The organism is Roseixanthobacter psychrophilus, from assembly GCF_043195195.1.
Lineage (GTDB): Bacteria > Pseudomonadota > Alphaproteobacteria > Rhizobiales > Xanthobacteraceae > NCEH01.
Genome location: NZ_JBAFWT010000003.1, coordinates 112,576 through 170,246 on the forward strand (window position 1 = coordinate 112,576; position 57,671 = coordinate 170,246).

Consider the following 57,671-nt stretch of genomic DNA (forward strand, 5'->3'; position numbering starts at 1 on the left):
GCCGCGGGCAAGATGGGCGTCAATGGCGACATGCCGGACGTGCGGTCCCTGCGCATCCCGCTGCAATATCTCGCCAATCTGCTCACCGCCGGCGACGAGGAGCCGGTGGCCCTGGCGCTGGAACGCATGCTGGCCATGCGCGGCTACATGCGGGCCAAGACGGTGGATGGCCGCCTCGACGAGCGGATCGCCGCCGAGGTCGGGCTCACCGGCGCGGCCATCGAGGAGATGTACCAGGTGATGGCGATCGCCAATTACGAAGATCGCTTCGTCATCCCCACGGCCCACCGCGAATGGAGCGAAGACGCCCAGGATCTGCGCGGCTCCTGCGGCTTCTCCTTCGGTAACGGCTGCTCGGGTGGCACGTCGCAGACCAATCTGTTCGGCACCAAGCAGACGAAGAAGGCCACGAATCCGATGGAGATCGTGTGATGACCGCAACCCTTGAGTCCGTCACCTTCAAGGCGCTGTCGGCGCTGCTCACCTATCCCGGCGCGCCGCTCGTCGGCGCCATCGCCGAGATCGAGGCGGCGCTCGCCGCCGAGGGCCTCCTCGATGCGCAGCACCGGGCGGCCCTGAGCCCGCTGCTGAACGATCTGCGCACGCTCGACCTCTACGAGTTGCAGGAGCGCTACGTCGACCTGTTCGACAGGACCCGCAAACTGTCGCTGCACCTGTTCGAGCATGTGCATGGCGAGAGCCGGGACCGTGGGCAGGCCATGGTGGACCTGGCCGGGCTCTACGACGCCGGCGGCCTGATGTTGGCGGCCAACGAGCTGCCCGACTACCTGCCGCTGTTCCTGGAATATCTGGCCACCCGGCCCCGCGCGGAGGCGCGCGGGCTGCTCGCGGATACCGATCATATCCTCGCCACCCTTGAGGAACGGCTCACCAAGCGTGGAACGCCCTACGCTGCGGTGTTTGCAGCCATTCGGGCCGCGGCCGGCGCGGCGCCCATGGTCCTGGACCCAACCGCCCCCTGCGTTCCGGAGCTTGACGATCTCGCTGCGCTGGATGCCGCGTGGGAGGAATCCGCCGTGGTGTTCGGCCCCGGCGAAGCCCTTGACGGCTGCTCCGTCGATCGCCTGCGCACGCAGATCCGCGCCGGCGCGCGTGACGCGCGCACCGCCACCGCCTGAGGGAGACGAACCATGTCCACGGCCATCAATTCCACACTCTTCGGCTGGTACCCTTACCTGTGCCTCACCGTGTTCCTGCTGGGCAGCCTGATCCGCTTCGACCGCGAGCAGTACACCTGGAAGACCGGCTCCTCCCAGCTTCTGCGGCGCAAGCAATTGCGCCTCGGCTCGAACCTGTTCCATGTCGGCATCCTGCTGATTTTCGCCGGTCACGCGGTGGGGCTCCTGACGCCGATCTGGGTGTTCGACATGCTGGGCGTGAGCCATTCGTTCAAGCAGGGGCTGGCCATTACGGTCGGGGGCATCGCCGGCCTCGCCTGCTTTGTCGGCATCGCCCTGCTCGCCCATCGCCGATTGTTCGACCCGCGCATCCGCGCAACGTCGAGCTTCGGCGACACCGCGATCCTCCTGCTCCTCTGGGCGCAGCTCACCTTGGGGCTCTCCACCATCTTCGTCTCGCTGGGCCATATGGACGGCCACGAGATGGTGAAATTCATGAACTGGGCGCAGGGCATCCTGACATTGCAGCCGTCAGCCGCGGCCTATGTCGCCGACGTGAACCCCCTCTTCAAGGCCCATTTGCTGCTCGGAATGACCATCTTCCTGGTCTTCCCCTTCACCCGGCTGGTGCACGTCTGGAGCGCGCCGATCTGGTATCTCGGCCGTCCCGGCTATCAGGTAGTGCGCACGCGCTTCGCCCATCAAAGGGGACGCGAGACCGCGCAGGCGCATCCCGCGGCAACGTTGGCGGTGCGCCCGGTACCCACCTATCCGACCCGGCGCCGGGGGGAGTGAAAACCATGGTCACGCTGATTGTCGATCACGGCGCAAACCGCGCCGCCTCCGAGCCCGAGCATCCGCACACCCATGCCCCCGCGCAGCGCACGACGGCGCCCTCGAAGGAGCCGCTGATCATGCCCGCCGTCAGCGTCAACGGCGTGCCCATCCCGCGCGCGGCCATTGCCGCCGAAGTGCAGAACACCCCGGCTCGCACGCCGGCCGAAGGGTGGAGCGCGGCCACCCGCGCGCTCGTCATCCGCGAACTGCTGCTCCAGGAGGCCCGGCGGCTGGACATCCCGGTCGAGCAGAAGCTGGACGCCGCCGGCCGGCGTGAGACCGAGGAAGAGGCGCTGATGCGCGCGCTGCTGGAACAGGAAGTGCGCACGCCGGATGCCGACGCGGCGGCGCTGCGGCGTTTCTATGCCCATAACCTTCGGCGCTTCGTCTCGCCGGCGCTGTGGGAGGTGGACCACATCCTGTGCGCCGCCCGTCGCGACGATCGCACGGCCTTTGCCGCCGCGCGGGAAAAGGCAACGCTGCTTGCGGCCGAACTGGCAGCCGCACCCGAACGGTTCGGCGCCCTGGCGCGGGCGCATTCCGATTGCCCGTCGGCGGCGGTGGGGGGGAGCCTCGGCCAGATCGGGCCGGGGGACACCACGCCGGAATTCCAGGCGGCACTCGCCGCCCTGTCGGCCGGCGAAATGTCCGGTCCGGTGGAAACCCGCTACGGGTTCCATCTCATTCGCATGCATCGGTGCATCGAGGGGCGGCAACTGCCCTTCGAGGCGGTGCAGGAGCGGATCGCGGCCTATCTGGAAGACCATGTGACCCATGCGGCCCATGCCCAGTACGTTTCGCTGCTGGTGGGCCGGGCGGACGTCAAGGGCATCGTGCTCGGCGGCGCCGACACGCCCCTCGTGCAATAGGGGAAAGCCATGCTCGGTGTGCTCATCGCCGCGCTCGACGACCCTGCGGTCTCGGCGCGCGTTCTCTCCGCCCTTGATGGCCCGGACCTCTCGGCTCGTCTCGCGGCGGCCTCCGAAGCCGATGGCCGCGCGCCGTGCGAGGTGATGGCCGCATTGGTGCGGAATTTCCTTGATTCGGCGAGCGATGAGCAGTTCGTCCAGCTCATCGGCATCATGAACCGGGCCGAGGATCCCGGCCTCGCTGCCGTCCGCGCCATCCTGTCCGCCGCTTTGCCGGAGGGCACCGCATGACCCGCTGCGGCCTCGTCGATACCTTCGGGCGACGGATCAGCTATCTCCGCCTCTCCGTCACCGATCGCTGCGACCTGCGTTGCGTCTATTGCATGTCCGAGGACATGACTTTTCTGCCGCGCACCGAATTGCTGACCCTTGAGGAATTGGACCGCCTCGCCTCCGCCTTCATCGCCCGGGGCGTATCGAAAATCCGCCTCACCGGCGGCGAGCCGCTGGTGCGCAAGGGGGTGCTCGATCTTGTCGCCAGCCTCTCCCGCCATGGGGCGGGCGGACGGCTGAAGGAATTGACGCTCACCACCAACGGCAGCCTCCTGGCGCGCCATGCGGACGCGCTGGCCCGCGCCGGCGTGCGCCGGGTCAACGTCTCGCTGGATACGCTGGATGCCGCCCGCTTCCGCGCCATCACCCGCCGCGGCACCCTGGGCGTGGTGATGGAAGGGCTGCTGGCGGCGCAGGCGGCCGGACTTACGGTGAAACTGAATGCCGTCGCGCTGAAGGGCAGCACCGAAGCCGAGATCCACGATCTCATCGCTTTTGCCCACGGGCGCGGCATGGACCTCACCCTCATCGAGACCATGCCGCTCGGGGATGTGGGCGAGGACCGGACCGAGCAATATCTACCGCTCAGCGACCTGCGCCGCATCATCGAACAGCGCTGGACCTTGACCGACACCTCCGAGCGGACCGGCGGACCGGCGCGCTATGTGCGGGTGGGCGAGACCGGGGGACGTATCGGCTTCATCACCCCGCTGACCCATACGTTCTGCGAGACCTGCAACCGGGTGCGGGTCAGCGCCAAGGGCGTGCTCTACACCTGCCTGGGACAGGAGGAGCAGGTGGATTTGCGCGCGCCGCTGCGGGCCTCGGAGGGCGACGACGCCCTCCACGCCGCCATCGATGCCGGCATCCGGGGCAAACCGCGCGGCCACGATTTCGAAATTGCCCGCAATGGCGCGCCGGCAACGGCGCGGCACATGTCGGCGCTGGGAGGTTGAGCCATGGTGCGCATCGGCATCCTCACCATCTCCGACCGGGCGAGCCGGGGCGATTATCCCGACCGCGCCGGTCCCGCCATCGAGGAATGGCTCGCCCATGCCCTCGTCTCGCCGTGGGACCCGGTTCGACGGGTGATCCCAGACGGGGTCGAAAGCGTGCGCGCGGCCCTGGTGCACATGGCGGATGAGGAGCGGCTCGACCTCGTCCTCACTTCCGGCGGTACCGGCCCCGCGCCGCGCGACCTCACGCCGGAGGCGATGCGGGCGGTGATCGAGAAAGAGCTTCCGGGGTTCGGCGAGGTCATGCGCCTGGCGAGCCTGAAGGAGGTGCCCACCGCCATCCTGTCTCGGCAGACCGCCGGCATACGGCGCACGACGCTCATCATCAACCTGCCGGGCAAGCCCGCCGCCATCGATACCTGCCTGACGGCGGTGTTTACCGCCGTGCCCTATGCCCTCGATCTCATCGGTGCGGGCCGGATCGAGACCGATCCGGCCGTGATCGTGGCATTCCGGCCGGGATGAGGACGCACCGCCATGGATGATGTCGCCTTTGCCCGCGCGCTGCACGTGATCGCCGTGATTCACTGGATCGGCGGCGTCGCCTTCTTCACGCTGGTGTTGCTGCCGCTCGCACGGTCCCTGAGCGAGGTTCGGGGCGGGCTGTACTTCCCATGAAAGGGCTTGGCGCATGAAACGGACCGCGCAGGCGCGCCGGGCGTACGAGGGCGCGGCCCTCTGGAGCCGGGGCTTCCGGCCCTTCTTCCTGGCCGGCGGGCTCTGGGCGGTCGCGGCCATCGCCATCTGGCCCCCGTTCTTTACCGGCGAGGTCACCATTCCCACGGCCTTCTCGCCGCAGGATTGGCATGTCCATGAAATGGTCTACGGCTTCGGCGCCGTGGTCGTCGCCGGCTTCCTGCTCACCGCCGTCCCGAACTGGACTGGACGCCTGCCGGTGGCGGGGCGTCCCTTGATCGCCCTGGCGGCGGTGTGGCTTGCGGGGCGCATCGCGGTGTTCCTGTCGGCGCAGATCGGCTGGATCCCGGCCCTCGCCATTGATGTCAGCTTTCTGCTGGTCCTCGGGCTGGTGATCGGACGCGAGGTGGTGGCGGGGCGCAACTGGCGCAATCTCAAGGTTGCGAGCCTTGTGCTGCTGCTGGGCCTCGCCAATGCCATGTTCCATGTCGAAGCGGCGCTGGAGGGGACGGCAGCGGTTTCCGCCCGCGCAGGCGTCGCCCTAATGATCACCCTGATCCTCCTGGTCGGCGGCCGCGTTGTGCCGAGCTTCACGCACAACTGGTTGGCTAAGCAGGGTATCGCCGAGCGGCCGGTGCCGTTCGGCACGGCCGACGGCCTCGTCCTGGCGCTGTCGGGGGCCGCGCTCGCGGCATGGGTGGCCCTGCCCCATGATCTGGCGTCCGGGGCGGCGCTGCTGCTGGCCGGCGGGGCAAACCTCTGGCGGCTCTCGCGGTGGCAGGGCTGGCGGACCGGAGGCGACGGGCTCGTTCTCGTGCTCCATGTGGGCTTCCTGTTTGCGGCCGTGGGCTTTCTCGCTGCTGGAGCGCACACCTTCGCGCCGGATATCTTTCCGGTCGCCTTTGGGATCCATATTTGGGCCATCGGCGCAATCGGCACCATGACCTTGGCCATCATGACGCGTGCGACGCTGGGGCATACCGGGCAAGCATTGAGGGCTTCGCGCGCGACGCTGGCGAGCTATTTGCTGATTTCTGTGGCCGTTGGCTTGCGCCTTGCCATGATTTTCGCATCCGATTTGTCAATAATATTGATGTATTTGTCAGGATTTTCTTGGGTTGCAGCTTTTGCGATATTTGTGGCTGTCTATGGACGTTCTCTTGTGGGGAAATGAGGCGTTGAACTGGAGCGAAGGCTGGCCGTACCGGGATCGTTGATGCTGAGCGACGCCGGTGAAGTCGAAGTCAAGCTCACAGCCAGGCTTGATCGCGATCCGATCGTCACCGGCCTATGCGAGGGATCGGTTCGCCGTCGCTGCATCGCCGTTTCTGAAACGACATCGGTGCATCACCGTCATTGCGAACAAAACAGGAATCTGACACCCTCCGGCGATTGAGGCTGCGACAGGAATTAAATCATTGGCTGCGACCGCTGCGTATCTCGACGCTCTCAATCTGGAGCAGCGGCGCGCGGCCGAGCATGGCGTCTCCGGCGCGCGCAGCTCTTCGGTGGCGCCACTGCTGATCATCGCGGGCGCCGGATCCGGAAAGACCAACACGCTCGCCCATCGGGTCGCCCACCTCATCGTCAACGGCGCCGACCCCCGCCGTATCCTCCTCATGACCTTCTCGCGCCGGGCCGCATCCGAAATGACCCGCCGCGTTGAGCGCATCTGCAATCGCGTCCTGGGCGACAAGGGGGGCCTATCCACCGACGCGCTCATGTGGGCGGGAACGTTCCACGGAGTCGGTGCCCGTATCCTGCGGGAGTATGCGGAGCAGATGGGGATCGACCCGGCCTTCACCATCCATGACCGGGAGGATTCCGCGGACCTGTTGAACCTGGTTCGCCACGGCCTCGGCTTCTCGAAGACCGAGAGTCGTTTTCCGGCGAAGGGCACGTGTCTTGCCATCTACTCCCGGGCCGTGAACGCGGAAACCCCGCTCGAAGAGGTGCTTCGGCGCTTCTTTCCCTGGTGTGCAGGATGGCATGACGAACTTCGTCAAATCTTTGCGGGCTACGTCGAGGCAAAGCAGGCTCAGAACGTCCTCGATTATGACGACCTGCTTCTTTATTGGTCCCAGCTCGTCACCGATCCGGTTCTTGCGGAGGACATCGGCGGACGCTTCGACCACGTCATGGTGGACGAGTATCAGGACACGAACCGTCTTCAGTCGACGATCCTGCTTGCCCTGAAGCCCGGCGGGAAGGGACTGACGGTCGTTGGGGACGATGCCCAATCGATCTATTCCTTCCGCGCGGCAACGGTGCGCAACATCCTGGACTTTCCGACCCAATTCAGCCCTCCGGCTGAGGTCGTGACCCTGGAACGGAACTACCGGTCCACTCAGTCCATCCTCTGCGCCGCCAATGCGGTCATCGAGCTCACGCCGGAACGGTTCACGAAGAATCTTTGGACGGATCGGACGTCGGCCGATCGCCCTCAGCTCGTGACCGTCAGGGATGAGATGGACCAGGCGAGGTTCATCACTGACCGGGTGCTTGAGAATCGGGAAGAAGGAACGACCCTGAAGCAACAGGCGGTTCTTTTTCGGACCTCCCACCACAGCGGCCCCCTGGAAGTCGAACTCACTCGGCGCAACATCCCCTTTGTGAAATTCGGTGGACTGAAGTTCCTCGACGCCGCGCACGTGAAGGACATCCTGGCGGCATTGCGCTTGGTGCAGAATCCTCGCGATCGTGTTGCGGGCTTTCGTGTGATGCAATTGCTTCCGGGCGTCGGGCCGACGTCCGCGCAACGCGTTCTGGACGCAATGGCGGAACATCCCAATCCCATGGAGAGCCTGTCAGCGATGCCGCGGCCCGCACGGGCGGGGGAGCATTGGGCGGCCTTCGTCGCCATGCTCCGCACGGTCAGCGCGAACGATGTTGGCTGGCCGGCGGAGATCGAGACGGTAAGGCACTGGTACCAACCGCACCTTGAACGCATCCACGAAGATGCAGGCACGAGAATGGCCGATCTCATGCAACTTCAGCAGATCGCGTCTGGCTATCCCTCGCGGGAGCGCTTTCTCACCGAGCTGACGCTCGATCCACCGGATGCGACAAGCGATCAGGCTGGCGTGCCGACCCTCGACGAGGACTATCTGATCTTATCGACGATCCATTCCGCAAAAGGGCAGGAGTGGAAATCGGTTTTCATCCTGAACGTAATTGATGGGTGCATACCAAGCGACCTTGGCGTGGGGCATGTGGATGAGATCGAAGAGGAACGGCGACTGCTTTACGTCGGCATGACGCGGGCGAAGGACAATTTGCACCTGATGGTCCCGCAGCGCTTCTTCACGCATGGCCAAGCCGCGCAAGGTGACCGCCATGTCTACGCCTCCCGCACCCGGTTCATCCCGAAGCCCCTGCTCGAGCATTTCGACCACGTGACCTGGCCTATCGCCAGCCAGGAGACGCAGGCGCGCGCGGCCGCCCAGAACGTCCGCATCGACGTCGGGGCCCGCATGCGAAGCATGTGGCGGTGACGATCTCCGCTTGTTTCCGCGGTGGCACTTGCCGATGAAGCCGGCATCCAGAAGACGGTCAGGCCTGCTGGTCGGCTAGAGCGGGCGAGGCCTCCGCCAGAAAATCCTCGATCGCGTCGAGGAACAGATCAGGGCTCTGCAATTGCGGCACGTGCGCGCAATCGGGCAGCACCTTGAGCTGGACGTTTGGCAGGATCCCGGCAAGCTCGACCGACATCGGGGGCGGCGTCGCTTCGTCATGTTCGCCCACGAGCAAGAGCGTGGGCGTTTCGAGCCGCGCCAGCTCACAGGTGAGGTCCAGCGACGCGAGGGCCTGACAGGCGGCTTGGAAGACCTGCGGATCCGTCCTCAGGAACGCCTCTCGCCGGTCGGCCATGAGGTCGGGATTGGCGAGCTGAAACTCGGTCGCGAACAGGCGGCGCATGGCGACGTCCACGATCGCCGAGAGGCCCTTCTCGGCCGCCGCGCGCGCCATATTTCGGAACGCCTCGCGACCAGGCTCGGAAAACTTCGCGCCGCAGCCAGCCAGGACCAGCCGACTTGCGCTATGCGGGTGGCGAAGCGCCATCTGGAGGGCGACGAATCCGCCATAGCCGTTACCGAGGACAATGGGCCCCGTCGCCCCGTCAAGCTCGCGCAGCGCTTCGGCCATACGGTCCGCCACCGCCGGAAGTCCGCCGCTCACGGGTTTTGAGCCGCCGAAGCCGGGAAGCTCCGGCACCACCACGCGAAAGCGGGTCGCCAGCTTTGGCACGATCCGGTCGAAGCTCGCACCATCCGCCAGAAGCGAATGAAACAGCACCAGCGTGCGCCCGCTTCCCGTCACCGATGCGTTCACTCGCCCGTCCGAAAGAGCCAAATTCATACTTCCTCTCCCCGTATTCAAAACCGTTATATGCGTCACCAATATGTGCATCAATCTGGCTCAGAGGTCAAAGATTCCGATTGCGTGAAATATCACGATATGGAATTCATAGATAAAAGGTCGATCAAAAATGCTCCTCCGCGACAATCTCTACGAGACCATCCGCGACGAAATCCTCACCTGCCGCCTGATGCCGGGCGAGGAAGTGCGGGAACAAGAGCTGGCATCGCGCTATGAAGTGAGCCGACAGCCGGTGCGTGAGGCGCTGCTGCGGCTGGAGCGCGAGCGGCTGATTATTGTCAACCCCCGCCAGGGATATCAGGTCAATCCGATATCCGTGAGCGACGCACGGGATCTATTCCGTTTCCGACTGGCCCTCGAGCCCGCCTGCGCGGCGGAGGCGATCGAGAGCGCGCCGGACGATGTGCTCCAGGCCCTCGACGCGTTCCGCGCCTTCGATCCCGAACAGCCGTTCATCGAATACAACCGTGCCTTCCATTGCGCGCTCGCACGCGCCTCGGGCAATGCGCGCATGTCAACCACCACCTGCGATCTCATCGAGCAGGCGGATCGCCTCGTGCGCGTGTCCATCGGCGCGATCAAGGGGCGGGACCCGAGGCAACTCGTGGCCGAGCACGTCGCGATCATCGACGCCATCCAGCGACGGGATGTCCGCACCGCCCGCCGCCTCATCAAGACCCACGTCGCCAGTGCCGAGAAGCGCGTGCTGTCCGCACTCAGCCGCAGCGCTGTCAGACTTTGAAGGAGCCTTCCGATGAATTCTTATGAAAAGCCGACGCTCGAGGTCGAAACGCGCGGCAATTATGTCGGCGGCCGCGAGGTCGAAGCGGGCGATGGCACGCTCATCGACGTCCGCAATCCGGCAACGGGCACGGTGATTGCTCGCATCCCAAACTCCACGCAGCAGGATGTGGACCGCGCCATGAAGAGCGCGCGCGCCGCCTTCGAGAGCAAGGAATGGGGCGGCATGGACGTGCGCCCTCGGGCGCGGCTGGTCAACCGTCTCGCCGATGCGTTCGAGGACAATCTCGAACTGCTCTACCGGCTCGAGACGCTGAACAACGGCCGCCCCATCAACGAGACCCGGGCGCAGCTCTCCCGGTTGCCGGATTTCTTCCGGTATTTCGCTGGCCTCGCCCTCGCACGCCGCGATGACGTGATCCCGGTCGAAGGGGCGTATCTGAACTACACCCTGCGTACCCCCATCGGCGTTGTCGCCAATTGCACGCCGTTCAACCACCCGCTCATGATCATGTGCAAATCGCTGGCCGCCGTGCTTGCCAGCGGATGCACCACCGTGGTCAAACCCTCGGAATACACGCCCCTCACCACGCTGAAGCTGGCGCAGATCTTCACCGAGGCGGGCCTGCCGGCCGGCGTGTTCAACGTGGTCAATGGCTACGGGCCGGGAGCGGGCAAATTCCTCGCGGAACATCCGGACATCAACAAGCTGGTGCTCACCGGCGGGACCGAAGCCGGCCGGATTGCCGGCAGCGCCGCGGCCAAGGTCTTCGCCCATCAGACCCTTGAATTGGGCGGCAAAACCCCGGTGATGGTGTTCGACGATTTCGACGTGGACCAAGCGGTGGACCTTGCCGCCTTCGGCGCCTTCATTGGCGCCGGCCAAACCTGCGTGTGCGGCAGCCGTCATCTGGTCCAGGCATCGGTCTATGACGAGTTCGTGGAAAAGCTCGCCGCCAAGGCGCGCGCCATCCGCATGGGCGATCCCTTCGACCCCGCGACCCAGCTCGGCCCCGTGATCTCCGCCAAGCAGCGCGAACGCGTCCTCACCTATGCCGGCTATGGGCGGCAGGAGGGCGCGCGGGCGGTTTCAGGCGGCGAGGCCGCCGTGCTTCCCGGGCTCGAGGGGGGCTTCTTCGTGCAACCCACCGTGTTCGCGGACGTGCGCGCGGACATGCGGATCTTCCAAGAAGAGGTGTTCGGCCCCTTCACGAGCATCACGCCGTTCAGCGACGAGGCGGAGGCGCTGCGCCTCGCCAACGATTCGCCCTTCGGCCTTGCCGCTGCCATCCGCACGCGGGACGTGACGCGCGCCCATCGCGTCGCCGCCAAGGTGAAGGCCGGCCTGGTCTGGATCAACGATCACCATCGCCTTGATCCCGCCTCCCCCTGGGGCGGCGTCGGCGACAGCGGCATCGGCCGGGAGTTCGGGGTGGAAAGCTTCAACGACCATTTCGACGTCAAGAGCGTGATGCTCCCCACCGTCGACCGCCGCTTCGACTGGTATCGCGACACGTCCACCCAGACCCGGCTGAACTGATACCGACCGCCTGATCCGAACCGGCACGTCAATAAGAACCTGGAGCCTGCGCCCCCCGAGGCGCCGTCCACCGGGCACGTGCCAACACCACAACGCTCCTTGGAGGAAGCGCCATGTCATCCCTCGTCAATGCCGGTCCGCGCCTGGACCGGCTCCCGATCGGCCCGTTCCATTACCGGATCATGTGGCTCATCGGCATCGGCATGTTCTTTGACGGCTTCGATATTTATATCGCCGCCACCGTTCTGGGGGCGACGCTGAAGAGCGGCTTCTCGACCTTCGGCCAGAACGCTCTCTTCGTCTCCGTCACCTTCGTCGGCATGATGGTGGGGTCCTTCCTCACCGGCTTCTTGGGCGATCGCTACGGCCGCCGCTTCACCTACCAGGCGAACCTTCTCCTGTTCGGTCTCGCCTCGCTGGCAGCGGCCTTTGCACCGAACATGGAGGTGCTCATCGGCCTGCGCTTCCTCATCGGCGTCGGCCTTGGAGCGGAGAATGTGGTGGGTTATTCCACCCTCACCGAGTTCGTGCCCGCGCGGTCGCGGGGACGCTGGCTCGGCCTGATGGCGGTATTCGTGGTGACCGGCCTGCCCGCAGCTTCACTCCTGGGCTATCTGATCATCCCCGAGTTCGGCTGGCGCGCCATGTTCATTGTCGGCGGCCTCGGTGGCCTGGTCGTCTGGTACATGCGCAAGAAGCTGCCGGAATCCCCGCGCTGGCTTGAATCCGTCGGCAGGACCGAGGAGGCCGAGCACCTGCTGAAGCAGATCGAGGCCGAGGCGTCCCGTGGCCAGCCCCTGCCGCCCCCGGCGGCCCCGGCGCCGGCCACGGCCCGGCTGGGGCTTGCTGCGCTGTTCCGTCCGCCGTTGCTGTCCCGCATGATTGTCGGCTGTATCTGCCTGATCGTCATCAACACGCTGCTCTACGGCTTCATCACCTGGCTGCCGACCTTCTTCATCAAACAGGGGTTGAGCATCGCCACCTCCTTCGGCTACTCGCTCCTCATGGGGCTCGGGGCGCCCGTCGGTTCAGCCATCGGCGCGCTCACCGCCGACCGCTGGGGCCGCAAGCCGACCATCATCGTCTCCTCGGCGCTGGCGGTGCTGTTCGGGCTGATCTATCCGAACGTCTCCGACCCGACCCTGTTGCCCGTGATCGGCTTTGCCCTGACGGTTCCGATCTATGTCCTCGTGGCGCTGCTGTTCGGCATCTACATCCCGGAACTGTTCCCGACCGAGGTCCGGCTGCGCGCCAGCGGCATCTGCAACACCTTCGGCCGCGGTGCGACCATCGTGACGCCGTTCATCGTTGTCGCCCTGTTCGAGACCCACGGGATCTCGGGCGTCATGGTCCTGATGATCAGCCTGCTCATTCTCCAGATCGCGGTCGTGGCGCTGCTCGGGATCGAGCCGCGCAATCGGCGGCTGGAGGAGCTGGAAGGCAATCTGGGCGGCGCGTCAGGCGCACCCAGCCTCGGCACGGTCGAGGCTGGGCCCGGAAAGCGGTCTTAAGGGCCGGAAGGCTCGGCGACAGTCGGGCCTGGGCCGATGTGGGATCCAAACCAGGGACCACCCGGCAGTAGACGTCCGTGGCTATGCCATGCTCGGACGATCTGCTGCCGGGTTCTTCGTCTATGACCGAAACATCGGTTTTGATGTGGCTTTTCTTAACCTGATCCAAACCGCAGAAAGTCCCGACCGCACCAGGAGCGGTGACTGCGGCGCGCGAGCAGCTCAGACGCCGAAGAAATCGGCCATCAGTTCGAGCTGGTGCTCCAGCATGGGCCGCCCGAGATGGATGCGACAGCCGGCTTCGCGCGCACGGGCCAGAAGCGGCGTGATTTCCGGCTCCATGATGATTTCCGCCACCACCATGGACGCCGCAAACCGTGTGACGTCCAGCGGAAGGGGGTCGTCCGGCCTCATGCCGAGCGAGGTCCCGTTCACGACGATGTCGTGGCCGGACGGGTCTTCGCCGCCGGTCGAGACCGACAGGCCGGGATATGCAGCGGCGATCCGATCGCACAGGTCCTGCGCCTTGGCGCGGGTGCGGTTGGCGATGGTGAGGTGGGAGATGCCCGACGCCGCAAGGGCGAAGGCGATGGCGCTCGCCGCGCCACCCGCGCCGGCGAGATAGATCCGCCGGCCCTCAAGCGCCACGCCGGCGCCCAGCAGCCCGGCCACAAAACCCGCCCCGTCCAACATGTCGCCGTGCAGGCGATTGTCGGCGGTGCGGTGGATGACGTTCACCGCGCCCATCGCCTGTGCCCGCGCGCTCACTTCATCGCAATGGGCCAGCATCGCCGCCTTGTGGGGCACGGTGACGATGGCGCCGTCGAAGCTCTTGAGATGGCGCAGGCTGTCCGCGAAGGCGGCGAGATGCTCTGACGCGATCTGAAACGGCACCATGACGGCATCGCTGCCGCGTCGCTCGCAGATCGCGTTAATGCCGGGCGGCGCCTTCACGTGGGAGATCGGGTCGGCAAGGATGCCGAGCACCCGTGTGTGGCCGGTGATCTCAGTGATGCTACGCCCGCTCATGCCTGGAGCTTCCCATCCAGCCGCTTCGGCAGGCCGGGAGCACCCGCGCCCTTCAGCTCCGGCGGCAGCAGGACTTCCGGCAGGTCCTGGTAGCTCACCGGCCGCAGGAAGCGGGCGATGGCGAGCGTTCCGACCGAGGTGGAACGCCCGTCTGCTGTGGCCGGGAACGGGCCGCCATGGACCATGGCATGGCTTACCTCGACACCGGTACCGAAGCCGTTAACGAGGATTCGTCCCACCTTGCGCTCCAGCATGGGCACCAGTTCGCGTGCTGCCGGGTAATCCGCCTCGTCGATGTGCAGGGCGGCCGTGAGCTGACCTTCCAGGCTCTCCAGCACGCGCGTCAGTTCCTGGACGTCCGTGCAACGCACCACGAGAGAGGCGGCGCCGAATACTTCTGCCTGGAGGTCGTGATGGGCGAGGAAGTCCGCCGCGCTGGTGGCGAACAGGGCGGCCCGGCCCTTTAGCGCGCCATCCGCCTGTCCGCGTGCCACCTCCTGCACCGCGCCGTGGCAGGCAAGGGTTTCCACACCGGAATTGTATGCGGCGAGGATGCCGGGCGTGAGCATGGTGGCGGAAGGCAGCCCGGTGATCGCAGTCGCGGCAGCGGCGAGGAAGGCATCGAGCCCCGGCCCCTCAAGCGCCAGCACCAATCCGGGATTGGTGCAGAACTGCCCCGCTCCGAGGCTCAGCGCCGCCGAGAATGCCGTGCCGATCTGCGCGCCGCGCGCGGCGAGCGCCGCCGGAAACAGGATCACGGGATTGATGCTGCTCATCTCCGCATAGACCGGTATGGGCTCGGCCCGTTCCGACGCGATCTTCATGAAGGCCGTGCCGCCGGCCCGCGAGCCGGTGAAACCGACCGCCTTGACGCGCCGGTCCGCCACCAGCCCCTGGCCGACCTTGCGGCCGCTGTCATAGAGCAGGGAGAACACACCCTCCGGCAGTCCGCGGTCCGTCACCGCCTTCTGAACCGCCTTCCCCACGAACTGCGAGGTGCCGGGATGGGCGGAATGGGCCTTCACGATCACCGGGCAGCCAGCCGCGAGGGCCGAGGCGGTATCGCCGCCGGCGACCGAGAAGGCGAGCGGGAAATTGCTCGCGCCGAACACCGCGACGGGGCCAAGTGGCACATTGCGGAGGCGCAGGTCCGAGCGCGGCAGCGGCTTGCGCTCGGGCAGGGCCGGATCAATGCGCAGGTCGAGAAAGCCGCCATCGCGCACCACCTGCGCGAACAGGCGCAGTTGGCCGACCGTGCGCCCGCGCTCGCCTTCCAGTCGCGGGCGCGGCAGGCCGGTCTCCTGCATCGCCCGCTCGATCAGGGCGTCGCCGATATCGAGGATGTTCTGCGCGATCGCCTCAAGGAACAGGGCGCGCTCTTCCAAGGATACTGCGCGATAAGTGTCGAACGCGGCGTCCGCGAGGGCACAGGCGCGCTCCAGGTCGTCGAGTGTGGCGCCGCCGAAGGCCGGGGCGAGCGGCGTGCCGCTCGCGGCTTCCACAGCCCGGATCTCGCCGAGCGTGCCGGGCCGCGAGTCAGCGCCGATCAAGAGATCAGTCGTGATGGTCATGTCGGTCATCCTTCGTCGAGGTCCGGGCATTTCGCCCGCAGATCAGCCTAAGCCGGATCAATGAGGGGAACGAATTCCCGTGGTCATTTACCCCAGCGCAGCACCAAGGGATCGAGTTCCCGGGCGATTTCCAGCAAGCCCTCGCGGGTTGCGGGATGCACCGGCTCGAGTGGATGGCGGACCGCATCAGAGGAGATCACGCCGCCCTCCATCATCGCGATCTTCGCCGCGCGGAGCCCGCACTGGCGGTTCTCATAATTGATCAGCGGCAGGACGCGGGCATAGGCCTGCGCGGCCTCCGCGCGGCGTCCCGCCGCATGGTGATCGAGCACCGGGCGGAGCAGATCGGACAGGAGGGCGCTCGACATTACGCCCGTCGCCCCTGCGTCGAGATCGGCCATCAGCGTAATGGCCTCCTCGCCGTCGAATGGCCCCTCGATGGCATCACCACCGGCGGCGATGAGCGCGCGCAGCTTGGCCGCGGTGCCGGCAACCTCGATCTTGAAATAACGCACCAGCGGCAGCTCACGCGCAAGCCGGACCATGAACGGCACGGAGAGCGACACGCCGCTGAGGGGCGCGTCCTGGAGCATCACCGGGATGCCCGCCGCATCTGCCACGCGGGCGAAATGGTCGAAGATGGCTTGCTCGTCGAGGCGGATGCCGGCGCCGTGATAGGGCGGCATCAGCATGACGAGGCTGGCGCCGGCGGCGCGCGCATGCGCGGCGCGCTCGGCGGCGACGCGGGTGGAGAAATGGGAGCAGGTCACCATCACCGGCACGCGTCCTGCCACATGGGCGAGCGACAGCTCGGTGAGGATGCGGCGCTCCTCGTCGGTCAAAAGGAACTGTTCGGAATAGTTGGCGAGGATGCAGATGCCGTCCACGCCCTGGTCGATCATGCAGTCGAGCACACGGCGCTGGCCATCGGGGTCGAGGTCCCCATTGGCGAGGAACGGGGTGGGCGCGACGGGAAACAGCCCGCGATAGGGCTGGGCGGCTGCGGTCATGGCGGCTCCTGAGACACGATGCGGTAAGGGAAGGGGCGCAAACCGCACCCCTTCCATCATTGGCGAAATATCACTCGGCCGGGAGGTTCTCGGGCAGGGATTGACCGAAATACTTCTTGTAGATGTCGTTGAGCTTGCCGTTCTTCAGGTTGGCCGTAACCCACTCGTTCACGAACGTCTTCAGCTCAGCATCGGTCTTGCGCAGGCCGACGGCCATGGGATAGGCGGCCATCTCGATCTTCACTTCGAGCTGCTTGCCCGGGTTCTGCTCCCCCACGGCATTGGCGGTGGAGAGGGCGGCGGCCAGAATATCCTGCTGCCCGGTGGCGACAGCGGTGTTGGCGGTCGCCTCGTCCTCGTAGCGCACGATGTTGGCGGCGACCTTGGCTTCCTTGATGGTCCGCGTCAGTTCGATGTCGGCGGTGGTGCCGCGGGCGACTGCGATGGACTTGCCGGCAAGGTCAGCCGGGGTCTTGATTGCCATCGACTTGGGCGCGGAGACCACCACCGGGATCACGCCGTAGGGGATGGAATAATCCACCACCTTCTTGCGCTCAGGGGTGATGGAGAAGGAGGCGATCACCAGATCCACCTTGCCGGCGAGCAGCGAGGGAACGCGGTTCGCGCCCGAGACCGGCACCACCTCCAACGGCACGCCGAGGTCCTGCGCCAGGAGCTTGGCGGTCTCGACGTCCGAGCCGGTCTCCTTTGCCTGGGCATCGAGCATGCCGTAGGGCGGGTGGCTGACGTCGATGGCCACCAGCAGCTTGCCGCGCTGCTTGATGCCGGCAGGGGTTTCGGCGTTGGCGGCAAGCGGGCCGGCCACCAGGGCGACGGCGAGCGCGAGCGTGCCGGCAATGCGTGTCATGGTCGAAGTCGTGGTCATGGTCGAGGCTCCTCCAAATCTTTTGTTCTGATGCGTTGCAGGGTGAATCTCACAGCCCGTTGCCGACGAACTGGCGCAACTCGACGGTTTGGGGATTGGCCAGCATGTCGCCCTTGCCGCTTTCCCAAATCTTGCCCTGGTGCATGAACACCACGGTGTTGGCGACGGAGCGGGCAAAGGCCATTTCGTGGGTGACGAGCATCATGGTCATGCCCTCGCGGGCGAGCCGCTCGATCACTTTCAGCACCTCTCCCGTCAGTTCGGGATCGAGCGCCGAGGTGACCTCGTCGAACAAGATCAACTTGGGACGCATGGCGAGAGAGCGGGCGATGGCGACGCGCTGCTGCTGGCCGCCGGAGAGCTGCTCGGGATAATTCTGCGCCTTGTCGGAAAGGCCGACCTGCGCCAGTACCTCGGCGGCGAGGTCGCGCGCCTCGCCCTTGCCGATGCGCCGCACCTTGCGTGGCGCCAGCGTGACGTTCTGCTCCACGGTCAGGTGGGGGAAGAGATTGTAGCTCTGGAAAACGATGCCGACGTCCTGGCGTAGGTCCCGCAGGTCCACCGTGCCGGTGTGGAGTGCCCGTCCGCAGACGGTCAGCTCGCCGCCGTCCACCTTTTCGAGCCCGTTGACGCAGCGAAGAGCGGTGCTCTTGCCGGAACCGCTGCGGCCGATCAAGGCCACCACCTGCCCCAGTGCCACGTCGAGGTCGATGCCCTTCAGCACCGAGAGCGAGCCGAAATTCTTGCGCACGTCGCGAAAGCGCACCAGGGGCGCGGCGGAGCTGGTCATGGCGAGACTCTCATACGAAACGGCGGAAGGGCCTGGAGGTTTTATCTGCAGGGTCATGTCGCCCCTCAACCGCGGTGCAGCCGCCGCTCGAACCGGCTCGCCAGCAGCGACATGGGAAAGCAGATGGCGAAATAGATCACCGCGGCGATGGTAAATACAGTGAATGGTCTAAAGGTGGAGTTGTTTATCACTTTGGCCGAGTAAGTCAGGTCAAAGAAGTTGATGACGACCGAATAGGACGTGTTCTTCACGATCTGCACCAAGAAGCCGACCGTCGGCGGCACCGCGATGCGCAGCGCCTGCGGCAGAATCACGAACACGAAACGCTGAGTGGACGTAAGAGCGAGGCATTCGCCCGCCTCCCACTGGGTCCTCGGCACGGCGAGGATGCAGCCCTTCCAGATCTCTCCGAGATAGGCGCCCGCGTAGAGCGTCATGGCGACGCCCGCCGCCACCAGGGCCGGAACGTCAAAGCCGCCGATGCTGATCCCGAAATAGACCACGAACATGATCACCGGCAGCGGGATGCCTTGCACGATCTGCACCAGCGCGCCCGACAAGGCACGGGCAAGCTTGCTGCGGGCGGAGCGCGCGAGCGCGATGGGGAGCCCGAGCAGCGTGCCGCCGACGAAGCCGAGGAGCGAGAGGACGATGGTCCAGCCCGCACCGCGGAAGAGATAGGCGATCTGCTCGACGGTCAGTCCCAGCATGGAAACCTCACAGTGGCGTGCCGAGCCGGCGGCGGCGGGGGAACGAGACCTGGGCAACGCCGAGCAGCGTAAGGCGCAGGAGCGAGGCCATCATGAGGTAGATGACGGCGATGACGAGATAGACCTCGAAGCCGCGGAAGGTGAAGGACTGGATCATGTAGGCGACCCCCGTCAGCTCCTCCGCCGAGATTTGGGACATGATCGAGGTGGCCAACATCATCAGCACGAATTGGCTGACCAGCGCGGGATAGACGCGCTCCACAGCCTGGGGGAGCTGAACCGACCACAGGGCATGGCTCGGCTTCAGCGCGAGGCAGGAGGCGGCCTCGATCTGGCCCTTGGGAATACTCTGGAAGCCGGCGCGCATGATTTCGGCGGTGTAGGCGCCGACATTGATGACGAGCGCAATCACTGCCGCCGGAAACGGGCCGATTCTCACCTGCAGCACGGCGAGGCCGAAGAACAGCCAGAAGACCTGGATGATCAGCGGGGTGTTGCGAATGCCTTCCACATAGATCACCACCACGCGTCGCACCCAGGGCGGACCATAGAGACGACCCACGGCGCACGCCGTTCCGAGCGCGAAGCCAGGCAGGATGGAAGCGGCGGTCATTCCTAAGGTCAACCACATTCCATACCATAGGTCTGGCAAATATTGGTCAAGGAATGAGAAGTCGAATTCGTATGACAAGGCGCAATTTCTCGTCTTCGGAAGCGATTTCCATCGCATTCGATGCAGATACTAACCCGCCTTACGCTATGTAACGCAAAGCCCAACCGAATGCTCGCGGATAAATGCGTTTTTACTGCAATATCAGTGGCATAGGCGTCATCTCCTGCCTAATTTATTATCATTTTTCTATTGACTGGAGGACGTCTAACATGATTGATTGATGCACGCAATAATCATTTTAACGGACAGTTCAATGCTGACGACCCCCACCGCCTCCCCGGTGATCCAACTGAATGCGCGGGACAATGTGGGAGTGGCACGGACCGCTATTTCCGCGGGTGCGCAGGTCTCGATGGAGACGCTTGGCATCACCGCGCCGGCGGATATACCGAGCGGCCACAAGGTGGCGATCCGTGCCATTGCGGCGGGCGAGCCGGTGCTGAAATATGGCCAGGTGATCGGCATCGCGTCCGCCGACATCGCCCCCGGCGCCCATGTGCACCTGCATAATCTCGCCATGCAGGAGAGCGGCGTAGACCATCACTTCGCTGAGGATGCCCGCCCCACCCCGCTCCTCCCGGACGACCAGCGCCGCACCTTTGAAGGATATGTGCGCGCCGATGGGCAGGTGGGAACGCGCAATTATATCGGCATCGTCAGTTCGGTGAACTGCTCGGCCACGGTGGCGCGCGCCATTGCCGACGGGTTCAACCGCGGGGGCGGCCTTGACGGGTTCGAGAATGTGGACGGCGTGGTGGCGCTCACCCACGGCACCGGCTGCGCCATCAACACCAAGACCGAAGGCTATGCCTATCTCACACGCGTTTTGAGCGGCTATGCGAAGAACCCCAACTTCGCCGGCATCCTGATGATCGGCCTCGGCTGCGAGACCAACCAGATCGAGCCGATCGTGAAGAAATTCGGCCTCCAGGAAGGCCCGTTCCTGCGCACCATGACCATCCAGCAGCTGGGTGGCACCCGCAAGACAGTGGAGGTCGCCTCCAACATCATCCGCGAGATGCTACCCGTGGTAAACGCCGCGCGGCGCACCACCGTGCCGCTTTCCGGCCTCAAGGTGGCGCTGCAGTGCGGCGGATCGGACGGCTATTCAGGCATTTCCGCCAACCCCGCCCTTGGGCACGCGGCCGATCTCGTCGTTCAGCACGGCGGCACGGCGGTGCTGAGCGAGACGCCCGAAATCTACGGCGCCGAGCACCTTCTGACCCGCCGAGCGGTGACGCCCGCAGTGGCGCAGAAGCTGATAGACCGCATTGAATGGTGGCGTCGCTACACCGAGCGTAACGAGGCCGAACTCAACAACAATCCTTCTCACGGCAACAAGGCGGGCGGGCTCACCACCATCCTCGAAAAGTCGCTGGGGGCGGTCGCCAAGGGCGGCACCATGCCGCTCGAGGCGGTCTACGAATATGCCGAGATCATCGACCGCACCGGCTTTGTATTCATGGACACCCCCGGCTACGATCCGGTTGCCGTCACCGGCCAGGTGGCGGGGGGCTGCAACGTCATCGTCTTCACCACCGGCCGGGGCTCGGTCTCGGGCTTCAAGCCCGCTCCCTGCATCAAGGTCGCGACCAACAACGAGATGTACGAGCACATGCAGGAGGACATGGACGTCAATTGCGGCGGCATCGTCACCGGTGCTGACACGATCGAGGCGGCCGGGGAGCGAATCTTCGAGAAGATCATCGCCATCGCCTCGGGCGCGCATACCATGAGCGAAGATTACGGCTTCGGTGACAACGAATTCGTGCCATGGCAAATCGGCGCCGTAACCTGAACGCGGGCAAGGAGGCGCCGGTCGTCGATCGCACACCCGCCTATGCGGTGATCGCCGGGCGGCTGCGTCAGTCGATCTCCAGTGGCTCGCTGCCGGAGGGCGCCGTCCTGCTGGAAGGGCCGCTCGCGGCCCTGTTCGGTTCCAGCCGCTCGCCGGTCAAGCAGGCCCTTGCCGAGCTTGAAGCCGAGGGGCTGCTGAGCCGGTTCGAGGGGCGCGGCCTGTTGGTCGGCTGTACGGAGACCCCGCACCGCGTCAAGATCACCTCGGCGATGCTTCAGATGGGCGCCGAGCCACCTGCCGCCACCAAATCCTTCGCGTGGCAGTCGCTGTACTATGATTTCGAGCGCGAACTCATCCTGCGCTCGGTGTTCGGCCGCTTCCGCGTGAACGAACTCGCTTTGGCGCGCCATTTCGACGTGGGGCGGACGGTGGCGCGCGACTTGCTCATCCATGCGCGCGAGGTGGGTATCGTCTCGAAGGGCGAGAAGTCCCATTGGTGGATCGTGCCGCTCGACGAGGCTCGCTTCCACGACCTTTATGAGTTGCGAATTCTGCTGGAGCCCGTGGCGTTGGAAAGCGCCATAGGCCGGATCCCGACGGCGCAGCTCGACACCGTTGAAGCTCGCCTGAAGGACGTGATCTCGCGCTTCCCGCAGGTGGAAATTGCCGACCTCGACGTCCTTGAGGCCGATCTGCACATTGATTGCGTCGGCCACGGCCGCAATCCGGAAATCATCGAGGCCCTGCGGCGCACGCGCTGCATCCTGGTGTCGGGAAAGCACATCCAGGTGGCGTTGAAGCGCCCGACCCTGGTGGACCCGTTCATGGACGAACATCTGGAGATCGTGCAGGCGGTGCGCCGCGGCAACGGCGCGGCGGCAAAGAAGGCCCTGGTGGCCCATCTGCGCGCCTCCAGCCAGAAGGCAGCCGAACGGCTCGCCGCCTTCCGCGCCTCCCAAAGCATGCCCCACCTGCCCTATATCGCCTGAGCCTTCGGCGGGACAGACAAGAACGCTGGGCGGCCATTCCGCCCGGACCTCAGCGCCCTCTTCCTATCCCGGAGCGTCTTGAGGGCGGGGGCGCGCCCGTTGCGACAGGCGCTCGGTCACCGCCGCGACAGGCTCCGCCCAGGCGGTGCTGCTCGGCTGACGGAACAATTGCACGCTGGGATACCAGGGAGTGTCGGAGCGATCCCGCAGCCAGCGCCAATCTGGCGCGAACGGCAGCAGCACAGAGACCGGCCGGCCCATCGCCCCCGCCAGATGGACGATGGAGGTGTCCACCGCCACGACGTGGTCGAGGATTTCCAGGATCGCCATGGTATCGGTGAAATCGACGATCTCGCTCCCGAGGTTGATCAGCGGCGCCGTGCCGTAATAATCCGCCACCTGCGCCATCGCCGGTCCCATCTGAAGGGACACCAGCGCGGTGCACTCCAGCCGCCCAAGCGGGGCCAGCGTCCGGAGGGTCATGGAGCGATTGAAATCGTTACCGTGGGTGGGCCGCCCGGCCCAGACCAAACCCACCGACTGAAAGCCCTGCGGGATCAGCCCCGCCAGCCGCGCGCGCCAATGCGCCACCTTGGCCGGCTCGGCCCGGACATAGGGGACGGGAGCTGGAATGGAATTGATATCGGTGCCGAACAGGCGTGGCAGGCCGGAAAGCGGGCAATAGGCATCGAAGGCCGGCACGTGTTCCCAGCGGTCGAAATATTGGGTGATGCCACCCTGCTGCAGCACGATCGGCTTCATCTCCGAACTGCATGCCATGATGAGATTGGGGCAGAGCCGCGCCACATCGGGGATGTAGCGGCAAAACTGGATGGTGTCGCCGAAGCCCTGGTCGCCGATCAGCAGAAGAGTGCCTTGGGGCATGGGCTGGCCATCCCATTGCGGCTTGCCGTGGTGCGGCAGAAGACGCGGCGAACCGGGCAAATCGAAGCGCCATTCATATTCGCCCCAGCCCTCGGCAAACCGCCCGTCCAACAGAAGCGCTTCCGCCAGCTCGAAATGCGCGGACGCCATAGCCGGCTCCAACTCCAACGCGCGCCGGGCATAGTGGATGGCTGCCTCCACCTCCATGCGGTCATAATGGATGACGCCGAGGTTATAATTGGCCCCCGCATCGGTGGGCGCCAGTTCAACCGCCCGCCGGCCATGGAACACCGCCTCGTCGAGCCGGCATTGGCCGCGATAGATTTCGCAGATGTTGCGATGAAACAAGTGATGGTCCGGCGCCAGAGCGATCGCCCGTTCGAGGCGCTCGATCGCCTCCTGCGGCCGTCGGCGGCGATGGGACAAGATGGCCCCCTGATGGAACGCCGGCGCATAGTTCGGCATGGCCTGAAGCACCTGCGCGAGGAGCTGCTCCGCCTCCTCCAGCCGCCCGGCCACCTCGTGCGCTTGCGCCTCAGCCAGCCAACCGTCGACGGTGCGGGACGCGCCCGGCGTTCCAATTGCCACCGGGATCTCGCTCAATGCGCTTGCCGCACCAAGGCCGTCCGCCCCGAAACGAAGCTGATCTGCGCTAGCCATCGATTGCATAGCCCAGCCGCATGATGACCGGCTCCAACATCGGGATCACCGGCGCCAGGTGCTTGAGGTAATGGCGATAGCGATAGCGCGACGCGTCGTAGAGTTTCTCGGTCACCTGGGCATAGCTGGCGGTGCGCGCATAACGCTTGTTCTCGTGGAATTGCAGGCACCTTTTGTCGAACGGAAGGTCGGCAAAAGCCAGCATGCGGCGCACATGGGTTTCCTGGTCGCCCACGATGTCCTCATAGCGGACCGCCAGATACTTCAGCGCCATCTCCCGGCGGTAATGATCCACGAGGTCCATCACCAGCAGATAATGCTGCGCGATGGTCTCCAGCGCATTGGCGCAGTAAAAGCCATGGGTCAGGTGGTTGGAATAGACCGACAGGACGATGTCCAGCGGGTGGCGCAGCACATGGATCAGCGGTGCGTCCGGAAACATCAAGGCAATGAGCCCCATATGGGTCTCATTGAGCGGCATCTTATCGGTGAAGCGGGTGGCTCCCGGCTCGACAATGCCCAATTGGCGAACCCGCTGGAGATAATAATCGCGCAGATGATCCAGCCCCTCGCACTGGTCCCCCATCCACAGATCGGCGAGCGCCTCGGGATACGCCAGCGGGCTATTGAGCATGCGCGGCATCAGATTGGCGATGTCGTGGACGAAGGTGAGTTCGTCGCCGGCTGAGACCTTGGGATGGGCAGAAAGGGTCTGTTCCACCATCGTGGTGCCGGAACGCGGGAAGCCCAGGATGAACAGCGGGCGGGGGCCATGCTCCACCGGCTTTGCCCGGGGCACGATGCGCAGGCGGCTGGCGGTGAAATAGGCCTTCAACCGGGCCGCGAGATCGGCGGCGTGCTCGGCCATATAGACCGTGCCGCTCACCGCCACATTCTTGCGCTTACCGGCATCGAAAGCCGCAAAAGCCTCGTCGTAGCGGCCCATCTTGTCCAGCAGGCGGCCCTTCTCCAGCATTTCGTTGGTACCGAGACCAGATCCCGGACTTTGCTGCTCCATCTGCTCCAGAAGAGCCAGCGCAGCATCATAATCCTTGGTGCGGCCGCGCAGAATGGCGCAATGCAGCAGCACGCTCGGATGGCCGGGAACCAGCGCCTGCGTGCGGTCCAGCAAAGCCTCGGCGCGGGAGAAATTGCGATCGGTCTCCTCCATGCGCGCCCAACCCAGCAAGGTCTGCAGCACCGCAGGCGCAAGCGCTGCGGATTCCTCATAAAGCGCGCGGGACTCCGCCATTTTGCCCTGGTTCTTCAAATTCCAGGCGAGATTGGCGAGAAGAATGGGCTGGCGCTGTCCCAGCAGATCGAGCGCCCGGCGATAATGAAACTCGCCGACCTGGGGCCGATTGGCCTCGGTCAGGATCATGCCCATCAGATTGTGCGATTGCGGATCCGCCGGCGCGATGCGCACCGCGTTGCGGGCATGAACCTCCGCCTCGGCAAGATCGCCTTTGCCGAACAGCAGCAGGGCCAGTTCCTGCGTCGCCCAGACATTGTTCGGGTCCAGCGTCACCAGCCGGCGCACCAGCGCCTCCGCCGCCGGCAAGGCGCCCTGGGCCTTGCGGATCTGGTAGAGGATGGCGAGCGCCCCGCCCTGCCCCGGCGCCAGTTCCAGCACCTCCAGGCACAGCCGCTCGGCCTCGGCCAGGGCGCCCCGCGCGTGGTTGGCGATGGCCTGGTCCACCAGCGGCAGCAAATGCCGGCTGGCGGCCGCAGGACCGAGCGTGCGCAGATCCACTTGGCAACAGCGCAGGGGCCGCAGGCCGCTGCCGCAGGCGCAGAGATTGGGGTGCAACGCGTTCATGGGCCGAATGTCCTGAAACCAGCACCCGTGTCAACGCGTCTTGCGGCGCGCGTCCGTCTCAGAACGACCAGGAGAACACGCCCGTCACGGCATTGTCCTGGACCGCACTGGACAGGGTGCCGCGATAGGAGACCCCCATCTTGACGCTGTCGGTGAGCTTCCAATCGGCGCCCAGTTCCAGAAGCGCCGCATCCCGCGCCAGCGGAGCCCCGGTGACGTTGAAGTCGACGCCGGTGGTGCTGAAGGCGAGGTTCGCGGCCGGATCCAGATCGCCATAGGCGTGCTGCCAGGCGAGCATCATGCGCGGCACCAGCATGATGCCGCTGCCCAGCGACCATGTGGTTCCGAGCCGCAGGCCCAGCGTCGAATAGGTGATATCGGCGGTCGAGCTTTGCAGGCTAAGCGCCGCCGCCCCACCGGTTTCATTCCCGGTACCGGTGTTCAGATGCACGTAGGTCAGGCCGGCAAACGGCTCCAACGCGAGGGCATTCCAGGTGAAGCCATAGCCAAGTTCGCCGAACACCTGGGCCGTCTGCGCATCGTAGCTGGAACTGAGCGCATTGCGGAAGCCGGGGAACGCCACCAGGCGGTCCATGTCCACGTCGCTCCAGCCATAGGCACCGCCGAACCGCACGTTAAGCGGCCCGAAGGACCGGCCGGCATACAGGCCGAGGCTGAAGGTGCCGACTTGGGCCGAGCTGGCACGGTCTGGAATGGAGATGTCGGTCGTAGCGTAGCCGCCACCCAGACCCACGCGCCAATCCTCGCCGATGCGGGCGTCCAGGCCGGTCAGGAAGCCGGAGCGATCATGGCTGACGTTCGCCGCGTTGCCGTTGCCGCTAATCTCGCCCCAACCGCCGAAAGCTTCGCCCCAGGCCGCGAGGCGCGAGGCTCCCGCATCCGCCGTGCCTGCTGGATTCGAAGCGGACCCACGCGTGGCGTTGGCGCCGAGGCCGGAGCCGGCGGTGGATGGTCCCCCTGCGCCAAGGGCCGCCATCACCCCACCCGCATCCATATAGGCATCCTGCCGCAGCCGGTTGAGCAAGGTCTGCGGCACCACGCGGGCATCGTCCAGCAACGCCGAGCTGACGCTGGCATAGGCCTCGCCCGACAGCATGGTGAAGGCGGTGCGGGCGCCGGCAACGCTCTGCCCCACCACGGCCTGATAGAGCGCTGAGCCCGATCCGCCGGCCTCGACGGCATTGGCCGTGTTGAACTGGTTCCGCGTCACCGCGACGCTGGAGAAGCGCACCGGCTGTGCGCCGGTCGAGAGCGTCAGCGTGACCGCCTGGGACCCGTAGGTCACTTCCGGGACGAGAAAGGCCAGATCGGTCGCCACGCTGTCGAACTGCCCGCTGACCGTCGCGCTGGTGAGGATCGTGTAGCTGGTGGAAGGCTGGTAGGAGCCGGTTGCCGCCAGCACCGAGAGCGTTCCGGCGAGCGTCGCGGTGCCGGTCACCAGCAATTGCGAGCTTTGGCCAGCCGGGTTCACCGCCACCTGCAGGGTGCCCGCCGCGGTCTGGACGAACGTGCCGTTGAGCTGCAGCGTGCCGCCCGCCGCGCCGGGCTGCAGGGTGCCCGAATTGGTCACCGCACCGATGGTCCAATGGCCCGATGCCGTCCACGAGGCGCCATTTGCGATGGTCAAGGTGCTGCCTGCGCCAAAATTGGCAATGGTATTGGACATGGCGCCAGTGCCGGCGAGCGTGATCTGCCCCGCTCCCGTGCCACCATCGATCGCGCCGTTCAGCACCGAGCCGGTGGTCAGGGTAAGAGCGTTGACGCCAGTACCGAACTGCACCGCAATGCCGCCCGTTCCGGTGATGGTGCCGCTGTTGGTGGCGCTGGCGCCTGTGCCCGTGAACAAGAGCCCGACGACCCCGCCGATGGTGCCGGAATTGGTCAGCGAAGCAGTGCTGCCCAGGGCCAGGCCGGCGATGGCGTCGTCGAGAATCGTCCCCGAATTGAACACGATGCCGCCGGTGCCGACGACGACGCCATAGATGCCGCCCTGGATGTAGCCGGTATTGGTCAGCATCCCGCCCGCACCAAGGTCCACACCCGTGTCGGCAATGCCGATGATCGTGCCGCTGTTGCTGATGGCGCCGCTGCCGCTCACGCCGTCGACGAGGCCGACCAGCATCCCGTCATTGGTGAAGCTGCCGGTATTGGTGAAGGTCCCGGAGCCGGTGATGGTGCCGCTGTTGGACATGCCGCCAGAATTGGCAAGCGCGCCATTGTTGATGAGCGAGCCGGTGTTGGTCAGCGTGCCGCTGTTGCCGATCGTGCCGGTATTGGTGAGGGTGCTGTTATTGCCGAAGGTTCCGCTGGTCGCCACCTGCCCGCCGATGGTGGAGAGCCCGTCCGCCGAGACCAGGCCGGAATTATTCAGCGTGGCGCCGGCATCCACCTGGATCTTGCCGTTCAGGGTGCCTTGGCTGGTCAAGGTGCCCGAGATGACGACGGGATTGGTGATGGTGGTGTTGGCATCCAGCGTTTGATTGGCGTTCAGGAACGCCACGGCACTGAAGCCGATGGCCTGCACGTCCGACAATTGCGCGTCGCTCTGGACGGCCAGGGTGTTCACCCCGCGCGTGCCGTCGGCGATGCCGATGAGAAGGCTGCCGCTCTCCAGGATCAGCAGGTTGGTGCCGCCCGAGAACGCCACGGCCGTGCCGCCTGCGCCGGAGATGGTGCCGAAATTATCGATCGTGCCGGTCGCGTCGCCGGAGAACTGCACGCCCACGCCCGCCGTTCCGGTCGCCGAGATGGTGCCGGTATTGGTGATGAGCGCGGTGCCACCGGTCACGCTGATGCCGGCCGCGAGGCCGGTGATGAGGCCGCTGTTGGTGACCAGCCCGCCTGCGGCCAACGCCACGCCGCTTCCCGCGACGCCGGCGATGGTGCCGGAATTTGTGATGGTGCCGACACCGGAGAAGGCCACGCCGGTGTCTCCGCCCCGGACCAAGGCCGTGCTGCCGGTATTGGCGATGGTCCCTCCTGATGTCAGCGCGATGCCCGTGCCGGCGGTGCCGCTCGCCAGGATGGTGCCGGCATTCGTGACGACGCTGCTGCCGCTGCCGCCGGCAAGGCCGGCAAGCGTGCCGATGATCTCTCCGCTTGACTGATTGCTCACGGAGCCCGCGCCGCTTAGGGTCACGGTGCCCAGAACGCTGCCGCTGTTGGTGAAACTGCCGGTGTTGGTGAAGCTGCCGGCCCCGCTGATGGTGCCGCTGTTAGACATGACGGCCGCATTGGCGAGAACGCCGCCGTTGAGCAGGTTCCCGAGATTGGCCAGGACGCCGGAGTTGATGAGGCTCCCCTGATTGGAGAGCGTGCCGCTGTTGGTCAGCGTGCCGGTCGTCTCAAGCAGACCGGCATTGGTGAGCAGCAGGCTATTGCTGAAGCTGCCCGCATTGGTCAGCGTGGCGCCGATGGAGAAGGTGCCGGAATTGGAGATCGATCCCGCATTGGTGGAGGCTGCGTCCACCGATACCCGGCCGCTGCTGATCAGCGTCGCGCTGATGCCGACGTTGACCGCGCCGTTCAGCGTGCCCTGATTGGTCAGCGTGCCGGCGATCACCGTCGGATTGGTGATGGTCGAGCCCGCATCGATCGCCTGCGTGGCATCGATGAAGCCGACATATTGGAAGCCGATGGCGTTGACGCTGCTCAGCATCGCATTGTCGCGCACGATCAGCGTATTGGTGCCGAGCCGCCCGTCCGCCGTCCCGATGAGCGTGCTGCCGCCTTCCAGGATCAACTGGTTGGTGCCGCCCGCGAATGCCACCGCCGTGCCACCGGCGCCCGAGATCACCCCGTAATTGTCGATGGTGCCCGAGCCGCTGCCGCTGAATAGCACACCGACACCGGCCGTGCCGGTGCCCAGGATGGTGCCGGTGTTGGTGATGGTCGCTATGCCGCCGGTGACCGAAATGCCCGCCGCCCCGCCGCTGATGGTGCCGCTGTTCGACACCGATCCGCCCAAGGACAGCGCCACCCCATATCCCAGCACGCCGGCGATGGTCCCCAGATTGAGAATCGTCCCCAGTCCGCCCAGGGAAATTCCGGTCGTGCCGCCTGAGATCAGCGATGCGCTGCCGGTATTGCTGACACGGCCCGCCGACGTCAGCTCGATGCCGATCCCCGCCGTGTCGCTGGCGAGGATCGTCCCGGCATTGGCCACTGTCGCACCGCCGCCGCTGATCGCCGCCAGCAGGCCGGTGATGCGACCGCCCGCCTGATTGTCGATCCCCCCGGAGCCGGCCAGCGTCACCGTGCCGGAAATGCTGCCGCTGTTGTTCAACTGGCCGGCATTCCACAGCGTGCCGGCGCTGGCGAGCAAGGTGCCCGTATTGGTCAGCGTGCCGCTGTTGGTCAGGCTGGTGAGCGTATGGGTGCCGCCGATGGTCCAGGACGCGGCGTTGGCCACTGTGACGATCTGGAAATTGGAGAAAGTCAGCGTTCCGGTGCCGGATACAAACGCCAGCGTGTTGGCCCCCGCGCCACCATCCACCGCGCCGGTGAACGCCGCCCCCGAGAGAACGTTCAGCACGTCGTCGCCGCCGGCGAACTGCACCGCCGTGCCGCCGGTACCGACGATGGTGCCGCTATTGGTCAGCGTGGAGTTGAAGCTGCCGGAGACCGCAAGGCCGGTCAGGCCGGTGATGGTGCCCGCATTGATCACGGCACCCGCGCCGCCGGTTATGTACACCCCGGTGACGGTCCCGGAAATCAGCCCCGATGCACGATTGGCGACGCTGCCGCCGGCCAGCAGGGAGATGCCGCGCACGCCGCCGGAGATGAGCCCGTCATTGCTCACCGTGGCAGCCCCGCCCGCAACGCGAATGCCATGCAGGCCGCCCTGGATGCTCGACGCGCTGCCGTCATTGGTGATGCTGCCGCCAGCAGACAGATAAAGACCGCTGCCTGTCGTGCCGATGATTGTGCCGGCGTTCGTGAACGTGCGCGCGTCGGCGCCGGTGCCCACCACGCCGTCGCTCGGTCCCCGGATCAGAGCGCCGGCCGCGTTGCTCAGCACGCCGGTGCCGGCCAGGGTGACCGTGCTGAGAATGGCGCCGGTGTTGAGCACCGTGCCCTGGTTGACGATGGTATCGACGTTGGTCAGCGTGCCCGCATTGATCAGCGTGCCGGCGTTGGTGATCGTTGAGAACGTCTCCGCTCCCGTCACCGTCCAGCTGGCGCCGGCGTCGATCTGCAGGATCTCGAAATCGGTGAAGTTAGCGGTCGATCCGCCGCCGGAAACGACCTCGATGGTGTCGGTGCCAGCACCACCTTGCACACCGCCGGAGAAGACCGCGCCGGAGAGAATCTTCAACAGATCGTTGCCGGCGCCGAATTGCACCGCCGTGCCACCGGAGCCGTTGATCGTACCGGAATTGGTCAATGTGTTGCTAAACGTGCCCGCAGCGAACCTCACGCCGACACCGGCCGTGCCGGTGGCGGTGATGGTGCTGGAATTGGTCACCGTTCCCGCGGCGCCCGCAATCTCAACGCCGTACAGCGCGCCGGAAATGGTGGCCAATGTACCGCTGTTGGAGACGACCCCGCCCGAATCCAGCCGTACGCCGGTCATCCGCGTGCCGAGGATGGTGCCGGAATTGGTCACCGTGCCCAGGATGCCGGCACCATAAAGGTCTTCGATGGCAAGACCGGTGTAGCCGGAAATCTGGGCCGCGGCGCCGGTATTGGTGACGCTGCCGCCGGCACGCAACAGCACGCCGATGATCTCCGCGCTGGCCGGCAGAACGCCACCAGCGTCGTAGGTGCCGGCAATGACGCCCTCATTGGTCACCGAGCCCGGCTCGGTGGACATGAGGACGCCGATCTCCCCGCCGGTAATGGACGCGAAGGTACCGCTGTTGGTGACCGTCCCGCCGGACACCAGATAAATTCCGTTGGCGGTCGCGCAGGTGCCCCGGACGATACCGGAGTTGGTCACCGCGACCGCGCCATTGATTCCGGTGATGCCGCTACAGCCGCCCTCGATGACGCCGGTGAGAGAATTGGTGACGGTGCCGCCGAACATCAGCATGACGCCGTCGCCGAAACCGCTACTGATCAGGCCCTCGTTGGTGACGGTGCCGGCGGCGCTCTGGACATAGACGCCGGCATTGTCGCCGGAGATGTGGGAGGCGGAGCCGAGATTGCTGACGCTGCCGCCATCCATCAATGCCACGCCGTTGCCGCTGGCGCTGAGGATGGTGCCGGAATTGGTCACCGTGCTGGCCACCCCGCCGGCATACACGCCAGCGCTTCCGCCGGAGATGTAGCCCGACAGTGCCGCATTGACGACCGACCCGCCGGCATCCAGGAAAATGCCCGTTCCCGACGTGCCGCCGAGAATGGTCCCGGTATTGGCTATGGTGCCGAGGCCGTCCTGCGTCTTGATACCAATACCGGCAGTGCCGGTGCCAGAGATGGTGCCCGCATTGGCGATCGACACCGACATCACATTGGTGGTGGTGCCGTTGGAGATCAGGATGCCGCCCAGCGCGCCGCTGATGAGCGAACGCGTGCCGAAATTGATGATCGCGCCGTTGGTGGTCTGGTCGGCGCCATATCCCGCGGAGCTGATGATGGTGCCTTCGTTGCGCAGCAACGAGCCGGCATTGCGCAATTGGACACCGGCCAGCACGCCTGCGATCCGGGCATCGGTGCCGATATTGGTGACGGTATCGGTGTTGTAGCTGTAGACGCCGACGCCGCTGGTGCCGGTGCCCCGGATGGTCCCGCGATTGGTCAGGGTCCCGCCGAACATGGCGATGCCGTAGGTGACACCCGAGATCGTGCCGGTGGCGGCATTGTCGATGATATTACTGCCGCCGTTCGAACGAATGCCCTTCCCGGACGTGCCGGTGATGGTGCCGGCGTTGGTGATCGTGCCGGTTGCGAGCTGGACGCCGGAGGCTCCGGATATCGTCGCGCCGGCATGGTTGGTCACCGTCCCGTTGTCGATATTGACGCCGTAGCCGCCGGTGCTGAAGATGAGGCCGAAATTGCTCACCGAGGCGTCGACGCCCAGCGTCCACGCGAAATTCACCCCCCCGACCTGCCGGTGATGGTGCCGGTGGCGGCGTTGGTCACGCTGCCGGCGCCGTAGTCGATCAGCACCCCGACGCCCGATGTGCCGGTGATCGTCCCGGAATTGGTCACGGTCCCGTTGGCATTTCGGATCGCAACGCCATACGTGCCGAGAATGGACGAGGCCGGGCCGGTGTTGGCCACACTGCCGCCGGCGGACAAATTGATGCCTGTGCCAGCAGCCGAGATCACCCCCGCATTGGTGACCGAGAGCGAGCCTGCCCCGCGAACGCCATCGCCGACGCTGGTGAGCATGCCGCCCGATTGATTGTCCAGCACGCCGCTACCGGACAATGTCACCGTCCCGGAGATGCTGCCGGTATTGGTCAGCAGCCCGGAGCTGCTCAGGATGCCGGATGAGGTCGTGAGCAGGCCGGCGTTGATCAGCGTCCCGACATTGGCGAGGTTGCCCGAATTGGTGAAGGTGCCGCCGGCCGCGATGGTCATGGTGCCGCTGTTGGTCATGGACAGCGTGGAGGAGACCGTATTGGTACCGGTGAAGGTCCAGTTCGCACCGGCGGCGACACTGGCCTGTTCGAAATTGATGAAGTTCGGTCCGCCCAGGCCGGAGAAGGAGGCGGCGGTGCTGCCGCCGAATTCCAACGTGTCGGTTCCGGCGCCGGCATCGACCACGCCGACGATGGCCGAGCCCGGCAGGAGGCGCACCAGATCGTTGCTGGTGCGATCGAACCGCACCGCGGTGCCGCCGTTGCCGATGATCGTGCCGCTGTTGATCAGCGTGTTGGTAAAGCCAATCAGATTGACCAGGACGCCAATGCCGGACGCCGTATTGGTGCCGATGATCGTGCCGGAATTGGTGATTGTCGTGCCCGCGCCATAGCCGTTCAGCACGTAGGCGCCTACGCTGTTGCCCGAGATCAGCCCGCCGGCGGCATTGGTCACCGTGCCGCCGCTTTGCAGATAGAGGCCGTGGTTGGTCGGACCGAGGATCGTGCCGTAATTGGTCACCGTGCCCACCGCGCCGCCGCTGGTGAACCAAGCGCCGACCCCGTTGGTAGAGGTGATCATGCCCCGATTCATCAGCGTGCCCGATCCGCGGCTGATGACGCCGAACTGGGCGCCCGAGATCAGGCTCGTCGTAACGGCATTATTGATGGTACCACCGTTCTGCAGCACGACGGCGGCCTGGGGGTAGAACCCCGAGCCGATGATGGCACCATAATTGACGACCGTGCCCGCCCCGCCGGAGATCTGCACGCCGATGATGCCGGAGATGCTGGAAGCGGTGCCGCTGTTGGTGACCATGCCGCCAGAGGTCAGCGCAACGCCGACCCCCGATGCGCCGGTGATGAAGCCGCTATTGTTGACGGTGCTGGCGCCCCCCGCGAGCTTCACGCCGAAGGCGCCGCCTGAAATCAATCCCGTATTGCCAACCGAGCCCCCTCCGGTCAGCGAGATGCCTATTCCTGCCGTGCCGCCCAGAATGGTTCCAGAGTTCGACACCGATGGAGACCCATATGCCAGGATCCCCCATCCAGCCGCATCCAGCGCTTTGATGGTGCCGGCGTTGATGAGCGAGCCACCCCCGTCGATAAAGACACCCGCCAATCCGCCGGTAATGGTCCCCGACGCAGTGTTGGTGACATCGGCGTTACTATTGAACCGAACGCCCATAGCATCAAACGTCCCCGAACCCGTGGCCGTAATGGTGCCGCTATTGATCAACGTGCCATTCAGTTGTACGCCGCCGAAACCGGAAATGTAGGCGCCGGAATTATTGGCTATCGATCCGAAATCTACGTTGACACCCCACCCTCCCGTGGTGGTGATGCGCCCGTTATTACCGACAGTTGCCAGCACACCGCGTGTGCCGGCAAAATTCACGCCGCCGGATGTTCCAGAGATGGCTCCGGTTGCAGCATTGGTAACGCTGCCCGCGCCGTAGGAGACAAACACCCCATTGCCGCCGGTCCCTCTGATAGTGCCGGCATTAATGACCGTGAGGTCGCCGTCCGCGACGAAGATGCCGGTGTCACCGGAGATGTAGGATTGCGTCCCGTCGTTGGTGACCAGCCCTCCGGCTCCGAGAGAGACGCCTTGACCGCCCGTCCCGGCGACGACGCCCTGATTTGTCAGCGTCCACAGATGCGCCGCGCTGCCGGAGACGGCGTTGCCCGAGTTGGCGATGGTCGTCCCGGCGGTGATCAGGAAACTGGTGTAGTGGCTGGGGTAGGCGGCATAGATGATATCGAGATTGACGCCGCTCGTGGTGGCGGAGAGCGTCTTGGTTTGCGCGAGGGCGGGCCGGGGCAGTGTAACGCCGAGACAGATCACCACCGGCGCCAAGCATAGCGCCGCGGTCGCGCAACTGCTCAACAGGGCTCCTAGACGGTGTGACTGGTCACGCCGGGGCCCCTCGGGCGAGACGGCGGCCAAGTGGCCCGCACCCTGACGCATTCAAAGCTTCCCCAACCTCGCCCAGGCGACCCCACCCCAGAATGGGTTGGCCCACCAATGTACAAATCAAAATCGGGTGCCACACGCGGTGCAAGTCGCACCATAGGACGGGCGTGTCCCAAACCTGAAAACCTGCCCATTCTTCTGTAGCCACGACGCACGCAAAGCTAAAATTAGACCGAATAGATACGACCGAGATACCTCTCGATCGACTGAAGAACTCATACAGTATCGTCAAAATTATGCAACGGGAGCTGAGGGTTCGGCCTTTTTTCGACAGTGTTGACCTTTGGTGATCGATTCCCCAGCGCCACCCTGGCGTCGGGCCCTCTGGCCACGGGAGCCAAAGGACGCGGATACATAAAGTGATCGTCCGTCCCTAGCTTTTTCCTGGTATGGCCACGCCACGTCGGCCTCGGGGGAGCGGGGAGCGCCGGATGTCCGGTGCACCTGCGGCACGATCAGCCGATGGTGGTCAATCCTGTTAGTCTTCCGTGTACGAATCAGTGTCAGACGCCGACTCCCGGCAGCGAAAGAAAATTCATGGCTCACCCCCCATTCCGCCGGTCTGGGAATTCCACCCGCGACACGGCCGAAGCCGCCTTCAGGTCCGCCACCGCAAAGCCTGTCGAGGCGCCGCAGAAGCCGCCGGCGATCCCCAACGCACGTGAGACCGTCTCGCTGCGCATCGACACGGATGTGCTGGAGTACTTCCAGGAAGGCGGTCCGGGATGGCAGGAACGCCTCAACGAGGCGCTTCGGCAGTTCGTCGCAGCGAAACGGTGATCCCGGCCGGACGCGCAAGGCCCGGAAGCGTGGCGAAGCCGGGGACGAACGACCTTCGGCGGTCGAACTGAAGCACACCCGCTCGCCGCACATGCCCCTAGGTCACGCGACCTGATCCCCATAGGCGATATCCCTAGCTGTGCAAGCGCGGCACCTGTGCGCCCGCCGCCGAGATCGCATGGTCCGGCATTTCGCGATTGCGGCATGTCAATGCGCTGCAGCATGCGCGCGCCGATCCTGCGCAGGCGGGACGAGTCGCAGAGGCGGGGATCGGGCCATTGGCGATCCGGTCGCACGGGAGGGGAAATCATTCTCCCGCGATCGGTCGTGTTTTGATCTGCGAAGCCCGCGTGCAGCAGGAGGTCGTTCTATGAACGACGAAATTTCAGTCAAACACAGGTCGAGATGGAGGACCGCGGGCGCGCTGGCGGCGGTGGCGGCGGTCATCGGCGCGGGCGTCTTCTGGTGGGTCGTCACGCCGCCGCCCGTGGACGAGACAGGACGCGGGCTGCCGCAAACGGCGGACCCAGCCCTGATCGCCCGCGGCAAGGTTATCGCCGATCTCGGCGATTGCGTCGCGTGCCACACGTCCCACGACGGCACGCCCATGGCCGGCGGGCGGCCGCTGGAGACCCCCTTCGGGGTGCTCTATTCCACCAACATCACCCCCGATGCGAAGACCGGCATCGGCGGCTACAGCTTCGGCGCCTTTGACCGCACCATGCGTAAGGGGGTGACGGCGGACGGAACGCACATGTATCCGGCCATGCCTTACCCCTCCTATGCCAAGATGACCCCGGACGACATGTATGCCCTCTACGTCTATCTGATGAAGGGCGTGGCGCCGGTTGCGAACCCGAACAAACCCTCCGAGATCGGCTTCCCCTTCAATCTGCGCTGGTCGTTGGCGTTCTGGAATCTGGTGTTCCTCGACACCCATCCGTTCGTGGCCGACGCGGCCAAGGACGAGACCTGGAACCGGGGCGCTTATTTGGTGCAGGGGCTCGGCCATTGCGGCGCCTGCCACACGCCGCGCGGCATCGGCTTTCAGGAAGTCGCCATGTCCGAAAAGGGCATGAATGGCGCCAAATTCGTTTCCGGCGCCAAGGTGGAGGAGTGGAACGCCATCAATCTGCGCAATCTGTGGACCGTCAAGGACACGGTGGAACTGCTGAAGACCGGGCAAAACCGCTATGCGACCGTGTCCGGCTCCATGACCGAGGTGATCCACAATTCGACGCAGAATTTCAGCGAAGGCGATCTGGTTGCCATTGCCACCTATCTGAAGTCCCTGCCCTCCGATCGCCCCTCCGAGGGACCGCCGCAGGCCGTTGACGTTGACACGGATGTGCCGGAGGCCATGTTCACCACCCGTGGTGGCTTGGCCTATGCGCAATTCTGCGCCGATTGCCATCGCCTGAACGGGGCCGGCGTCGCCAAGGTCTTCCCGCCGCTCGCGGGCAATCCCACGGTGGATGCCAAGGACCCCTCGACCCTGGTGCACATCACCCTGACGGGATGGAAGACGGCCGAGACCCAGGCCTACACGCGCGTCTTCACCATGCCCGGCTTCGCCCGGCTCGAAGACCAGGAAATTGCGGACATCCTGAGCTTCGTGCGCACAAGCTGGGGCAATACGGGTGCACCCGTTTCACCTGCCGAGGTCAAGGCCGCGCGCCGCACGCTCGACCCCAAGGTGGACAGCTCCAAGTTCGAGACGCCGCGCATCGCCAACCTGCTCGCGGAGCAGAATGCCACGCAACTGGTTCGCGGCATGCGCCTGAACACCGAGACCCACACCCTGCTGCCCAAGAACGTCGGCAACGTGCTCAATTGCACGAGCTGCCACCTCAACGGCGGCACGGTGGCAGATGGCTCGCCTTATGTCGGCGTCTCGGCCTTCTTTCCGAGCTACGCGCCGCGCGCGGGGCGCGAGATCACGCTGGAGGATCGCATCAACGGCTGCTTCCTGCGCTCCATGAACGGCAAACCGCTGGCCAAGGACGGCGACGACATGAAGGCGATGGTGGCCTATTTCGACTGGATGAAGCGGGAGACCAAGCCGGGCGACAAGGTGGAAGGGCGCGGTGTCGGCAAGATCAGCCAGACCATCAAGCCCGATCCGGAGAACGGCCAGCAGGTGTACGCCACCCAGTGCGCGGTCTGCCATGGAAAGAGCGGCGAAGGCTTGAAGGACGCCCAGGGCAAGGTGGTCTACCCGCCGCTATGGGGGGATGAATCCTTCAACATCGGCGCCGGCATGGCCCGCACCTATACGGCGGCGGCGTTCGTGAAGCGCAATATGCCCATCGGCTTCCACGAGCGCTTCCCGCTCGGCCAGGGCGGCCTTTCCGACCAGGAGGCGGTGGACGTGGCGGAGTATTTCAGCCACATGCCGCGCCCGGATTTCGCACCGAAGGTCAATGATTGGCCCAAGGACAAGAAGCCCGCCGACGCGCGTTACTGACCCCTCCCCTGCCTTTAAAAACGAACGCCCGGACCTTGCGGCCCGGGCGTTCGCGTGTCCGGCCCGCCACGGGACGAGACTAGGCGGGCAGGACAACCACTTTCGCCCCGTCCGGAACGCGGCGATGAAGATCGATGATGTCCTGGTTCATCATGCGAATGCAGCCGGAGGACACCGCCTCGCCGATCGACCACGGCTCGTTGGTGCCGTGGATGCGGTAGAGCGTGTCCTTGCCGCCCTGGAAGAGGTACAGCGCGCGGGCGCCGAGCGGATTGGTCTCGCCCCCCGCCATGCCGCCCGCCCAAGGCCGGTATTTGCTGGGCTCGCGGGCAATCATCGCGTCGGTCGGCCGCCAGCTCGGCCATTCCCGCTTATAGCCGATGGCAGCGGTGCCGGAGAATTCGAGGCCCGCCCGGCCAACCCCGACGCCATAGCGCAGCGCCTTGCCGTTCTCCTGGACCAGGTAGAGAAAGCGGTTCTTCGGGTCCACCACCAGGGTGCCGGGCGGCTGCCCGGTGGGGTCGTCCACCAATTGGCGCACGTTGCGGGGCTTGAGTTCGTCGGGGTCGACGCCGGGAATACTGAAACCCCGGTCCTCCAGGGCGCCGTAACGCGCGGCATCGGCGGGCGCAACGCGCGGGACTTGCGCGGCAGGGGGCGCTTCGTTCGATGCGGTGACACAGGCGCCGAGCACCAACGGCAAAACGAGCGCACATATCAGCGCACGGGCAGGACCACGCCCCGCGCGATGGACCCGCGCCCGGCAGCTTTCAGGCACCTCGCCCCTCATTGTTCCGCGGCCTGTCGGCGGCGTGCTTCCGCCACCGCCCGCTTGAAGCTGGCATAGTCGAGCGTCGAGGTCAGCAGCGGGCCGACCAGATAGGCCGGGGTCCCCTGGAGCCCAAGGGATTCCGCCTGCGCGTTGGTGCGCTTGAGCAGCGCCACGATCTCCGCGCCGTGAAGCTGCGCGTCCATCTCCAGGCGGCCCATGTCCACACCCGAGGCCTTCACCGCTTGGACCATCTGCTCCTGCGGAATCTTGCGACCGGGAATGCCCATCAAGGCGGTGTGGACCACCTCGTATTTGCCCTGGAACTTGGCCGCAAGGGCGAGCTTCGCGCCATAGACGGAGGCTTCCGTGAGGATGGGCCAATCCTTGTAGACAAGGCGGATGTGGCCGTCCTCGGCGACGATCCGCTCCAGATCGGGCGCCGACTTCTTGCAGAAGGGGCAATTGTAGTCGAGGAACGCGACGATGGTCACGTCGCCGTCCGGATTGCCCGCGGTCGGTGCATCGGGATCGCGCAGAATGGCGTCCACGTCGACGCCCTGGGCAAAGGCCTGCCGTCCTCCCGCCAGCGCCAGGGCGGGCAGAAAGAAGGACAAGGCGGCGAGGCGGATAAGGTCCCTGCGTCGCATGAAATCTCCGATGGATGGGGTGGGAGTCATAGACCGGCCTTCGCCATGAGGCCGTCGATATCCGCGCTGGTGATCGCGCCGATGAGGCGGGAGCCCGGAACCTCGCGTCCCGAGGCATCCAGCAAAAACAGAGTCGGCGGGCCGACGATGGAATAGCGGGACATGAGCGCGCGCTCGCCCGCGCCATAGTCCGTTACGTCGGCATCGATGCGCGGCACCTGCGCCAGCCGCAGCTGCACGCTGGGCTCGGCCATGACCGCCTCGTTGGACTTGCAGACGGTGCACCAGCCGGCGGTGAAGGAAACGAGCACCGGCCGGCCCGAAGTGCGGGTCTCGGCGAAGGCGGCATCGAGGGCGGCGGGCGAGGATACGCGCACCTCGTCTCCCACCCTCGCGGACGGCCCCGGCAGCGCCGCGAGAAAGCCGAGGGGACGCAAGGGGTCGCCCGCGCCTCCCGCAGCACCCACCAGGAGCACGGCGCCGTAAAGCGCGGTGGCGAGCCCCGCCGCTTTGCCGAGCCGCGCCGCCGGAGGACTGCTCCGCGCCATCCGGTCGAACCCGCCCAAAAACACGCCGAGCCCGAGGGCGAGCACGCCCCAGAGCGCCACGCCAGCGGGCGCTGGAAGGACCCGCCCGGCCAAGACCACCGCCACCCCCAGGAACAGCACGCCGCAGGCCTGCTTGATCCGCACCAGCCATGCCCCGGAGCGGGGCAGGATCCGCGCACCGAAGGTCCCGGCCACCACCAGCGGCATCGCCATGCCGAGGCCGAGCATGAACAGGGCCGCACCGCCGCGTGCCGCATCGCCCGTCTGCGCCGCATAAAGCATGGCAGCGGCCAAGGGGGGTGTCACACACGGCCCCACAACCAGCGCGGAGGCAAAGCCGAGGGCACCGGCGCCGAGCAGCGAGCCGCCGCCTTTTGGGGCAAACCCGGCGCGCGAGAGCCGGGTTCCGAGCCAGGCGGGCATCGAGATCTCGAACAGGCCGAACATGGACAAGGCGAGGGCCAGGAACATCGCTGCCATGAGGCCCAGCGCCCATGGCGTCTGCAATGCCGCCTGCAGGTTCGCACCCGACCAGCCGGCGGCAATGCCGAGCACGCCATAGGCCACTGCCATGGCGAGACCATAGCTGGCCGAGAGGGCGAAGCCGCGGGCCGGTGTCGGCCGCGTGCCGCCGCCGGCAAGGATGCCGGACAAGATGGGCAGCATGGGAAACACGCAGGGCGTGAAGGCGAGCAGCAGGCCAAAGCCGAAAAACGCCAGCAGCAGCAGGCCAAGGCTTCCGCCGGACAGCCCTCCAGCCTCATCCGCCGCCCCGTCTGCCCCCGCGTCCGATGCCACATCAGCAGGTTGGGCGGGCGCCACCGGCGGCGCTGCGGCGGCCGGCGCCTCGAACGCGGACGCTGGCGGCGGAGTTTCGATGCGCAACGTCGCAAGCTGCACCTGCCGCGTCACGAGCGGATAACAGATGCCGGCTTCCGCGCAGCCCTGGAACGAGACCTGAAGGCCGCCCGCCCCAGGCTGAACCGCAGCCGTCGCTTGCGCGCTGGTGTGATAGACCTCGACGATCCCGAAATTGGGATCGTCCTTCTTTTCACCGGGACTGGTGGCGAGGGGAACCGCGGCGCCGGCGAGCGTCGCTTTCAGGCTGTCGCGATAGAGATAGGTCCCCGGCGCGATCTGCCAGCGCAGCGCCAGCGTGCCGTCGGCGGCGCGGGTGGCGGAGAGGCGAAAGGCATCGTCCGCCTTCAGCGGTTTTTGTTGCGCGCCTGCGGGCAAGGCCCCCGTCACGGCGCAGGCAAGGACGCAGAGCGCCGCGTATAAGGGTTTCATCCCGGCTCGGGAAAGCGTTCTCATCACCATGAGGCGCTCCCTCGGCCGCTCACCTTAAGCCAGCCTTAAGCTGGCGGGATAAAGTCGCGGCAGGCAGGAAGGTGGAGGCATGCGCATACTGGTGGTCGAAGACGATCCGGTCCTGATGGACGGGCTCAAGGTGGGGCTCGGCCTTGCGGGCGCGACGGTGGACGAAGTGGCCACCTGCGCCGATGCGCGCGCCGCCCTCGCCGCAAGCCGCTTCGACGCGGTGGTGCTCGATCTCATGCTGCCGGACGGCTCGGGGCTCGACCTTCTTGCGGCCATGCGCGCCCGGGGGGACGTTACGCCGGTGCTGCTGCTCACCGCGCTGGATGAGACCGGCGACCGCGTGCGCGGCCTCGATGCGGGGGCCGACGATTACCTCGGCAAGCCGTTCGACCTCGACGAACTCGCCGCCCGTGTGCGCGCCATCGCCCGGCGCGGCCAGGGCCGGGCAAGCCCGATGCTGACGGCGGGAACGCTGGTGCTCGATCCCGCCACCCTCGCGGCCAGCGTGGAGGGGCGGGCGATCCCCCTCTCGCGGCGGGAATTCGCCGTGCTCGCCGCTTTGATGGAGCGGCCGGGCGTGATCCGCTCCCGCAGCGAGATCGAGGAGCGCCTCTACGGCTGGCAGGAAGAAGTAGAGAGCAACACGGTGGAAGTGCACATCCACAATCTCAGGACCAAGGTGGGGCGCGACGCCATCGAGACGGTGCGCGGCCTCGGCTATCGGGTCCGGGGGGCGCCATGAGCTCGCTGCGCCGCCGCCTGTTCGTGATCCTGCTGGTGTCCACCGGTGCCATCTGGCTGAGTGCGGTGGGCTGGATCTATCTCTCCAGCCGCGCCGAACTGGAGCATGTGCTCGACACCCGGCTCCAGGAAGCGGCGCGGATGGTTCATTCCCTGGTCGCCGGCGGCAACATCGCCGCCGCGACCCAGGCCGCGCCGTTTCAGGAAGCGGGCTACGAGCGCCAGGTCTCCTGCCAGATCTGGTCGCTGGACGGAAAACTGGTCGCCCGCTCCAGCGGCGCGCCCGAGGAGGAACTGGCCGGGCCGGCGGAGGGCTTCTCGCACCGCGAGGTAAACGGCGAGCCCTGGCGCGTCTACACCATCCTGGACACGGACAAGGGCGTGCGGGTGATGGTCGGCGACCGCACCGGGCTGCGCGACCGGCTGGTGCGCGATCTCGTGGCCGGGTTGCTGGGGCCGGTGGTGTTGATCGTGCCGCTGCTCGGGCTTTTGATCTGGGTGAGCCTCGGGCGCGGCCTCGGCCCGCTCAATGCGGTTGCCGGAGACATCGCCGCCCGCGACGCGGAGGATATGCGGCCGGTCTCCCCCGGCGACGCGCCGGCGGAAATCCGCCCGCTGCTGCAAGCCCTCAACGGTCTGTTTGGCAAGGTGGAGGCGGCGCGGCGGCACGAGCGCGAAGTGACCGCCTTCGCCGCCCATGAATTGCGCACGCCGCTCGCGGGCCTGAAGACGCAGGCCCAGATCGCGCTGGCCACCGGCGATGCCGCAACGCGGGATGGCGCCCTGCGGCAGATCCTGGTCTCGGTTGACCGGACCGCGCGCCTCGTGCGCCAGCTTCTCGTGCTGGCGAAACTGGACGCCGAGCCCCAACCGTCCCCCGATGAGAGCGTCGACGCCGGGGCGCTGCTGCGGGACATCGTCCATAACTCCTCGCCGCCAGCCGGGATCGGCATCACGCTCGACGCGCAGCTCGATGGCCTGCGCCTGAGGGGCAATCGCGAGGACCTGCATCTGGTGCTGCGCAATCTCCACGAAAACGCCGTCGAGCACATGGCCGGCGAAGGCCGCATCGCCTGGCGCCGCACGCCGGAGGGGTTGTGCGTGGAGGACGAGGGGCCGGGCATTCCCGCCGAGGAACTTCCGCGCGTGACCGAGCGGTTCTTCCGGGGGCGGCACCGGAGCGCGGGCGGAAGCGGGCTTGGCCTCGCCATCGCCAGCCTTGCCGCATCGCGCGCCGGCGCGCGGCTCCGCCTCGACAACCGGGTGGACCGGACCGGCCTTCGGGCGCACGTGGCGTGGCCGTGAGCCAAGTCCCGGCTTGAGGTTGCGACCGGCTCCGCCCGGTCATAGACGTCTTTCGAAGACGTCTGGCCGGATCAGAATCAGAAGCGCTCGCCCACCATCTCCTCGCTCTTGGCCCAGAGCGCCTCGGCATGGTCGGGATCGAGCGCGTAGGAGCGCACGCCCTCGCTGACCGGGTTGATCAGCCCGTCAGTCACGGTCGAAACGTGGCAGTTCTCGCAATAGCGGCCGCCGACTTTGTCGGCATCAGCGACCGCACCGGCCCAGACCGAGGTCGCGGCCCCCTGCGGAATGGTCTTCCATTGGAAGGGCGGCTTGCCCTCGGCTGCCAGCTCCGCGTTGATCCGCTCAAGCATCTGTTCAAGGGTGCCGGCGCCGATATGGCGTCCGAGTTCGGTCCGGATGCCGCCGGGATGCAGCGCCGTCGCGCGCACGCCGCGATCCCGGTACCGTCGGTCGAACGCGACCGCGAACAGGATGTTGGCGGTCTTCGAGCGTCCGTAGGCGACCATCGGATCGTAGGGCGTGCGCTCGAAATTCGGATCGTCCAGGTCCACGTCCGCGTAACGATGGCCGGAGGAGGCGACATTCACCAGCCGCCCGCCCGATGCGATCAGCGGGGCGATGCGGTTGATCAGCACGAAATGGCCGAGATGGTTGGTGCCGAACTGGGTTTCGAAGCCATCCGCCGTATGGCCGAAGGGCGCCGCCATCACACCCGCATTGGCGATCACGAGGTCGAACCGCCGGCCATCGGCAAGAAGAGCGTCGGCGCAGGCGCGGACGCTGGCCAGCGAGGCAAGGTCGAGCTGGACCAGCGTGAACCCGCCCCCGTTCGCCGCCTGGGCACGCACGGGGGCCGTCGCTGCTTCCGCCTTATGGAGATCGCGCGCCGCGCCGACCACCTGTGCCCCATGCGCCGCGAGCGCGCGCGCCGTCTCCACGCCCAGACCGGCTGAAACGCCGGTGACGAGCACGCGCTTGCCGCCGAGATCGACACCCGCAAGCACGTCGTCGGTGGTGGATGTTGCTCCGAAAGGCCGGGCCATGCTGTTCTCCTTGATCAGTGGACACACCTCTCCCCGCCACCGCGGCATCATTGCCTGCGGGCCGGCGTTGAGTTAAAAGGAGGGCGCCTCCGCTTTTAAATACGGAGGCATCCTCCGTTTATCAAGAGGTGATTTTCACGTGGCCGACGACGGCGATCCACAGGCTGTCCGCAAACCTCGCGCCGACGCGCAGCGCAATCGCGGGCGCCTGCTCGAAACGGCAAAGGTGGCCTTCTCCGAAAAGGGATCCGGCACCAGCCTCGACGAGATTGCGCGCGCGGCGGGCGTCGGCATCGGCACGCTCTATCGGCACTTCCCCACCCGCGACGCGCTGATCGCGGCGGTGTATCGCAACGAGACCGACCAGTTCTATGCGGCAGCGGCGCGGCTCGCGCAGACCCATCCTCCGGTGGAGGCGCTGCGCGAGGGGATGCTGCTGTTCGTGGACTATATGGGCACCAAGCTGGGAATGTCGGAGGCGCTCAACTCGATCGTCGGTGGAACCTCGGAGCTTTATGCCGCCTCCGGCGCCCAGGCGAAGCATACCATCACGATGCTGGTCGACCGCGCCGTCGCGAGCGGCGAGATCCGTCTGGACATCGACCCGCTCGACCTGTTGCGGGCGCTGGCCGGGGTGGCCAACATCAGCGCGGGCCCAAACTGGAGACAGGCCGCAAGGAGCCTCGTCGACATCCTGATCGCGGGCATCCGCACCGGGGGTGGAAAGGGAAAGGAAAAATCACTCTGATCTTTCCGTGCCCGCTTTTCCAACAGGTGCCCTGGCAGGCACAGAATTCCCGCCTGGAAGCATACACTCGGCGTTGCGCCAGAGGCGGAGGTTGGCTTCTGGCGCGGAAGCAGACATGCGTCGTTGCTTCGTTTTCGCCTCACACCGATTGTCGCACCCGAATAAAGTCGATGAACGCGCGAAGCGGCGGAGGCACCAGCCGCCGATCCGAATAATAGAGGAAAGGCCCGGGGAAACTCGGCCACCAGTCCGGAAGAACCGGCTCCAGCGCGCCGCTTTTCAGGAGCGGCGCGATCCAGGCTTCGAAGAGATAGATGACCCCTGTACCCGCGATCGCCGCCTCGACCGCGAGGTCGATCGCCGGTCCCATGTTGACGAGCAGCGGGCCATCGCCCTCGATCATCACTGTCTCTCCCTCCCGCTCGAACTCCCAGGCGGGGCTCGCGCCGCTCGAGAAGCGTCCACGAAGGCAGGCGTGGTCCAGCAGGTCACTCGGATGGCCGGGCCGCCCTCGGGCGTTCAAGTAGGCGGGCGCGGCGGCGCATGCAAACCGCTGGATACGCGGGCCGATCGGGACGGCGATCATGTCCTGTTCAAGCCGCTCGTCATACCGGATGCCGGCGTCGGCTCCCGCGGCCAGCACGTCCACGAAACTGTCCTCCGCCGTGATCTCCAGCCGGATTTGCGGATAGGCCGCCAGGAAGGCCGGCACGAGATCGGGCAAGACGAGACGCGCGGCGCTCACCGGCACGTTCAGCCGCAAGGTCCCGGCAGGCTCGTCGCCAAACCGCCCGACCCTCGACAAGGCGGCGTCCACCTCGCTGAGGGCCGGCTCTAGCCGGGCCATCAGCCGAGCGCCCACTTCGGTCAGGCTGATGCTGCGCGTCGTCCGATGCAGGAGGCGCGCGCCAAGTCGCCCTTCGAGTCGTCTCACCGCATCACTGAGAGCCGACGCGCTCGTGCCCTCGATCCGGGCCGCGTTGCGGAACCCCCGCGCACGCGCAACCGCGATGAAGGCGTGCAGGTCCGCCAAGTCGTGAGCCATTGTTCGGTATCTCGCACAGGCTGTCCGGATTGTGGGCGATTATCGCGCACTGCGGCAAGGTCTATATGTCTTGCGTCCCCAGGGAGAACGACCATGACAACCCCGACCTATTCCTTCGCCGGCCAGACAGTGAACCGTCTGGGCTACGGCGCCATGCAACTGGCTGGCCCCGGCGTGTTCGGCCCTCCCAAAGATCGCGACGAAGCCCTCGCCGTCCTCAGCGCCGCGCGCGACGCCGGCGTCAATCACATCGACACCAGCGACTTCTACGGCCCGCACATCACCAACCAGCTGATCCGGGAGGCGCTTCATCCCTACCCATCGGATCTGCTCATCGTGACCAAGGTCGGCGCCGTTCGCGGACCCAACGCCGAGTGGTTTCCGGCCTTCTCACCCCAAGCCCTGGCGACCGCCGTCCACGACAATCTGAAGAACCTGGGCGTGGATGTCCTGGATGTGGTCAACCTGCGTGTCATGTTCGACGTCCACGGCCCGGCCGAAGGATCGATCGAAGCTCCCTTGACGGCGCTCGCCGAGCTCCAGCAACAGGGCCTGATCAGACACATCGGCCTCAGCAACGTCACGCCCACGCAATATGCGCAGGGCGCCGCCATCGTTCCGATCGCCGGCGTGCAGAACCAGTACAATCTGGCCCACAGAAGCGACGACGGCTTCATCGACCAACTGGCCGCCGAGGGCGTCGCCTACGTGCCCTTCTTCCCCTTGGGGGGCTTCTCGCCGCTCCAGTCCCAGGCCTTGACGCAGGTCGCGAGCGAGCTCGGCGCCACTCCCATGCAGGTCGCCCTCGCCTGGCTGCTGCGCCGTTCGCCCAACGTCCTTCTCATTCCAGGCACCTCCTCGACCGCCCACTTCGCCGAGAACCTCGCGGCGTCCCGCCTGGAGATCCCCGACGCCGCCATGAAGGTCCTGGACACCATCGGCGGCCCGGCAACGCGCTAATCGCCTGAGAAGACAGCGGGCTCCTCCAGCGGGCCCGAGCGCGGGCGCTGTATTCTTGTCCGTCGCCTCGGGCGCGCCGGGTCCCGGATCGCCCGCTTGGTCCGATCGACCCCTCGCGGATGCGGATCCTCCCCTTTGGGGTCCGCCGAAGCCGATCCCAAGCATTCCGGCGCTCCCGAGGGGTCGCGAGCGATATGGTACTTTGACACCTCCAAAAAACTTGCTCGATGTCCTTGAGGAAAAATCGTTTTCCGCCGGAAAGGGCCAGTTTCCTTCAGTGACTGAACGTTGCTGGACATGTTATCCAAGGCCAAGCTTAGGATCGTCCCAGACCGATCCAACAACGATCCGGGGAAGAACGATGCGACTTGCGGCTGGCTTCGGGCGGATCGTGCGCCCTTCGTTCGTGGCATCCACCTATCTCGCATCCACCTGCCTTGGCGGCCCGCTCCTTCTCCCGTTCTTCTCAAGCTCCGCTACGGCACAATCGATCATCTGCGTGGCGGCCAATTGCGCTACCGACAATGCCACCTGGTACACCGGGTGGAGCAATGGTGCACAAGGCACCAACTCATCGGACAATGATAATCCCGGCGGGACCGGATCCGACGGCGGCCAGGCTTCGATCACCAATACCGGCATCACCGGCCTTGCCATTTACGCCACCGCCCTGGGCGGCAACGGCGGCAATGGCGCGCCGGCCGGCTGGGACGGAGATCACCCGACGCAAGGCCCCTCGGCGGGCGGCGCGGGCGGCACCGGTGGCACCGCAATCGCGACCAATAACGGCACCATCTCCATCGCGGCGGGCGCGGTCTACGCCCGATCGGCCGTGAATGCCTTCGCACCCGGCGGCGACGGCGGTAACAGCCAGAGCGGCTCGGGATGGAACGGCGGGGCGACAGGCGGTTCAGGCGGCACGGGAGGGACCGCTACCGGCGAGAACACCGGCATTCTCCTGCTCTATGCCGATGGTGCAAGCGGCATCTTCGTCCAGTCGGACGGCGGCAACGGCGCCCCCGGCGGAGATTCCGGCTTCAGCTCCGGAACCGGCAATAGCGGAAGTGGTGGAAAAGGTGGAAATGCCAACGCCACCAACGCGCAAGGCGCAAGCATCACCACCTCGGGCAACGAAGCAGCGGCAATCCTGGTCCAAGCCCTCGGCGGCCGCGGGCGCGAGGGCGTCGATCCCGAGAACGACCATGGCGCCGGCAATGCCGGCAACGGCGGGAGCGGCGGCACCGTCTCGGCCAATAACGCCGGATCCCTGCTGACCACCGGCACCGGCTCCGCCGGCATTTGGGGCAACGCCAGCGGGACCGTTGGCGCCAAGGGTGGCGGCGACGAAGGATCGGGCAGCCCCGGCGGTAGCGGCGGCGCGGGCGGCCAGACGACCATCGTCAATTCGGGCAGTGTCATCACGTCTGGCGCAAGCGCCACCGGCATCGGCGCCCTTGCAGCCGGCAGCAAAGGCGGCCTCGGCGGCTTTGGTGCGTCGGAATATAATTCGAAAGGTTCGATCGGCGGGACCGGCGGCGCGGGCGGGACGGCAAGCATCACCACCGCCACGACCTCTGCGATCGTCGTTCAGGGGAGTTCCGCCTACGGCCTGTTCGCCAATGCGGACGGTGGCGATGGCGGCGATGGCAACGGCAACACAAGCGTCGACATGCCCGCTCCGGGTGGTGCCGCTGGCAAGGGCGGCACCGCCTCGATCACCGCCGCCGGCACAATTTCCACCTCCGGCGAGGCCTCAGCCGCCATCAAGGTCGAGGCGCGCGGCGGCAAAGGCGGCGAAAGCAATGCGAGCGGCTCCCAGGCGATCGGGGGAATCGGCGAAAGCGGTGGCACCGCAACCGCCACGGTTGCCCTGACCGCCAACGCCTATGGCGGCGCGACCACCACGGGAACCGAGACGGACGCGGTCCATGTGGACGCGAGCGGCGGCAAGGGCGGCAGCGCGCTGGTCGGCGGTCTGGGCGGCGACGGCGGCACCGCCAATGCCTTCATTACCGGCACGCTGATTGCGGCCGGAGCAACAAAATCCTCGGCGGTCACGGTCTTGGCGGAGGGCGGCACCGGCGGCGGCACCAAGGCTTCGCGCAACAATGACGGCACCCTCGGCGGCCCCGGCGGAACGGTGGCGATCACCATCGGCACCGACCAAAGCGGCATGACCCTGATCTCGACCCTCGGGACCCATTCCGCCGCAGTCAAAGGGAGCGCAAACGGCGGCGCCGGATCGGCGGCGGCCCCCGGCGATGCTTATGGCGATGGCGGAGACGGCGGCACGGGTGGCGCGGGTGGATCGCTGACCCTGCAGGTCTATTCCGGCAGCAGCGCGACCACACGGGGCGACAATTCCGCCGGCCTTTATGCCGCGGCCGAGGGCGGTGCCGGCGGGCAAGGCGGCAGTTTCGCCACCGGCGGCACCGGCGGCGCCGGCGGCACGATCACCCTCGCCAATGCGGGAACAATAACCACCACGGCCGGTGACAGCACCGGCATCTATGCGGTCGCCAAGGGCGGCAACGGCGGCTCCAATCCGAACGATGATGCCAGCAATCTGCAGGGATATGGCGGCACCGGCGGCAAAGGCGGTTCGGTCACCGTGTCCAATGCGGGCACCATCTCGACGGCGGGCGCGCATTCGCATGGCCTCTCCATCGATGCCCGCGGCGGCGATGCGGGGACGGCAGCCTTGGGCCATGGCGGGGTCGGCGGCGGCGGATCGATAATCCTCACCACCACCAGTTCTTCGGTGATTACCACCACGGGGACCGAGTCCAGCGCGATCAAGGCGGATGCATCGGGCGGCACGGGCGGCACGATCAACATCACAGCCGCCGGCATCGTGACCACGACCGGCACCGATGCTCCCGCCATTTTCGCCAAGAGCGATGGCGGGCTGACAACCCCCGACGCCGGTGTCGGCGGCGCGGGCGGAACCGTCACTGTGACGGCCGCGCTCGACCTGCCGAATAACGCGCCGACCACATCGGCCGCCCGCTCGGCGGGCGTTCTGCTGCGATCCTACGGCGGCGACGGCCAGGGCGGGAACGCGGCGGGCGGCGCGGCCGGAAACGTCACCCTTGGGCTCACAGGCACCGTCATCACCGGCACCAGCGCCGTCGGCGTGGATTATTCCAAGTCACCTGCCGCCGAGATCGACAGCGCGGGCGGCGACGGCGGCAACGGTGAAGACGGCGCCGGCGCACGCGGCGGAGACGGAGGCAGCGCCGTCACCGCAACCGCCAGTCTCACGTTCGGCAGCGCCGCCGGCACGGCCGCGCGAGCCACCACCTATGGCGCGGATTCGGCAGGACTGTCGGTGAAAAGTCGTGGCGGCGCCGGCGGTGAGGGAAGCTATGCCAATGCAGGCGATGCCGATGGCGGCGACGGCGGCACGGGCGGCGACGGCGGGACGAGCAGCCTCACCAGCTACGCCTCCACCTGGATCGTCACCTATGGTGATAAATCCGCGGGCCTTTATGCGCTCAGTACCGGTGGCGACGGCGGCGACGGCTCGAAGCAGAACGGCGATTTTGGAAATGCCGGAAATGGCGCGCTCGGCGGCTCCGGCGACCTGGTGTCTGTCACCAATTCGACCAGCATCACCACCTACGGAAAAGACTCCTACGGCATCTACGCCGCCGCCCTTGGCGGCACGGGCGGGGCGGGCGGCGTCTCCACCGAGACCTTCGATTCCGATGGCGGCGCGGGCGGCGCGGGCGGAAGCGGTGGCTCGACCAGCGCTGATTTCGCGGTCACCGTCGTCAATTCGAGCACCATCGCCACCAGCGGCACCGGCGCCTATGGGATTTATGGGCTCAGCGAGGGCGGCAAAGGCGGCGATGGCGGCGGCGCCAACGGCTACATCTATGTCCAGGGCGGCAACGCTGGAAATGGCGGCGTCGGTGCCAATGTCTCGCTGAACAACCGCGGTAATATCAGCACTTCGGGCGATCAGGGCTACGGCATGATGGGGGCATCCATCGGCGGTGGCGGAGACGCCGGCGGATCCGGCGCGGGTATCGGCCTGATTACCATTACGGTGGGTGGCAACGGCAGCGGCGGCGGGGCCGCCGGCAGCGTCACCCTGACCAATAGCGGCATCATCCAGACCAGCAATGATTCCGGCATCGGCATGTATGGCCTGAGCGTGGGCGGTGCTGGCGGCGTAGGCGGCACGGTGGGCACGACCACCGGCACCTTCGAGGTGCCGACGGTCGCCGTGGCCCTGGGCGGCGGGGGCGGTTTCGGCGGCGACGGCTACACAGTGAATGTCTCCAACCTCGGCACCATCACGACCTTCGGCGCGGACGCGATGGGCATCGCCGCGTTCAGCATCGGCGGCGGCGGCGGCTCAGGGGGCAATGCCAATTCCACCTCCTACAGCGTCGGCTATGGCAAAGTGCCCAGCATAAGCGTCACCCTCGGCATCGGCGGCACGGGCGCCTATGGCGGCAATGGCGGCCAGGTGGCCGTCACCAATGTCGGCTCCATCAGCACGCAGAGCGACGGAGCCTATGGCATTTACGCGCTTTCGGTCGGCGGCGGCGGCGGCAATGGCGGCAACGCGACCACTTCCACCTACAGCTACGGCTCGTCCCTGGTCGTCGCCGTGTCGGTTGCGGTCGGCGGCAAGGGTGCCGGTGGAGGCATGGGCGAAATGGTGACGGTCGCGAACGATCCCGGCAGCGCGATCCTGACCTCCGGCAACGGCGCCGACGCAATCTATGCCGCCAGCATCGGCGGCGGCGGCGGCAATGGCGGCACCGGCACGGCGGCGACCTCGGTGAGCCTGCCCTGGTCGTGGTCCGGCCAGCAGAGCGGCGTTGATCTCAGCACCAACATCATTCCGTTTTCCTTCAACGAATCCTTTGCGGCATCCATCGGCGTTGGCGGCTCGGCCGGCTCGGGCAATATCGGCGGAGCGGTCACCGTCACGAACTACGGCTCCATCGGCACAACGGGCATCGACGCACGCGGCATCTTCGCGCAATCGGTGGGCGGCGGCGGCGGCGCGGCAGGATCGGGCCAGGCGGCGGGAACCGACGACTACCAGTTGAACCTCTCCATCGGCGGAACCGGCGGAACCGGCGGCAATGGCGGAACCGTGACGGTCGGCAATACCAGCACCGCCAGCATCGTCACCTCGGCGGATGGGGCGCACGGCATCCAGGCCCAGTCGGTGGGCGGCGGCGGCGGCAGCGGCGGAACCGGCTCGGCCGACCCGGCCGGCGCCCTCGGAGGCGTGCTCGCCTATACGATCGAATCCGAGCTGAAGGCCATCCTCGCTGCCAAGCTGACCCAATACGCAAATTCTCACGCCCTGAAGATTGATTTCCCAACCACCGAGGCGAACATCGGCATCGGCGGCTCGGGGGGCGCGGCCGGCGACGGCGAGGCGGTCACCGTCACCAATGCCGGCAGCATCACCACCCTGGGCGATGCCGCGTTCGGCGTATTCGCCCAGTCGGTGGGCGGCGGCGGCGGCAATGGCGGCGCGGCCACGCTCTCCGGCAGCAATGTCATCAATGTGGATGTGGGCGTGGGTGGCTCGGGCGGGGCGGCAGGCACCGGCGGGACGGTGACCGTCTACAACACCTCTGCCATCTTCACGTCCGGCGATTCATCCTTCGGCATCCTCGGCCAGAGCGTGGGTGGCGGCGGCGGGCTCGGCGGCCTTGCCGTGGATTCCACAAGCCTTTCTCTGACCGTTCCCATCACCATCGGCGGCTCCACCGCAGCCAATCCCAACAACAACAACACGCTCCAGGGCGCGACCGGCGGCGCGAGCAAGGTCGATCTCGTCAATTTCAACACCGTCGCCACCACCGGCAACGAAGCCCATGCGATCGTCGGCCAGGCGATCGGCGGCGGCGGCGGCGTGTTCATTCTCAACCCCGAACAAGCGGGCCTCACCACCCCCACCAATGCCGAGATCACCTCGCTCGAAAACCAGATCATCCAGGGGCTGCTCGCCCTGGGCGTGGACCTCGACGCGATCGCTGCCGCCTATGCCCAGCAGCTCTATGCCGCGAGCGGAACGCTTTCCCTCACCATTGGCGGCTCGGCGGAATCCTCGGGGAATGGCGGCGCCACGAACGTGGTGAATTACGGCGCGATCACCACGAGCGGCGCCAATGCCTTCGGCATCCTGGCGCAGTCCATCGGCGGCGGCGGCGGTTTCGCCAGCGACGGCGCCGGCACCACCATGCCCATCATCGTGAACGGAGGCATCGGCGGGACCGGGACCGGGACCGGGACCGGCGGGCCGGTGGCGATCCGGCTCGGGGCCGGCAGCAGCATCAGCACATCGGGCGTCGGCGCCATCGGCATCTTCGCCCAATCCATCGGCGGCGGCGGCGGCTATAGCGGCGCCATGGACACGTCGGGCATGAGCTTTTCCACCGGCAACACCGCCGCGCCCGGCAGCGTAAGCGGCGGTCAGGTGAGCATCACGATGACCGAAGGCGCGCAAGGCGCCACCAGCATCACGACCACCGGTGCGAACGCCCACGGCATCTTCGCCCAGAGCCTGACCGCCGGCGGCGGGGCCATCGCCTCCACCCAGGGCATCGCGCTTCCCCCGGCGACCGGCCCGCAGCGCGGCAATTACGCCATGGCGACCGGAGAGGCCGGCGGGGTGATCATCGACCTCACAGGAACCATTTCCGCGACCGGCGCCGGCGCGGCCGGCATCTTCGTCCAAAGCGGGGTGCAGGCGGCCAACGGCGCCATCATTGGCGTCGGCGGAGCGATCGATATCTCATTCACCGGCACCCTCATCGGCGGCAGCGGCAGCGGCAGCGGCGCGGCGCTGGTGATGCAAGGGGGAAACATCGCAAACACCATATACCTCGAGCCCGGCAGCAATGTCAGCGCCCTCTCCGGCACCGCCATCATCGGCACTTTCGGGGCCTTCAGCATCGATAATTTCGGCACCATCTCGGGCAGCGTGGATCTGTCAGCCGCGCAACTCAGCCGGATCGAGAACAACCCCAGCGGAACGTTCAACATGGGTCCGCTGGTGGCCCTTGGCCAAACCACCGGCTACGCGACTACGCTCGGAACCCTGTCCAATGCGGGCACGATCAATCCCGGCGGCCGGGGCACCATCGCGACCACCGCGTTGCAGGGTAGTTTCCAACAGACCTCCGGCATTCTCGGCATCGATATCAATGCCGTCGTGAATACCCAGGCCAACGATCTGCTCACCGTCTCCGGCATCACGAATCTCGGCGGCAGCGTGCAGCCGATCGTCGGCGCCAACCTGCTGCCCGAGCAATATACATTTTTCACAAGCGGAACCGGCGTGATCACCGGCGCCCTGGCGGTGATCCAACCCTCGCCGCTTGGCGTCATCAGCTTCGGCGTGAGTGAGCAAAATTCCAATCTGATCCTCACCCCCACCGCCAATTTCGCGCAAACCGCAGTGCCGCTCACGTCCAACGAGCTGGCCATGGCGCAATCGCTGCAGCAGTCCTGGGCCAACACCTCCACCGGCCTGTCGCAGGTGTTTGCCAGCATCGCCAATGTGCAGACCGCGGCGGGCTACCAGAGCGCGCTGCAAAGCCTCGCCGGCGACCAGATGCAGGCCTCCGCGGTCAACCAGACCCGCGCCGCCCGCGCCTCCATGAACGCGGCGCTGAGCTGCCCGATGTTTGCCGGAAGCAGCACGCACCTGACCGAGACCGACTGCACCTGGGCGCGGGTGATCGGCGCGCGCGCCGAGCAATATGCCGACGGCAATAGCAGCGGCTTCACCCTCGATACCATCACCTATCGCGTCGGCACGCAGAAGGAGATCTTCACCGACTGGTTCGTGGGCGCCACCGTCGGTTATTCCGACAGCTCGCTGTCCACCAATAACGGCTTCGGCGCGTCCGATGGCGAAGCCGCCGACATGGCTTTGTCGGTGAAGCACCAGATGGGGCCGTGGCTGCTCTCGCTGGCCGGCCATGCCGGTTTCGGCAGCTATGACAACACGCGCAACGTCATCGTCGGGTCCAGCCGGTGGCTGGCGGAGGGAAGCGCCAGCGTGTTCACGGCCGGCGGCCGCGCGCGCGCCTCCTACGAATTCGCGTTCGCGAACTGGTATCTGCGGCCCTATGCCGATCTCGATCTGCTCTACACCTACATGCCCGGCTATTCCGAGAGCCAGGCCGGACCGGTGAACCTGTCCATCTCCTCGATCCAGCAATGGACCGTGGCTTTCAGCCCGGCGGTGGAGATCGGCGCGCGCATCGATCTCAGCCCGGACTATTGGCTGCGGCCCTTCGGCAGCGCCGGCGTGACGTTCCTCTCCAATGACAACATGACCTTCCAGAGCAGCCTCGCCGGCGCGGCGTCCTCGGTGCCCTCCTTCATCAATGCGGTGACCATGCCCAACACCTTGTTGGATCTGTCGGCGGGCATCCAGCTCGTCAATGCCAAGGGATACGAGGTGCGGGCCGAATATAAGGCGCAGATGGGCAATGATTTCCTCGCCCAGGAACTCAGCGCCCGCTTGGCGGTGCCGTTCTGACGCACGGTCCGATCAGATTGGACCACCAAGCTGAATATCGGCCACGACGAGATTCCAGAGCATTTTCGCGCGAGACTGCTTAAGCTGGTCGGTGGCAGCGCAAAGAGCGGAGCGATGCCCTCGGTCGCGCGCCGAGCCAGGCCTTCGCCGCTTTGGTTGGGCAAGGATAGGGGCGCCGCCCCATGGAATTGTCGGCCACCGCCACGTTTTGACTTGCATCATTTTGGCCGGCATATACCTACCGCAAGGTAAGAGTATAATGAATACATCCGAGGAGCACGCCATGACCTCCGTCGCCGATTTCAAGAGCATTCTCGTCGGCATCGCCGAAGAGGGCAGCGATCACGCCAGTTCCGCCCTGGCCTACGGGCTTTCCTTCGCCCAGGCGGCACAGGCCCACATCACCGTCCAGGCCGCCGCCTTGAAAGTGAGCGTGCCGCGCAGTGCGGTGAGCCATTTCGCTTCAGAGCTGGCCGGCGCGGAAAACCGCCGGGTTCGCGAGGCTGCGGCCGCGACCGTGGAGCGGGCGCGCGGCACCGCCGATGCCGCCGGCCTCACCTGCTCGGTGGAAACCCTGCAGCTTCCCTTTGCGGAATTGCTGGATGCGTTCGTCAACCAGGCGCGGGTGCATGACGTCAGCGTGCTGGAAACCACGGCCGAACAGATGGAGATGGCGCGCGACGTTCTCGAGAATGTCGTGACGCGCAGCGGCCGCCCCGTGCTGGCGGTGCCGCCGGGCATCACCCTCTTCCGTGCCGAGCGCATCGCCATCGCATGGGACGGCAGCGAGCGGGTCGCCCGCGCCGTTGCCTTCGCCCTGCCCCTGCTGAAGGCCGCGAAAGAGGTGGAGATCCTCTGCATCAAGGGCGAAAAGGACCTCACCCATGCCGTGCCCGGTGCCGAGTTGGCGCCCAATCTCGTCCGCCACGGCGTAAGCGTCAGCGTGAACGACGTGTCCGTGCGCGACGGCGATGCCGTCGAGACGCTGCGCGGCCAGATGGGCATCTTCCGCGCCGACATGGTGGTGATGGGCGCGTTCGTGCATTCGCGCCTGCAGCAATGGTTCCTCGGCGGTTTCACCCGCGCCCTGATCGAGCGTTCTTCGGTGCCGCTGTTCCTGGCCCATTGATCGCCGCAAAGACCCGCGCCCACCGTGCAAGGGCGCTGAGTTCCAATGCCGGGCCGCAGTTTCGCGGCCCGGCAAGTTTCGATCATGGTTAACGACATCTGCACGATCGGCGGGCAGAAACGGCCTGGATTTCAAGAGTTGCGGCGATTGCTGGGCGCGCCGGCCTCAGCTTTTGCGCAACAGTGCCAAAAAACGCCATAAGGCGCTGCCAGATAAAGCCGCCTGCCGCGCCGCCGGACGGCATCAACCCGGCGGGCCCAGGACGAATCCAAGGACACAT

Annotated in this window: 41 protein-coding genes (1 of these 41 running past the window's edge); 24 read left to right on the forward strand and 17 right to left on the reverse strand. The window is 66.3% G+C overall.

Annotated features, from left to right (window positions below):
* The 11 genes from narH to V5F77_RS04640 all read left to right on the forward strand — a co-directional run.
* Window positions 1-432: the final stretch of a nitrate reductase subunit beta gene (gene narH, locus V5F77_RS04590; protein ID WP_429004148.1), read on the forward strand. 1,095 nt of this gene lie to the left of the window's left edge; only the last 432 of its 1,527 coding nucleotides appear in the window; the start codon falls outside the window, past its left edge; the stop codon is at window positions 430-432.
* On the forward strand, window positions 432-1,139 hold the full coding sequence (gene narJ, locus V5F77_RS04595) for a nitrate reductase molybdenum cofactor assembly chaperone (RefSeq protein ID WP_429004149.1): 708 nt from the start codon (window positions 432-434) through the stop codon (window positions 1,137-1,139). Before narH ends, narJ begins: the two co-directional genes overlap by 1 nt.
* A 12-nt stretch (window positions 1,140-1,151) precedes the next feature.
* Window positions 1,152-1,934, forward strand: coding sequence for a respiratory nitrate reductase subunit gamma (gene narI, locus V5F77_RS04600; protein WP_429004150.1), 783 nt, complete (start codon window positions 1,152-1,154; stop codon window positions 1,932-1,934).
* Between the two features lie 119 nt (window positions 1,935-2,053).
* Window positions 2,054-2,845, forward strand: coding sequence for a peptidylprolyl isomerase (locus tag V5F77_RS04605; RefSeq protein WP_429004346.1), 792 nt, complete (start codon window positions 2,054-2,056; stop codon window positions 2,843-2,845).
* A gap of 9 nt (window positions 2,846-2,854) precedes the next feature.
* The gene (locus V5F77_RS04610; RefSeq protein WP_429004151.1) at window positions 2,855-3,136 is read left to right on the forward strand and encodes a hypothetical protein; all 282 of its coding nucleotides are present in this window, start codon (window positions 2,855-2,857) and stop codon (window positions 3,134-3,136) included.
* Entirely contained in the window at window positions 3,133-4,134 is a 1,002-nt protein-coding gene (moaA, locus tag V5F77_RS04615; protein ID WP_429004152.1) for a GTP 3',8-cyclase MoaA, read from the forward strand. Before V5F77_RS04610 ends, moaA begins: the two co-directional genes overlap by 4 nt.
* Window positions 4,135-4,140: 6 nt before the next feature.
* The gene (mog, locus tag V5F77_RS04620; protein WP_429004347.1) at window positions 4,141-4,659 is read left to right on the forward strand and encodes a molybdopterin adenylyltransferase; all 519 of its coding nucleotides are present in this window, start codon (window positions 4,141-4,143) and stop codon (window positions 4,657-4,659) included.
* A gap of 12 nt (window positions 4,660-4,671) precedes the next feature.
* Window positions 4,672-4,812 carry a hypothetical protein gene (locus V5F77_RS04625; RefSeq protein ID WP_429004153.1) on the forward strand — a complete coding sequence of 47 codons (141 nt, stop codon included), beginning with the start codon at window positions 4,672-4,674 and terminating at the stop codon, window positions 4,810-4,812.
* A gap of 13 nt (window positions 4,813-4,825) precedes the next feature.
* Window positions 4,826-6,004 carry an NnrS family protein gene (locus V5F77_RS04630; protein WP_429004154.1) on the forward strand — a complete coding sequence of 393 codons (1,179 nt, stop codon included), beginning with the start codon at window positions 4,826-4,828 and terminating at the stop codon, window positions 6,002-6,004.
* 42 nt (window positions 6,005-6,046) lie between these two features.
* Window positions 6,047-6,226 (forward strand): hypothetical protein, encoded by a 180-nt coding sequence (locus tag V5F77_RS04635; RefSeq protein WP_429004155.1) that lies wholly within the window; start codon window positions 6,047-6,049, stop codon window positions 6,224-6,226.
* Between the two features lie 22 nt (window positions 6,227-6,248).
* Window positions 6,249-8,324, forward strand: coding sequence for an ATP-dependent helicase (locus V5F77_RS04640; RefSeq protein WP_429004156.1), 2,076 nt, complete (start codon window positions 6,249-6,251; stop codon window positions 8,322-8,324).
* A 58-nt stretch (window positions 8,325-8,382) separates the two neighbouring features.
* On the opposite strand, the gene V5F77_RS04645 is transcribed toward V5F77_RS04640, so the two are convergent.
* Entirely contained in the window at window positions 8,383-9,189 is an 807-nt protein-coding gene (locus tag V5F77_RS04645; protein ID WP_429004157.1) for an alpha/beta fold hydrolase, read from the reverse strand.
* A 130-nt stretch (window positions 9,190-9,319) separates the two neighbouring features.
* Here V5F77_RS04645 and V5F77_RS04650 point away from each other — a divergent pair, with 130 nt between their 5' ends.
* The 3 genes from V5F77_RS04650 to V5F77_RS04660 all read left to right on the forward strand — a co-directional run bounded on the left by V5F77_RS04650 (window position 9,320) and on the right by V5F77_RS04660 (window position 13,002).
* A complete protein-coding gene (locus V5F77_RS04650; RefSeq protein ID WP_429004158.1) occupies window positions 9,320-9,952 on the forward strand; it encodes a GntR family transcriptional regulator in 633 nt (210 codons plus the stop codon).
* A 12-nt stretch (window positions 9,953-9,964) separates the two neighbouring features.
* Window positions 9,965-11,491: an aldehyde dehydrogenase gene (locus tag V5F77_RS04655; RefSeq protein WP_429004159.1), complete on the forward strand. Its 1,527-nt coding sequence runs from the start codon at window positions 9,965-9,967 to the stop codon at window positions 11,489-11,491.
* A gap of 113 nt (window positions 11,492-11,604) precedes the next feature.
* On the forward strand, window positions 11,605-13,002 hold the full coding sequence (locus tag V5F77_RS04660) for an MFS transporter (RefSeq protein WP_429004160.1): 1,398 nt from the start codon (window positions 11,605-11,607) through the stop codon (window positions 13,000-13,002).
* Between the two features lie 222 nt (window positions 13,003-13,224).
* Here the strand turns inward: V5F77_RS04660 and V5F77_RS04665 are convergent, their stop codons facing one another.
* The 7 genes from V5F77_RS04665 to V5F77_RS04695 all read right to left on the reverse strand — a co-directional run bounded on the left by V5F77_RS04665 (window position 13,225) and on the right by V5F77_RS04695 (window position 19,689).
* Window positions 13,225-14,031, reverse strand: coding sequence for a shikimate dehydrogenase family protein (locus tag V5F77_RS04665; protein WP_429004161.1), 807 nt, complete (start codon window positions 14,029-14,031; stop codon window positions 13,225-13,227).
* Entirely contained in the window at window positions 14,028-15,602 is a 1,575-nt protein-coding gene (locus V5F77_RS04670) for an aldehyde dehydrogenase (NADP(+)) (RefSeq protein WP_429004162.1), read from the reverse strand. The genes V5F77_RS04665 and V5F77_RS04670 overlap by 4 nt, the downstream gene beginning before the upstream one ends.
* Window positions 15,603-15,685: 83 nt before the next feature.
* On the reverse strand, window positions 15,686-16,612 hold the full coding sequence (locus V5F77_RS04675; RefSeq protein WP_429004163.1) for a dihydrodipicolinate synthase family protein: 927 nt from the start codon (window positions 16,610-16,612) through the stop codon (window positions 15,686-15,688).
* A 70-nt stretch (window positions 16,613-16,682) separates the two neighbouring features.
* Window positions 16,683-17,498, reverse strand: coding sequence for a transporter substrate-binding domain-containing protein (locus V5F77_RS04680; RefSeq protein WP_429004164.1), 816 nt, complete (start codon window positions 17,496-17,498; stop codon window positions 16,683-16,685).
* Between the two features lie 49 nt (window positions 17,499-17,547).
* Window positions 17,548-18,288 carry an amino acid ABC transporter ATP-binding protein gene (locus V5F77_RS04685; protein ID WP_429004165.1) on the reverse strand — a complete coding sequence of 247 codons (741 nt, stop codon included), beginning with the start codon at window positions 18,286-18,288 and terminating at the stop codon, window positions 17,548-17,550.
* 65 nt (window positions 18,289-18,353) lie between these two features.
* Window positions 18,354-18,998 (reverse strand): amino acid ABC transporter permease, encoded by a 645-nt coding sequence (locus V5F77_RS04690; protein ID WP_429004166.1) that lies wholly within the window; start codon window positions 18,996-18,998, stop codon window positions 18,354-18,356.
* Window positions 18,999-19,005: 7 nt separating this feature from the next.
* Complete coding sequence (locus V5F77_RS04695; protein ID WP_429004167.1) at window positions 19,006-19,689, reverse strand: amino acid ABC transporter permease; 684 nt, start codon at window positions 19,687-19,689, stop codon at window positions 19,006-19,008.
* A 235-nt stretch (window positions 19,690-19,924) separates the two neighbouring features.
* On the opposite strand from V5F77_RS04695, the gene V5F77_RS04700 reads away from it, so the two are divergent.
* Window positions 19,925-21,469 (forward strand): UxaA family hydrolase, encoded by a 1,545-nt coding sequence (locus tag V5F77_RS04700; protein WP_429004168.1) that lies wholly within the window; start codon window positions 19,925-19,927, stop codon window positions 21,467-21,469.
* Window positions 21,445-22,458: a GntR family transcriptional regulator gene (locus V5F77_RS04705; protein WP_429004169.1), complete on the forward strand. Its 1,014-nt coding sequence runs from the start codon at window positions 21,445-21,447 to the stop codon at window positions 22,456-22,458. Before V5F77_RS04700 ends, V5F77_RS04705 begins: the two co-directional genes overlap by 25 nt.
* A 63-nt stretch (window positions 22,459-22,521) precedes the next feature.
* On the opposite strand, the gene V5F77_RS04710 is transcribed toward V5F77_RS04705, so the two are convergent.
* From V5F77_RS04710 to V5F77_RS04725, 4 genes are read right to left on the reverse strand one after another with little or no spacing between them, the layout of a single operon-like run.
* Complete coding sequence (locus V5F77_RS04710) at window positions 22,522-24,003, reverse strand: tetratricopeptide repeat protein (protein WP_429004170.1); 1,482 nt, start codon at window positions 24,001-24,003, stop codon at window positions 22,522-22,524.
* Window positions 23,996-25,822 (reverse strand): sulfotransferase family protein, encoded by a 1,827-nt coding sequence (locus V5F77_RS04715; RefSeq protein ID WP_429004171.1) that lies wholly within the window; start codon window positions 25,820-25,822, stop codon window positions 23,996-23,998. The genes V5F77_RS04710 and V5F77_RS04715 overlap by 8 nt, the downstream gene beginning before the upstream one ends.
* 58 nt (window positions 25,823-25,880) lie before the next feature.
* A complete protein-coding gene (locus tag V5F77_RS04720; protein ID WP_429004172.1) occupies window positions 25,881-32,885 on the reverse strand; it encodes an autotransporter domain-containing protein in 7,005 nt (2,334 codons plus the stop codon).
* Window positions 32,882-35,263 (reverse strand): beta strand repeat-containing protein, encoded by a 2,382-nt coding sequence (locus tag V5F77_RS04725; RefSeq protein WP_429004173.1) that lies wholly within the window; start codon window positions 35,261-35,263, stop codon window positions 32,882-32,884. The genes V5F77_RS04720 and V5F77_RS04725 overlap by 4 nt, the downstream gene beginning before the upstream one ends.
* A gap of 624 nt (window positions 35,264-35,887) precedes the next feature.
* Between V5F77_RS04725 and V5F77_RS04730 the strand changes: the two genes are divergently transcribed.
* Together V5F77_RS04730 and V5F77_RS04735 are read left to right on the forward strand one after the other, a co-directional pair.
* The gene (locus V5F77_RS04730; RefSeq protein WP_429004174.1) at window positions 35,888-36,130 is read left to right on the forward strand and encodes a BrnA antitoxin family protein; all 243 of its coding nucleotides are present in this window, start codon (window positions 35,888-35,890) and stop codon (window positions 36,128-36,130) included.
* Between the two features lie 370 nt (window positions 36,131-36,500).
* Window positions 36,501-38,597 carry a c-type cytochrome gene (locus V5F77_RS04735; RefSeq protein WP_429004175.1) on the forward strand — a complete coding sequence of 699 codons (2,097 nt, stop codon included), beginning with the start codon at window positions 36,501-36,503 and terminating at the stop codon, window positions 38,595-38,597.
* Between the two features lie 79 nt (window positions 38,598-38,676).
* Here the strand turns inward: V5F77_RS04735 and V5F77_RS04740 are convergent, their stop codons facing one another.
* Genes V5F77_RS04740 through dsbD form a run of 3 tightly spaced genes read right to left on the reverse strand, consistent with a single transcriptional unit; the run spans window position 38,677 to window position 41,854 of the window.
* Window positions 38,677-39,375, reverse strand: coding sequence for a L,D-transpeptidase (locus V5F77_RS04740; protein ID WP_429004176.1), 699 nt, complete (start codon window positions 39,373-39,375; stop codon window positions 38,677-38,679).
* Window positions 39,376-39,383: 8 nt separating this feature from the next.
* Window positions 39,384-40,016, reverse strand: a complete 633-nt coding sequence (locus tag V5F77_RS04745) for a DsbA family protein (protein WP_429004177.1) — start codon at window positions 40,014-40,016, stop codon at window positions 39,384-39,386.
* Between the two features lie 26 nt (window positions 40,017-40,042).
* Complete coding sequence (dsbD, locus tag V5F77_RS04750; RefSeq protein WP_429004178.1) at window positions 40,043-41,854, reverse strand: protein-disulfide reductase DsbD; 1,812 nt, start codon at window positions 41,852-41,854, stop codon at window positions 40,043-40,045.
* 109 nt (window positions 41,855-41,963) lie between these two features.
* Between dsbD and V5F77_RS04755 the strand changes: the two genes are divergently transcribed.
* Window positions 41,964-42,626 (forward strand): response regulator, encoded by a 663-nt coding sequence (locus V5F77_RS04755; RefSeq protein WP_429004179.1) that lies wholly within the window; start codon window positions 41,964-41,966, stop codon window positions 42,624-42,626.
* Window positions 42,623-43,930, forward strand: a complete 1,308-nt coding sequence (locus V5F77_RS04760) for an ATP-binding protein (protein WP_429004180.1) — start codon at window positions 42,623-42,625, stop codon at window positions 43,928-43,930. The genes V5F77_RS04755 and V5F77_RS04760 overlap by 4 nt, the downstream gene beginning before the upstream one ends.
* Before the next feature lie 77 nt (window positions 43,931-44,007).
* Here the strand turns inward: V5F77_RS04760 and V5F77_RS04765 are convergent, their stop codons facing one another.
* A complete protein-coding gene (locus tag V5F77_RS04765) occupies window positions 44,008-44,976 on the reverse strand; it encodes an SDR family NAD(P)-dependent oxidoreductase (RefSeq protein ID WP_429004181.1) in 969 nt (322 codons plus the stop codon).
* A gap of 139 nt (window positions 44,977-45,115) precedes the next feature.
* Between V5F77_RS04765 and V5F77_RS04770 the strand changes: the two genes are divergently transcribed.
* A complete protein-coding gene (locus V5F77_RS04770; RefSeq protein ID WP_429004182.1) occupies window positions 45,116-45,724 on the forward strand; it encodes a TetR/AcrR family transcriptional regulator in 609 nt (202 codons plus the stop codon).
* 139 nt (window positions 45,725-45,863) lie between these two features.
* Here V5F77_RS04770 and V5F77_RS04775 read toward each other — a convergent pair whose 3' ends face one another.
* Window positions 45,864-46,769, reverse strand: a complete 906-nt coding sequence (locus V5F77_RS04775; RefSeq protein WP_429004183.1) for a LysR family transcriptional regulator — start codon at window positions 46,767-46,769, stop codon at window positions 45,864-45,866.
* Between the two features lie 93 nt (window positions 46,770-46,862).
* Here V5F77_RS04775 and V5F77_RS04780 point away from each other — a divergent pair, with 93 nt between their 5' ends.
* From V5F77_RS04780 to V5F77_RS04790, 3 genes are all read left to right on the forward strand, one after another.
* Window positions 46,863-47,729, forward strand: coding sequence for an aldo/keto reductase family oxidoreductase (locus V5F77_RS04780; protein WP_429004184.1), 867 nt, complete (start codon window positions 46,863-46,865; stop codon window positions 47,727-47,729).
* A 361-nt stretch (window positions 47,730-48,090) separates the two neighbouring features.
* Window positions 48,091-56,262, forward strand: a complete 8,172-nt coding sequence (locus V5F77_RS04785; RefSeq protein ID WP_429004185.1) for a hypothetical protein — start codon at window positions 48,091-48,093, stop codon at window positions 56,260-56,262.
* A gap of 283 nt (window positions 56,263-56,545) precedes the next feature.
* Window positions 56,546-57,391 (forward strand): universal stress protein, encoded by an 846-nt coding sequence (locus V5F77_RS04790; protein ID WP_429004186.1) that lies wholly within the window; start codon window positions 56,546-56,548, stop codon window positions 57,389-57,391.
* The last annotated feature ends 280 nt before the right edge of the window (window positions 57,392-57,671 follow it).

What these genes read in the sequence shown, in the direction of transcription:
- V5F77_RS04605 (WP_429004346.1), top strand. Translation starts at nt 2,054, where the DNA reads ATGCCCGCCGTCAGCGTCAACGGCGTGCCCATCCCGCGCGCGGCCATT.
- V5F77_RS04790 (WP_429004186.1), top strand. Translation starts at nt 56,546, where the DNA reads ATGACCTCCGTCGCCGATTTCAAGAGCATTCTCGTCGGCATCGCCGAA.
- V5F77_RS04745 (WP_429004177.1), bottom strand. Translation starts at nt 40,016, where the DNA reads ATGCGACGCAGGGACCTTATCCGCCTCGCCGCCTTGTCCTTCTTTCTG.
- V5F77_RS04635 (WP_429004155.1), top strand. Translation starts at nt 6,047, where the DNA reads ATGCTGAGCGACGCCGGTGAAGTCGAAGTCAAGCTCACAGCCAGGCTT.
- V5F77_RS04645 (WP_429004157.1), bottom strand. Translation starts at nt 9,189, where the DNA reads ATGAATTTGGCTCTTTCGGACGGGCGAGTGAACGCATCGGTGACGGGA.
- V5F77_RS04755 (WP_429004179.1), top strand. Translation starts at nt 41,964, where the DNA reads ATGCGCATACTGGTGGTCGAAGACGATCCGGTCCTGATGGACGGGCTC.
- V5F77_RS04665 (WP_429004161.1), bottom strand. Translation starts at nt 14,031, where the DNA reads ATGAGCGGGCGTAGCATCACTGAGATCACCGGCCACACACGGGTGCTC.
- V5F77_RS04765 (WP_429004181.1), bottom strand. Translation starts at nt 44,976, where the DNA reads ATGGCCCGGCCTTTCGGAGCAACATCCACCACCGACGACGTGCTTGCG.
- V5F77_RS04785 (WP_429004185.1), top strand. Translation starts at nt 48,091, where the DNA reads ATGCGACTTGCGGCTGGCTTCGGGCGGATCGTGCGCCCTTCGTTCGTG.
- moaA (WP_429004152.1), top strand. Translation starts at nt 3,133, where the DNA reads ATGACCCGCTGCGGCCTCGTCGATACCTTCGGGCGACGGATCAGCTAT.
- dsbD (WP_429004178.1), bottom strand. Translation starts at nt 41,854, where the DNA reads ATGAAACCCTTATACGCGGCGCTCTGCGTCCTTGCCTGCGCCGTGACG.
- V5F77_RS04700 (WP_429004168.1), top strand. Translation starts at nt 19,925, where the DNA reads ATGCTGACGACCCCCACCGCCTCCCCGGTGATCCAACTGAATGCGCGG.
- V5F77_RS04775 (WP_429004183.1), bottom strand. Translation starts at nt 46,769, where the DNA reads ATGGCTCACGACTTGGCGGACCTGCACGCCTTCATCGCGGTTGCGCGT.
- V5F77_RS04660 (WP_429004160.1), top strand. Translation starts at nt 11,605, where the DNA reads ATGTCATCCCTCGTCAATGCCGGTCCGCGCCTGGACCGGCTCCCGATC.
- V5F77_RS04675 (WP_429004163.1), bottom strand. Translation starts at nt 16,612, where the DNA reads ATGACCGCAGCCGCCCAGCCCTATCGCGGGCTGTTTCCCGTCGCGCCC.
- V5F77_RS04735 (WP_429004175.1), top strand. Translation starts at nt 36,501, where the DNA reads ATGAACGACGAAATTTCAGTCAAACACAGGTCGAGATGGAGGACCGCG.
- V5F77_RS04655 (WP_429004159.1), top strand. Translation starts at nt 9,965, where the DNA reads ATGAATTCTTATGAAAAGCCGACGCTCGAGGTCGAAACGCGCGGCAAT.
- V5F77_RS04715 (WP_429004171.1), bottom strand. Translation starts at nt 25,822, where the DNA reads ATGAACGCGTTGCACCCCAATCTCTGCGCCTGCGGCAGCGGCCTGCGG.
- V5F77_RS04710 (WP_429004170.1), bottom strand. Translation starts at nt 24,003, where the DNA reads ATGGCTAGCGCAGATCAGCTTCGTTTCGGGGCGGACGGCCTTGGTGCG.
- V5F77_RS04630 (WP_429004154.1), top strand. Translation starts at nt 4,826, where the DNA reads ATGAAACGGACCGCGCAGGCGCGCCGGGCGTACGAGGGCGCGGCCCTC.
- V5F77_RS04685 (WP_429004165.1), bottom strand. Translation starts at nt 18,288, where the DNA reads ATGACCAGCTCCGCCGCGCCCCTGGTGCGCTTTCGCGACGTGCGCAAG.
- V5F77_RS04650 (WP_429004158.1), top strand. Translation starts at nt 9,320, where the DNA reads ATGCTCCTCCGCGACAATCTCTACGAGACCATCCGCGACGAAATCCTC.
- V5F77_RS04670 (WP_429004162.1), bottom strand. Translation starts at nt 15,602, where the DNA reads ATGACCATCACGACTGATCTCTTGATCGGCGCTGACTCGCGGCCCGGC.
- V5F77_RS04780 (WP_429004184.1), top strand. Translation starts at nt 46,863, where the DNA reads ATGACAACCCCGACCTATTCCTTCGCCGGCCAGACAGTGAACCGTCTG.
- narI (WP_429004150.1), top strand. Translation starts at nt 1,152, where the DNA reads ATGTCCACGGCCATCAATTCCACACTCTTCGGCTGGTACCCTTACCTG.
- V5F77_RS04680 (WP_429004164.1), bottom strand. Translation starts at nt 17,498, where the DNA reads ATGACCACGACTTCGACCATGACACGCATTGCCGGCACGCTCGCGCTC.
- V5F77_RS04690 (WP_429004166.1), bottom strand. Translation starts at nt 18,998, where the DNA reads ATGCTGGGACTGACCGTCGAGCAGATCGCCTATCTCTTCCGCGGTGCG.
- V5F77_RS04730 (WP_429004174.1), top strand. Translation starts at nt 35,888, where the DNA reads ATGGCTCACCCCCCATTCCGCCGGTCTGGGAATTCCACCCGCGACACG.
- V5F77_RS04610 (WP_429004151.1), top strand. Translation starts at nt 2,855, where the DNA reads ATGCTCGGTGTGCTCATCGCCGCGCTCGACGACCCTGCGGTCTCGGCG.
- V5F77_RS04705 (WP_429004169.1), top strand. Translation starts at nt 21,445, where the DNA reads ATGGCAAATCGGCGCCGTAACCTGAACGCGGGCAAGGAGGCGCCGGTC.
- V5F77_RS04760 (WP_429004180.1), top strand. Translation starts at nt 42,623, where the DNA reads ATGAGCTCGCTGCGCCGCCGCCTGTTCGTGATCCTGCTGGTGTCCACC.
- V5F77_RS04625 (WP_429004153.1), top strand. Translation starts at nt 4,672, where the DNA reads ATGGATGATGTCGCCTTTGCCCGCGCGCTGCACGTGATCGCCGTGATT.
- narJ (WP_429004149.1), top strand. Translation starts at nt 432, where the DNA reads ATGACCGCAACCCTTGAGTCCGTCACCTTCAAGGCGCTGTCGGCGCTG.